This window comes from uncultured Maribacter sp. (genome assembly GCF_947500985.1).
Lineage (GTDB): Bacteria > Bacteroidota > Bacteroidia > Flavobacteriales > Flavobacteriaceae > Maribacter.
The window spans coordinates 1-57,671 of the sequence record NZ_CANMTX010000003.1 but is presented as its reverse complement, the minus strand read 5'-3'; the positions used below and the strand labels follow the sequence as shown (position 1 = coordinate 57,671).

Sequence of the window (57,671 nt, the reverse complement as noted above, 5' to 3'; positions counted from 1 at the left end):
CATAACAAAGTCTAACACTTTATCTGCTGGCATTCCTTTATCTGGCGCTTCTTGTAAGAATATAGAATCCATTTCTTTCCTAGAAGCTTTACTTACTGGGTTTTTACTTTCGATTTCTGTATAATGCTCAACAATTAAGTCTACAATTTTATAACCATAAGATTGCATTTCTTCTTTTGATAAGTGAAAAGGTGATTTCATGAAATTTATAATTTGGTGTAAAGTACATGAAGTTTAAATCATATAAAAGTTTGTATTAATTAAGATGAATTATAGTGGTGATAAATGTTCATTTCATAAAATCTCATTCAATTATTATACGAAATACCAACTTTGTATAAAGGTCTTAAGTCAGTAGGTATATTAAATAATATTATTTTAGAATATTAAGTGGCTTATTACTAATACAAGGGGACTAAATATTTACTTTTTATAATCATTCTTAATTTCATATGCGCTCTTAAAATCACTGTACATTTTGTATCTTGTACAGATAAGATAGATTAACAATATTTATAAATAGATTTTATGGCTTTTGACATAGATATGATTAAAAAAGTTTACGCTTCCATGTCGGAACGTGTGGACAAGGCAAGAGAGGTCGTGGGTAAACCGCTTACTCTTTCAGAAAAGATTTTATATTCTCATTTATGGGAAGGTAGCCCGACTAAACCATTTACAAGAGGTAAAGACTATGTAGATTTTGCTCCCGATCGTATCGCTTGTCAAGATGCTACGGCTCAAATGGCTTTATTGCAGTTTATGCAAGCGGGTAAGCCAAAGGTTGCAGTGCCAACTACGGTTCATTGTGATCACTTAATACAGGCTAAAAGTGGTGCTACTGCTGATTTAAAATCGGCGAACACAACAAGTGCAGAAGTTTTTGATTTCTTAGAGTCTGTTTCTAATAAATACGGAATTGGTTTCTGGAAACCAGGTGCAGGTATTATTCACCAAGTTGTATTGGAGAATTATGCTTTTCCTGGTGGAATGATGATCGGTACCGATTCGCACACTGTAAATGCAGGTGGTCTAGGTATGGTCGCTATTGGTGTTGGTGGTGCAGATGCTGTTGATGTTATGGCAGGTATGGCTTGGGAACTTAAATTCCCTAAACTTATTGGTGTAAAGTTAACTGGAACTATTTCTGGATGGACAGCACCAAAAGATGTGATATTAAAAGTTGCCGAAATTCTTACCGTTAAAGGAGGAACAGGAGCAATCGTTGAATACTTTGGTTCAGGTGCAAAATCTTTATCTTGTACAGGTAAGGGTACAATTTGTAACATGGGTGCAGAGATAGGGGCAACAACTTCTACTTTTGGTTACGATGAATCTATGGAGCGTTATTTAAGAGCTACAGATAGAGCTGATATTGCTGATGCTGCAAATAAGGTAAAAGAGTATTTAACTGCAGATGATGAGGTTTATGCAAACCCTGAGCAATATTTTGATGAGGTTATTGAGATTAACTTGACTGAATTAACTCCATTATTGAATGGTCCTTTTACGCCAGATTTATCTACGAAAGTTGGTAAAGATATGACAGAGAAGGCTACATCTCACGAATGGCCCTTAGCTGTTGAATGGGGATTAATTGGTTCTTGTACTAACTCTTCTTATGAAGATTTATCAAGAGCTTCTTCAATCGCACAACAAGCCATTGATAAAGGAATTAAAATGAAGTCTGAATTAGGAATTAATCCTGGTTCTGAACAAGTACGATATACGGCAGACCGTGACGGTATTCTTGGAATATTCGAGAAATTGGATGCTAAGATTTTCACGAACGCTTGCGGACCATGTATTGGTCAATGGGCACGTTACAGTGATCCTAAAAATGCACCGAAGAACAGTATTGTTCATTCATTCAATAGAAACTTTGCAAAACGTGCAGATGGTAATCCAAATACCCATGCATTTGTAGCTTCGCCAGAAATTACAGCGGCAATTGCAATTGCAGGAAGATTAGACTTTAATCCGATGACGGATAAGCTAATCAATGAAAAAGGAGAAGAAGTAATGTTCGATGAGCCTACAGGTTGGGAATTGCCTCCTAAAGGTTTTGCAGTAGAAGATGCTGGTTTTCTTGCACCTGACGAAGATGGGTCTGGTGTAGAAGTTAAAGTTGCTTCAGATTCTGAACGTTTACAATTGTTAGAGCCATTTACGCCTATAAAAGACGAAAGTTTAATGGGTGCTAAATTGTTAATTAAAGCATTTGGAAAATGTACTACAGATCATATCTCTATGGCAGGACCATGGTTACGTTTTCGTGGACATTTAGATAATATTTCTAATAATTGTTTAATTGGTGCTGTTAACGCATTCGGTCATAAGACCAATTTGGTTAAAAATCAATTGAACGGTGAATTTGCTGGTGTGCCAGATACCGCGCGAGCTTACAAAGCAGCAGGTATTAGAAGTATCGTTGTTGGCGATCATAATTATGGTGAAGGTTCTTCACGTGAGCATGCCGCAATGGAGCCACGTCATTTAGGTGTTGCTGCTGTAATTGTAAAGTCATTTGCACGTATACACGAAACAAACCTTAAAAAGCAAGGTATGTTAGGCTTGACTTTTGCAAATGAAAGCGATTATGACCTTATTCAGGAAGATGATACATTTAATTTTATAGATATAGCAGAGTTTGCTCCAGATAAGCAGTTAACCGTTGAGGTTGTTCATGCAGATGGTAGTAAAGATGTAATCAAAGTAAACCATACTTATAATGCCGCACAAATTGGGTGGTATAGAGAAGGTTCAGCTTTAAACGTTATTAAGAGGGAAAACGCCTCATAATTCAACAACTCAAAATTTGTAAGGAAAACTCCTGATATTAATCAGGAGTTTTTTAGTTTTGACCCCTATTTAACTTTTATGACCAAACAAACGGTTTTTACCTTATTGATTATTGCTTTTGTAATTTCTTTTTTCGTTACCCCTTTGGGTGATTATAGCAAGATTTTTCTTAACAGAGTGTTTGCCACTTCCCCGACAATTATAAAATCTGAAAATCGAGGTAAGATTGCAGATTATGATTGGAAGTTAAAAGATCAGAATTGGAAGTTTTTTAATTTTGATGAGGCAAAGGGTAAGGTTGTATTCATTACTTTTTGGACTTCATGGCATATGCCTTCTCAGGCGCAGTTAAAAGACGTACAATACCTTTATGATACTTATGGTGACAAGATGAAGTTTTACGTAATTACGAACGAAGAACGAGCTCCTGTAGAACTTTTTGTGGATGAGAAAGGGTATACTTTCCCGGTAACCTATCAAATAATTGGTGAGCCAAGTCCTATTTCATTATTAAAACCACCAGGCTCTTATCTAATTGATAAAAAGGGTTCTATAGTAATTCACCAAAATGCTATTGCTGATTGGGATAATGAAAAAGTTGATAAACTTATAAATCAACTTATAGCAGAATAAATTGCTTGTAGTTTTACTAATTACTATTTCTTAAAATACTTAAAAGGTACAAACAGCATACCGAAGCATTCGCCATCGCCTTTGCCAATATGTTTGTGATGCATTTTATGAGCTCTTCTCACACCTCTACTATACCAGTTATTCGCATTTCTAAAAAGCTTAAAGCGTTGGTGTATAAAAATATCATGTACCAAGAAATAAGCGATTCCGTAAGCTAAAATACCAAAACCTAACGGGTAGCCATACCAGAAACCTGTTGTGCCTGAGTAGAATAAAGACATACTTACAATCGCATAAAAAATGAAGAATAAATCATTTCTTTCAAACCACGAATCGTGGTCCTTTTTATGATGATCTTTATGTAAGCTCCATAGAAAACCATGCATTACATATTTATGCGTAAACCACGCCATGAATTCCATAAACAAGAATGTTCCTAGAAAAATTAATATTCCAATAACTATATTCATTATACCAAGTTCATTTTAAATTTAACATAAGAACGCGCAAGTAGTCCAAATTTCTGATAATTTGGCACTCTAATTCGTGCATTCTTTATTTCTAAAGATGGTGTACTTTGTAATTTTTTCAACAGTTTATAATAATATTTATACGCTGTATATACTCCGAATTTTGCATCTGTAGGCAAATTTACAATTCCTTCATATCCTTTTTTGAAATCTGCCTTTATTTCTTCAACGATACGTTTTTTAGAGGCTTCGTCTAATTCCTTCAAGTTCGTATTTGGAAAATAGGATCTATTCAATTCCTCAAAATCAGCTTTTACATCTCTTAAAAAATTCACTTTTTGAAAGGCAGAACCTAATGCCATTGCCGATTCTTTTAGTCGGTTATACTCTTCAACATCACCCTTAACAAAAACCTGAAGACACATTAAGCCAACAACATCTGCAGAGCCATATATGTATTCTTTATATTCTGCATCGGTTCGGTAGATGTTTTTTACCAAATCCATTCGCATACTTTTCATAAACGAATCTACCAAATGCTTAGGTATATTGTAGGTATGATAGGTATGTTGAAAAGAGTTTAAAATAGGATTAAGACTTATTTTATCTCGTAAAGAAGCTTCAAGTTCTTCTTCGAACTTATCAAAAAGAATTTCTTTGTCATAATCATGAAAGGTGTCTACAATTTCATCTGCAAAACGAACAAAACCATATATATTATAGATATGACCACGTATAGATGAGTGCAACATCTTGGTGGCTAATGCGAAGGAAGTACTGTATCGTTTGGTAACAATCTTACTGCATTGATATGAAACTTGATCAAAAGTATCTTTCATAGGTTAACTAATTATCTTTTATAATTAATTCTGACACTAACTTACCGGAGATTAAAGCGGGTGGCACACCGGGACCAGGTACAGTCAGTTGTCCTGTAAAATATAAATCAACTACTTTTTTACTTCTTAAATTTGGTCTCAAAAATGCGGTCTGTGTTAACGTATTCGCCATACCATACGCATTGCCTTTGTATGAATTGTATCGTTCCACAAAGTCATTTACACAGAATGTTTCTTTGAATATAATATTTTTTCTAATGTCTTGCCCTGTTCTTTTTTCAAAACGATCCATTATTAAATCAAAATATTGACTTCTCAATGCTTCGGTATCTTCAAGAGCAGTAGCAATTGGTACTAGAAAAAATGCTGTTTCGCAACCATCGGGTGCCATACTTGCATCTGTTAGAGATGGAAAATTAGCATAGAATAAAGGGTTTGTTGGCCATTTTGGACTGTCGTAAATTTCTTTAGCGTGTAGCTCAAAATCTGTATCAAAAAATAGGTTATGATGCTCAACGTTTTTTAGTTTCGTATCCAGCCCTATGTAAAATAATAATGAAGATGGGGCAAATACCTTTTTATCCCAATAGTTTTGAGAATATTGCTGGTACTTTTCATCTAATAGGCTTTCTGAGTGATGGTAATCTGCTCCACTTAAAACTACATCTGCGAGATGAGTTTCTCCATTGCACGTAACTCCGTTTGCTTTACCGTTGGTTACTTGAATTTTTTCAACCGGCGAATTAGTGTTTATTTTAACACCGAGTTCTTTTGCAAGACTCTCCATAGCCTTAATTACTTCATACATACCACCCTTTGGATGCCATGTACCTAAGCCAAAATCTGCAAAATTCATGAAATTATAGAACGACGGAGTATTGCTAGGTTTAGCGCCAAGAAACAAAACAGGGAATTCTAAGGTAGATACCAATTTCGGATTTTTAAAAGACTTACGTACTTGCGAACTAATAGTTTTAAAAAATTGGTCAACTTTTAAAATTGTTTCTTTCGTTACCAATTCTAAAGGGGAAAGTCCCGGTCTTAGAACTACTTTGTTAATGGCAATATCATAATTTTCTTGTGCTTTATCGATAAACTTTTTTAATGCTTTTGAGCTGCCAGGTTCTATTCTTTCAAACTCCTCACAAATTTTATCCATACTATCACCAATGGTGATAATATCGTCACTAAAGAATATTTTATAAGCAGGACTCAGCTTATCTAGTTGGTAATAGTCTGATGTTTGTTTATTGAAATCGGCAAAAAACTTATCAAAAATATCTGGCATCCAATACCAACTCGGACCCATATCAAACGTAAAGCCGTCTTTTATGAATTGAGAAGCTCTACCGCCTACAGTGTCATTTTTCTCATATATAGAAACATCCCAGCCAGCTTTTGCCAAGTAACATGCCGCTGATAGTGAAGAAAAACCAGAACCAATTACTATGCAACTTTTATTCATTTGTATCAAAGAGATTATAAATTGTTAACCAGGTTATCGATGGAAGTAAACGTTCTACAAAATTTAGGTTTTGTTGCCTCTTCAATAAAATTTGTTTGTCTTCCTAAAATCCAAAAATTAGGGTCGTTATATTCGGCAACAAGTTTAGAAAAATCTTCTAAGTATTTGTTAATCTTATCTTTTTCTGGGAAAACAGTGAAGTAGGAAACAAAATAGATGTCATCGAAATATTTTAATACATCTTCTAAGTTCTCCATAGGTATTGTTGGACCTAAATAAATACACTTATAACCTTTTAAGATAATCTCGTAATTAATATACAATAGTCCTATATCGTGTATTTCATTTTCAGGTAAAAAAGCCACAAATACTTTGTCCTTTTTTGTAGGTTCCAAATGTTGAAGCTTTTCGGTATTTAATAAAATCTTTTGTTTAATTAAACTACTCATAAAATGTTCATGAGCCGGACTAATAGTATCCGTTTGCCATAGCAATCCAAGTTCATTCAATAAAGGAACAAATGTCTCTTTAAAAATTTCTCTAAATGAATTTTCACTTAAAAGGGCATTATACGTATTAAAGAACATCGTTTGGTCAAAATTGACCATTGCTAATTTAAAAGCATTGATAGCTTGACTCTTATGACTGTGTTTTGCTACTATTTCGCGAACAACATATGGAATGTCTTTATCAGATATCTTGGCGATTTTAGATATTTTGTGTCCGTTATTATAGAGTAGTGTAACATTAAGTAGCTTCTGAAGGCTAGAGAGGCTATACGTTCTAATGTTTGTGTCGGTACGTTCAGGAGATAAAAGATTGTATCTTTTTTCCCAAATTCTGATAGTATGTGCTTTAATGCCAGAGAGGTTTTCAAGGTCTCTAATACTAAACTGTTTTTTTACATTGTTCATGTTTTCTGAAAAAGAATTAAACAAATCTACAATTTATTAGAATGTATTAGGGTACTTGATAGTTAAAATTATCAAAATAAAAAAAGGTTAGACCTAAATCTAACCTTTTGTGCCCACGACTGGATTCGAACCAGCACGTCCTTACGAACACTACCCCCTCAAGGTAGCATGTCTACCAATTTCACCACGTGGGCATACTTGAAGTATTATGAAGCGCAAATATAGAAACCTCTCATTCAATTTAAAATATATTAATGATTATTAATAAGGTAACTTTTCTATAATACTAACGATTTTTGATACTGGGTTGGTGTTAAGCCTTTTATCTTTTTAAATTTCTTATTAAAATTAGAAATGGAGTTGAAACCAGATAGGTCAGAAATCATATTAATATTTAGTTCTTTTTTAGAATTTAATAGCTGGCACGCATGTTCTACACGAAGCTCTATTAAGAATTGAAAAAATGTTTTATTGGTACGTTGTTTAAAAAAACGACAAAAGGCATTTGGGGTCATGTATGCCATTTTAGAAATGTCATCTAACAATATAGGCTGCTGAAAGTTCTTAAAAACAAAATCAAATATTTCTTGCAAGCGTTCCCCCTCATTAGAACTTAAGGTTTTAGCATAAATAAACTTGCTTAAAGGCTCTGTAGCTACTTTGCTTAATAATTCTAATAGCTCTAAAAACGATGTAAAGCGTTGTAGTTTTTGTAGAGATTGTAGTGCTAGGATTTGCTGTGTTAGTTGCTTTTTGTTTGACATTACTTTAAACCCAGAAGCGGTATTTGTAAAGAAAGATTGTAAATCTTTAAAATAGGGTAGCTGAAAGAAGTGCGCACCAAAGGTGCTATCGGTAAAGAAAACCGTAAGCATATGGGCATCTTTATTACTTGCAATACTTTTAAAAACATGAGGTAAATTACTTCCTATCACATAAATATCTCCTGTTGAAAAATGATGAATACTATCACCCACCAATAATTTGCCGTTACCGTTTATAATGTAGCTTATCTGTATTTCTTCATGTTGATGAAGCTTGTTATAAAAGATAGGTTCTTTATCTATTTGAACAATTAAATGCTCATCTATTGGTTTTGGTATTTTAAACGGGAAGACCTTCATATGCATCTAATTTAGCGGTATATATTGTAATAATATGATTAAGGTGGTAAAATAGTACCATGTGTAGGTAATATGAAAACAATTTATTTCTAATACTACCTGTAGATTTGGGTATCATCAAAAACAATATATAATGAGTATTTCATGGACAGGCGTTATGCCAGCGGTTACCACAAAATTTACAGATAAAGACGAACTTGATTTAGATATGTTCTCTATCAATATAAAGGCTCAATTAGATGCGGGAGTAAGCGGAATTATACTTGGCGGAACCTTAGGGGAGGCGAGTACATTGACCTATGAAGAGAAAAAGGTTTTAATGAAAGAAACCGTAAAATTGGTTAAAGGGCAGGTGCCGGTCATTATTAATATTGCCGAACAAACAACAAAAGGTGCTATTCATGCAGCTGAAGTTGCCGAAGAATGTGGTGCAACAGGGTTAATGATGCTACCACCAATGCGTTATAAAGCGAATGATCATGAAACGGTTACCTATTTTAAAGAAACGGCGAATAGTACCGATTTGCCTATCATGATTTATAATAACCCTATTGATTACGGAATTTTAGTAACTCTAGATATGTTAGAGGAACTTATGGTTTGCGATAATATACAGGCGGTAAAAGAATCGACGAGAGACATATCTAATATTACGCGTATAAAAACAAGATTCGGAGATAGACTAAATGTTTTAACTGGTGTAGATACTTTAGGCTTAGAAAGCACATTAATGGGTGCTGATGGATGGGTAGCTGGTTTGGTATGTGCTTTCCCTGCTGAAACTTGTGCTGTTTTCGAATTGGCAAGAGCCGGTAGAATTAAAGAAGCATTAGAAATATACAGATGGTTTTTACCATTGTTGGAGCTTGATATTAGTCCGCAATTAGTACAAAATATTAAAATGGCAGAAGTTGCAACTGGTATTGGTACCGAGAATGTTCGTGCGCCAAGGTTACCGTTAATTGGTGCTGAACGCGAAAGAGTAGCAGCGGTTATAAAACAAGGTATGGTTACAAGGCCAACATTGCCAGATTATAAAAGTATTAACTAGTTGAACCATTATTATATGCCCCACACGTTTACTGGGTATATACAGAAATGTAAAGAAAGAATCGAAATTTGTTTCGGCTTCTTTCTTTATTTTTGAGTAACATCAGAAAAATAAAAAATGATAAGCGGTACAAATGCAATCGGAAGTAAATCTTCTAAGCAAGGAAATAAAACTTTTAAGACTTTTAATCCTAAAGAAAATAAAGAAACAGAATGGACTTTTTACGAAGCATCTTCAAATGAAATTGATGAAGCAGTAGCCTTAGCTACTGATGCTTTTAAAGTTTATAAAGATTTTTCAGGAGCTAAAAAGGCTGGATTTCTGGAAGCGATTGCTGATGAAATTGAAGCTATTGGTGATGAACTTATTGAGACCTATTGCAAAGAATCTGGTTTGCCAGAAGGTAGAGCAAGAGGTGAACGTGGTCGTACGATGGGCCAATTACGAGCTTTTGCTAATTTATTGAAAGAGGGTTCTTGGGTAGAAGCGGTAATTGAAAAAGCCCAGCCTAATAGAGAGCCAATGCCTAAGTCAGATATCCGAAAGATGTTATTTCCGTTAGGTCCTATAGTAGTATTTGGCGCAAGCAACTTTCCTTTAGCATTTTCAACAGCAGGCGGTGATACGGCAAGTGCACTGGCAGCAGGTTGCCCAGTAATAGTTAAGAGTCACCCAATGCATGCAGCGACAGGTGAACTGGTTTCATCGGCAATTATAAAAGCGGTAGAAAAAACAGGAATGCCTAATGGGGTATTTTCAAATTTGAATAGTAGCGGTATAGAAGTGGGTCAGCAGTTGGTGAAGCATCCAAAAGTAAAAGCTGTTGGGTTTACAGGTAGTATAAATGGTGGTACTGCGCTTTATAAATTAGCTAACGAAAGAGATGAGCCTATACCTGTATTTGCAGAGATGGGCAGTATTAATCCTGTAGTATTACTTCCTTCTGCCTTAGAGAATGATGGTGATGCTTGGGCAACTAAATATGCTGCTTCAATAACTATGGGTGCAGGGCAATTTTGTACCAATCCGGGGTTGGTATTAGGATTGAAGGGAGCTAAATTAGATAGTTTCATCAATACCTTATCCGAAGAAATTCTCAAATTAGAACCAACATGTATGCTCCACCCGAATATATATGCAAAATACCAAGAGGGTAAAAAAGAGCTATCTGCCCAAAAAGGAATAACTATTACGGCAGATTATAAAAAAGCTACAAATCCGAATACAGCACAACCTTCTATTTTAAAAGTTAGCGGTGCCGACTTCTTGGCGAATACAAGATTGCACAAAGAGGTTTTTGGTCCTTTTTCTGTAGTAGTTGAATGTGAAAACACATCAGAATTAGAAGCTATACTAAATCATTTAGAGGGTCAGTTAACAGGTACGGTTTTAGGTTCTGAAGATGACTTGGCTTCAAATGCGGCTATAGTAGATGCATTGAAAGGTAGAGTAGGGCGTATATTGTTCAATGGCGTACCAACGGGTGTAGAAGTAAATTCTTCTATGGTTCACGGTGGTCCTTTTCCTGCCTCTACAGATGCTCGTTTTACTTCTGTTGGTACCTCGGCTATAAAAAGATGGGTACGTCCCGTTTCTTTTCAAGATTGGCCTAATAAATTGTTGCCAGCGGCATTGCAAAACGATAATCCGCTGAAAATTACAAGACTTGTTGAAGGCGAATACATTAAAAATTGAAACAAATAACAAACTATTAATATGGCCAGCAGCACATTTGTTTGTATCGATGCGCATACTTGTGGTAATCCTGTTAGGGTACTAAAACAAGGTGGTCCTGATTTGGTCGGCGCAACCATGAGTGAAAAACGCCAGCATTTTTTAAAGGAATATGACTGGATCCGTAAAGGACTCATGTTCGAGCCTCGTGGTCATGATATGATGAGTGGTAGTATTTTTTATGCACCGAGCAACCCTAATAATGATTTTGGAATATTATTTATTGAAACCAGCGGATGCTTACCCATGTGCGGTCATGGTACCATTGGTGCTATTACCATTGGTATTGAAGAAGGTTTGATTATACCTAAAACACCGGGGAAAGTTCGTATGGAAACTCCGGCAGGTTTAGTACTTATATCTTATAAACAAACGGGCAATAAAGTAGATTGGGTAAAATTGACCAATGTAAAGTCGTACTTGGCTGCGACAGACTTGACGGTAACATCTTCATTTTTGGGGGAGATTGTATTTGATGTATCCTATGGTGGTAATTTTTATGCTATTGTAGATCCCCAAAAGAATTTTAGCGGAATTCAAGATTACTCTGCCAGTCAATTAATTCAATTTAGTCAAGAACTACGAGAGAGAATCAATCTGAAATATCCCAATTTATTTATCCATCCAGAAGATGCTACAATTAGAAATGTGAGTCATATGTTATGGACAGGCAAAACTATTTCTGATACTGCTACCGCAAGAAATGCCGTGTTTTATGGAGATAAAGCCATTGACCGTTCGCCGTGTGGTACAGGTACTTCTGCACGAATGGCACAATGGTTTGCAAAAGGTAAGTTAAATGCTGGTGAAGACTTTATTCATGAAAGCTATATAGGATCTCAATTTGTGGGTAGGGTAGAAGAAGAAACCGTTTTAGTTGACAGACCTGCGATAATACCGAGTATTAAAGGTTGGGCAAAAGTATATGGTCAAAACACCATTACTATAGATGACGATGATCCGTATGCATACGGGTTTCAAGTAATTTAAATTCTATTAATTATAAATGAAGAATGTACTAATAATTGGCGGTGGTATTGTAGGTTTAAGCATTGCATATTTCTTAAATAAGAAAGATTTTGCCGTTACCGTTATTGATAAAGGTGATATTACCTCTGGTGCATCTTTTGTAAATGCAGGTTATATAACACCAAGTCATATAATTCCGTTAGCATCGCCTGGTATGATAGCGAAAGGCATAAAAATGATGTTTAATTCTGCTAGTCCGTTTTATATGAAACCTAGGTTAGACGCAGATTTTTTAAAATGGTCATGGTATTTTCATAAATCATCAACACCAGCTAAGGTAGAAAAGGCTATTCCTTTAATTAAGGACATTAACCTCATTAGTAGAGAACTATTTACCGATATTAAAAATTCGGGCGATTTAGGTGATTTTCAACTAGAACGAAAAGGTTTATTGATGTTGTATAAGACCGAAGCGAGTTACTTACATGAAAAACAGGTTGCTGAAAGAGTAGCTTTTGAAGGATTAGAGGTATCAGATTTAAACAAGGAAGAATTACAGCAATTAGAACCTAATGTGAATATTGATGCAGAAGGTGCTATCCATTATGAATGTGATGGGCATACAACTCCGACAGAAATAATGCCCAAGTTGGTGGCTTATTTAAAGCAGCAAGGTGTTACCATTAGAACAAATGAAGAAGTTTTGGACATTAAGAGTTCTGGTAATAGTATTAGAGAGGTAGTTACAGATAAGGGTTCTTATAAACCAGAAGAAGTTGTTTTGGCTGCGGGCTCATGGAGTGGAGAGTTGGCGAAGAAATTACAGTTGAAGTTACCACTACAAGGTGGTAAAGGGTATAGAATTAATATGGAACGTGAAACAGGTATTACGATTCCGGCTATATTAATGGAATCTAAAATAGCGGTTACCCCCATGAATGGATTTACAAGATTCGCTGGTACGATGGAGTTTTCTGGTAATAATGATATCATAAGAAAAGAAAGGGTATTGGCGATTGCAAATGGTGCTCAAGCTTTTTACCCTGATATAAAAATTAATGACACTGAAATAAAAAATGTAAAAACCGGATTGCGACCAGTTTCACCAGATGGGTTGCCTTACATCGGTAAATCGTCTAACATAATAAACTTGACTATTGCCACTGGTCATGCAATGATGGGTTGGAGTTTAGGGCCTGCCACAGGTAAGCTAGTTTCAGAGTTATTGACGGATAATAAGACCTCTATGAGCATAGCAGCATTTAGTCCTAATCGCATATTTTAAAGATTGTTAAAAAATACTCATCGTCATAGAATTACCATTCACCGACAGTAAACTGTTATTAACCTATAGTGTCCATTTTATAAGTGATAAATTTTTGATCTTTGTCGTATCAATATAAATGAGCAATGGACATATTACTAATAGAAGACGATTTAATAGAAGTTATGAAGTTGAAACGTACAGTTTCTAAACTTAACTTAAAGCATTCAATTATAGAAGCAAAAAATGGTGAAGATGCTTTAACCTATTTAAGGTCTGGTGAAAAATTACCAGATATTATTCTTTTAGATTTGAATATGCCAAGAATGAACGGTATTGAATTTCTAGCTATTTTAAAAGCAGATGAATTACTTCAATATTTACCTACAGTTATTTTAACAACCTCAGAAAATAGAGCAGATTTGTTGAAATGTTACCAAGCTGGTATAGCAGGTTATGTAATTAAGCCACTAAAATATGAAGATTACGAGTACAAACTAAACGCTGTTTTAGAGTACTGGAATGTTAATCAACTAGTGAAAGGCTAACAAAAAAGCTCATTTCACAACATTTTTTCCTATTTACGTATTAATTTTCCTACGTTTGAGTGTATTTAATAAAATCAAATGAAAGGAATTATATTTACCGAGTTTTTAGAAATGGTCGAATCTGAGTTCGGTTTAGAGACTGTTGATAATATTATTGAGAAATCAAGTTTACCATCAGAGGGTATTTATACCTCTGTAGCTACTTATGAATTTAATGAAATGGTAGCGCTGATTACCCAGCTGAGTAAAGAGGTAGATTTACCGGCCGGAGATTTAATTTACGCATTTGGACTATACTTATTCTCAAGTTTAAAAAATGCGCATCCAGAAGTTATACAAAGTTACAGAAACCCTATAGGGTTGCTATATTCTATAGAGGATCACATTCATGTGCATGTAAAAAAACTTTATCCTGAAGCAGAACTTCCTACATTTAAGATACTAGAAAAGACCGATAATTCTATTTCTATGATATATTCTTCATCTAGAGGTTTATATAGATTAGCACATGGTCTTATTGAAAAGGCTTTTGAACATTTTAACGGTAAAGCCGATATTACCTATGAACTTCTTAAAGAAGATGGTACTGAAGTAAAATTTGATGTAGTACAGCATGGATAACAAAGAAGTTCTTCTCTTAAAAAAAGCCCTTGAGCGACAGAAAAAAGCTCGTAAACAGGCAGAGAGTATCTTAGAAGAAAAATCTAAGGAGCTCTATGATGTTACCAGTCATTTAAGAGAGTCTAACAGTAAACTCGAAAATTTATTAAGCGAAAAAACATCTGAATTAGATGGTATTTTTATAAATATTATCGATCCTTACGTGGTAATGGATATGCATTTCAATGTTATTAATATGAATAGATCAGCCAAAGAATTTTTGCAGTTTGATCATAATGATAAGCTAGTAAACCTTTCGCAATTTGTACATCCAGATTTTTTAGAATATACCCAAGAATCGATGCGGTCGATGATCGAGGTAGGAAGCTTAAAAAATTATCGTGCAAAAATTATTCTTGACGACGGTTCTGAAAAATGGATTCAGATAAACGCAAGTCTGGTGTACGATAAAAATCAAAGACCTATTGCTGCTCAGGGTATTATAAGAGATATTACCCAAGAAACTGAAGTAAAAAGACTTGTTGCAGAACAAAAGGCACAATTAGATATTATAGTTGAAAATTCTCCCTTAGGTATTGTTTTAGCAGTTGACGGAGTAATTCTGAAGACCAATAATACTTTTGTAGATATGCTTGGTTATCAAGAAGGCGGACTCAAAAATATATCTTTTAAATCAATTTCAGAACCAGAAAATAAAGAAGAAGCACTTAATCAACTTGATGAGATGTGTGCTGGTAAAATTGAAAAGTTTACGGAAATATGGAAGTTCACCAGAAAAGATGGTTCTACCATAATGGCCAAGACTAGAATTTCAGCGATACATGATGATCATAGAAAAAAAGATTATCAGGTGGCTATTATAGAAGATATTTCGCACCAATTAGAGGCAGATAGAAAACTAGAGGCATCTCAAAATAGATTGACTGCACTTATTTCTAATTTACAGTCTGGTGTTCTTTTAGAAGATGAGGAAGGTAAAATTGCATTAACCAATCAAAAATTCTGTGACTTATTTCATATTAAAGAATCCCCTAAGAAAATAATTGGCGTTGATTGTGCAGAATCAGAAGAAGAATATAAAAAGTATTTTAAGAACCCAAAATACTTTGTTAGTAGGATAGAAGAAATTTTAGCTAAAAAAGAAACTGTTTTGGCAGATGAACTTGAAATGATTGACGGTAGAATTTTAGCAAGAGATTTTATACCTATAGACAATGATGGTGAATACAAGGGGCACTTATGGGCTTATCAAGATATTACCATCTCTAAAAATTACAGAAAGAATTTAGAAACCCAACGAGAAAAGTATAGTAGCATTATTGCTAATATGAACTTGGGCTTGGTTGAGGTCGATAATGACGATGTTATACAAATGGCCAACCAAAGCTTTTGTGACATTTGTGGTTTTACCAAAGAAGAACTTATTGGTCAAATTGCTTCTCAAATAATAAAATTCAAAAACGGTAGTCTCAATGAAAAGAAAAATGAAAATAGATTAGGTGGGGTTTCAGATTCTTACGAGGTTGAAGTATTAGATAAGAATAATGATATTAGGCATTGGCTTATTAGTGGTGCACCTAGGTACAATGATACTGGTGACGTAATTGGTTCTATTGGTATACACTTAGATATTACTGATCAAAAATTATTAGAACTTCAAAAAGAAAAATTACTTAAAGATTTAGAGAATAGTAACCAAGGCTTACAAGAGTATGCCCATATTGTTTCTCATGACCTTAAGTCTCCGTTAAGAAGTATTAGTGCTTTGGCAACTTGGTTAAGTGATGATTATAAAGATGTTTTGGATGAAGGTGGTAAGCAGAATCTAGAGCTTATGCAAGAGAAAGTAGCATCTATGGATAAATTAATTCATGGTATTCTAGAATATTCTACCGCAAATAGTTCTGATTTAGATGATTCTAAAGTAGACCTAAATGAGGTAATAAACGATATCGGCGAGACTATCTATATTCCTGAGCACGTAAAATTGGTCATTCCTAAGACTCTGCCAATTATCATGGCAGATAGAATTAAGGTTCATCAGGTATTTCAGAATATAATCGGTAATGCGGTTGTACATATAGAAAGAGAAGTAGGGCTGGTTGAAGTACTCTATAAAGACGATGGTGAATTTTGGCAATTTACCATTAGCGATAATGGGGTAGGTATACCAGAAGAGTACCATAAAAAGATTTTTGACATATTTCAATCTATCGGTAATAATGAAAGGTCAACAGGTATCGGACTTTCAATAGTAAAGAAAATTATTGATCGTTACCAAGGTAAAGTTTGGATCGATAGTGTAGTTGGGGAAGGAACCCAATTTCATTTTACAATAAAGAAAAACCATAACTAAAGATTCATAAAATGAAAATAGTTCAAGGAATAAAAAAACCAAATAAATCTTTTGTACTTAAAGATGCTACTCAACTTAAAGAACCTTTAGTTCTTGTTTTTGGTAACCGATATATGTTAGAAAATGATCAAATATATGCTGAGGTAAGCGAATTATTTCCCGATGGTCATATTGTTTTTGGTACAACTTCGGGTGAAATTATAGATGATACTGTTTTAGACGGATGCGTTGTTTTAACTGCTATTGAATTTGAGAAGAGTTCAATTTTGGTAAAAAGAAGCAATGTTGCAGATTTTAAAAATGATGATAAAAAGCTAGGAGAGGGATTAATAGCTGAGTTCCCTAAAGAAAATTTGAAGCATTTATTTGTAATATCTGAAGGTAGTACCGTTAATGGAAGTGCACTTATAGAAGGTTTAGAACATCTGAAAAATACGAGTTTTGGACTTTCTGGCGGATTATGTGGAGATGATGATCGTTTTGAAAGAACATTGGCATCTTATAACGAAAATCCGAAAGAAGGTGAAATAATAGCCATAGGTTTTTATGGTGATACCTTAGAAATTACAAGCTCTAATTATGGTGGTTGGACCACTTTTGGACCTGAACGTATTATTACAAAATCTGACGGTAATCTACTTTTTGAGTTAGACGGTAAACCGGCATTAGATCTTTACAAAACCTACCTAGGTGAAAAAGCAGATGAATTGCCAAAGTCGGCATTGCTTTATCCATTAAGTGTAAAAGTAACAGATGATGCAGAACCTTTGGTTAGAACTATTCTTAATATTGATGAAATAGAAAATACAATGACATTAGCTGGTGACGTTCCAGAAGGTGCTAGGGTGCAATTAATGATGTCGTCGGTAGATGATATTGCAAACGGAGCATTTCATGCAGCAGAACTCGCTATGAGCGGTAGAGAGAAATCTCCAGAGCTGGCGTTACTGATTAGTTGTATTGGTAGAAAGTTGGTAATGGATCAACGTACAGAAGAAGAAATAGAAGAAGTTAAAGCAGTAATAGGTGATAATACGGTAATAAGCGGATTTTACTCCTACGGCGAAATGGCTCCTTTTAGCGGTCAAGATAGTTGTAAATTACACAACCAGACCATGACTTTAACCTTATTTAGTGAATAATGCATTCCCTGTTAAAAAGACAAATCCGAAAATATTTACCTGAAGATCTAAAGGCGCACCGAGAAATGGAAAGTTTTTTAGAAGCTGTAGAAAAATCTTATGAGAATTTTGATGATAAATTTTCTATGCTTCATAGAGCTTCGGCTATTAGTTCTGACGAACTTTTTGAAGCCAATAAAAGTCTACAGAAAGAGGCATCGCAACAAAAGAGTATTCTTGTTTCTCTAGAAAACGCTATTCGTAGTTTAAGAGAGAATTTGAATGATGAAAAAGATACTAAGATTCAAGACGAGTTTAATACAGAACAACTTGCAACTTACATAAGTAATTTGGCATCTCAGGTTTCTGCGATGTCAACAGAAAAAGATAAACTTCTAAGTAGTTTAGAAAACCAGAATGAATCTTTAAATAATTATGCGCAAATGGTATCGCATGATTTAAAATCGCCTATACGAAACATCAATGCGTTGATGAGCTGGATAATGGAAGATGAAAAAGATAAATTTTCTGATACTAGTAAAGAGAATTGTTCTTTAATATCTGAAAATCTTACAAAGATGGACAAGCTTATTAGTGGTATACTAAAACACGCCACTATGGGTGAGACTGAAGAGCATAAAGTAACTTTTAGTTTAGAAGATAGTCTAAGAGATATAGAAAAAACCATATACGTACCTGAAAACATAACCTTTAAGTATGATAAAGAATTGCCAGAAATGTTTTTTGAAAGATCACGTTTAGAGCAATTGTTCATGAATTTATTTACCAATGCTATAACGGCAACTGAACATGTTGAAAGAGGAGTTATAAAAATTGGTTACGAGTTAGATGACACTTATTGGAAATTTAGTGTTTCAGATAATGGAAAAGGAATACCTGAAAAGCATCAAAAAGGAATTTTTGAAATGTTTAAAAAGTTGGAGACAGCTAATAATGCTACTGGCATCGGACTTGCAATTGTTAAGAAAATTGCGGTACTTTATGAAGGCGATGTTCAATTAGAATCAAAAGAAGACGTTGGTACTACGTTTTATATCACATTAAAAAAGAATTCATGATAGAACAACCCAACCTTAATTACGTAGATGAGCTTGCCGGTGACGATATTGCTTTTAGAAATCAGTTTCTTGATATTATTAAAAACGAGTTTCCATTAGAAAAGGAAGAATATTTTGGTCATGTAAAAAATACAAGAGTAAAAGAAACAGCCGAAATTGTTCATAAACTAAAACATAAGTTCAATATCTTAGGATTAGAAAATTCTTATAAGTTAGCAGTAGCTTATGAAATGGAATTATTGGATGGAAAGCACGATAGTCAATCTAAATTCGTTGAAGTATTAGAAACTATTGAAGAATACATTAAAACAATTTAAATGAACTGTATTATAATCGATGATGAAGCCACGGCAAGACTAGTTGTAAGGCAACTATGTTCAAAAATACCAGAGCTCGATGTTATTGAAGAATTTGATAATGCCATTTCGGCAATCAAATTTTTAAATCAACAAAATATTGATGTTATCTTTTTAGATATACATATGCCTGGTTTTAGTGGTGTGGATTTTATACAAACGCTTAAAGATCCACCTAAGGTAGTTATGACTACTTCTGACACAGATTTCGCAATAGCCGCTTATGAATATGAATGCATTGTTGATTATTTGGTAAAACCGATTACGCTAGAACGTTTTGAAAAAAGTATTGAAAAAATTAAGAATAGTTCTTCTAAAAAGCCACAAGCAAAGGTAACATCCAATACAGATTCGTCGGGAGGCGAAGATTTATATATCAACATTGATAGAAGGTTGATAAAATTAAAGCTTGACGAAATTTTGGTTATCGAAGCCAAAGGCGATTATATTGATGTTAAAACAGAAAAAGAAGACCATAGGGTACATACTACCTTGAAAAAGATAAAGGAAAAATTACCTGAAAAGTTGTTTTTGCAAATACACAGATCTTATATTATCAACTTTACCAAAATTATTGATATAGAAGATAATAGTGTGCTTATTGCTAAAAATGTGGTACCCATTAGTAGATCTAATCGTCCAGAATTAATGAGACGTTTAAATTTACTTTAAGCTTTTTCTAAAGTAATAATCACCAATTTTCGTGGTAAATCTTTTTAAATATTTCTGCTAATTGAACTTTGTTTACTGGCTTTACTACATACCCGGTAAGCTCTTCAAAATTAGATGCTCTTTTTACATCGCTATCGCGCATAGATGAGCTAACCATGTAAATATTAATGTTATTAATGATTTTAGGCTTTAGTTTTTTGAATTCGTTTAGAAAGCCCCAACCATCTAAAAATGGCATATTAATATCTAAAAATATAACTTCAGGTAATTCAACCTGCTCTTCAGTACATTTTGCAATATATTCAACAGCTTGTTCCCCATCGGTAAAGGTTGAAACTACTAATTCTTTCGATATTTGATGAATTGTCTTTTCCATTAAATACAAATACAGTTCGTCATCATCGACTAGCAATATGTTCGGTTTTGTGTTCATTTTTCGAATATTAATTTAAATGTAGTTCCTTGACCTACTTTACTATCTATTGTTATTGTTGCATTAAGTGCTTCTAATTGAGATTTCACCAAAAAAAGTCCCATTCCTTTACCAGAGATATTTCTATGAAAGCGTTTGTATAATTTAAAGACATTATCGCCATGTCTTTCTAAATTTAACCCTATGCCATTATCTCGAACATACAACACCTTTTGTTTATTTTCTATTGCAGATTCAAATTGAATATGCGAATCGACATTGTCGCGTTTATATTTAATTGCATTGGATATAAAATTATGAACGATACTTTGTAAATAGAATTTTGAATATGAAATATGATCCCAAGCTTCTAAATTCAGAAGTACCTCAAATCCGCTATTATCTAAAAGTGTTTCTGTAAATTTATTTTTTACTTCGAGTATCAATTCTTGTAAATCGATATCAATAATTATTATTTCTTTAGTATCAAGTATAGATAAGTAGTCATTTATGTCTTCTGTAAGGTTGGTTATGCTTTTAGCTACCTTATCTAGTTTAGGCAGTAATTGATGTAATACTTCAGGATTTTTTTCTTTCTGTATCATCTCAACAATTACCGACATACTTGTAACTGGTGAACGTAGGTTATGAGAAATTAAATAGTTGAAATCACTTAATTGCTTATTTCTTATTTCTAAGCTATTATTCATTTCATTGACCATTACATTATTCTCTTCTAATAGGTCTTTACTTCTGTTAAGCAATATATTCTTACTTTCTAATTCTTTATAGAATAGCTCTTTTTGCACTTTCTTTTTTTGAAAAATATAGCATAGCGTTAATAGACTAATAATTGAAATAATATTAAAGGTTAATAGGCTTTTAAAGACAGGTTGTAATTCGGATTTTACTATTGTTCGAGGTATTTCCAAGGCCAGAAGCCAATTAGATGGGGTTACTATTTCTGTTGGTAAATTAGATATAGAACCAAACGTAAATGTTGCTCCATTTAAATTAATAGATTGCTGCGACCATATATGACCATTTTCAACAAAAGTGCTGTCTCGAATATGGGTTATTGCTTCGGTATTTAAAATACCGTCTATACTATTTTCATTTCCAGATTCATAGGGCAAATCTTCTGTTATAGTACTTGAACTTATAACTCTGTAATCCTCATCTAACAAATAAACATTTTTGTCTTCAACTGTGGATTTCATTTGGTCCAAAACATTTTTCATTTTAAAATTAATGACCACTAAACCTATTTGATTTTGCTCATTATCAAAAATAGGAGCCACAGTTCTAATAACTGGTTTATAAGGTTTTTCAATTACGCCATTTTCTCTATTTAAGCTTATTTGAGAAAGATATATTTGATTTCTTTTTAATTGTAATCCTGCCTTTACATAAGGATGGTGATTTTTATTTTGTAAAGCGCTAATTACAATAGAATCGTTTCCAACCCGTTCGGCTCTAAAAATTTCTTTTCCTTCTAAATCTATAAAGCGAAATTGATCATAAATAGTAATATACTCAATAAGTTCTAGGTAAGACCTTAAGAATGAGGAATGCTCTTCTAAAGGATCAAAATTCTTTGGGTATTTTAAACTAGCCCAATAATTGGTATTACGTAAAAAAGAATGGCATTTTTCTTCAAAGGAAACTTTCTTCATCGTGTTTGCACGAATCTGACGCTCCGTAATATTTTCAATTTGTTTTGCCTTTTGGGAGTAATATAAAAAAAGGGTAAGCACAAAAAGTGGTACATAAAGGCCAATAAACATTTTAAAAACTTTCTTCCACATATAAGCTTAGTTAATAGCTCATTTTCTATAGTTTTCTAGTGTGGGGTACTTTAAGTTCTTACGCTAAAATAAGTAATTTTCTTACATTATTTCTAATTTTTCATCACTATTTAGCACGTTTACATAAATTTTATTTAAGTAGAATATATTTTTTGTAGGAATTTTTAGATTTTGTAGTCCAATTTATTCAATTAAGTAGATAACATTTCTTAAACAGAATGAAAATAAAAAAATCGAATGCTCAATTATTACTAATCTAGATTCAGTTTTTTATAAAAAAGTGGCTTCTTTAAAAATAACCATTTTGCTTTTAATCCGATTTCGGTAAACTCAAATCCGGCTGCTGTGGCAGAGGCAATATTACTATACTTGCCATATAAATTTAAGCTAAATCGTTTTGAGAATTGACGTTGTACAGAAGTTTCAGCTCTAAAAATAGCCGTTTTAGCATCATCCTCTACTTGTTGAATACCTGTGGCTGCACTAGCCATATAAGTTGTTTTTTCTGAGATGTTACCACGTATATCTGCAAATAATTCGACTGCTTTGTATACTTCTGGACTAAAGTATATGGTTGGTACTTGGTCTTTAAAAGTAATATACTGGAAGTTAACACCCATTTTTAAAGCAGGTTTACGCAGCACATTATAATATAAAGAAGTAAATAATAAATTTCTTACGTTATCATCGCTCTGTTGGGTGTGCATTAGTTGCGTATACCAACCAAAATTTACATTGGTGCCAAGGTTGTAATTAAGTCCGTAATGGTTTTGTACAATTTCACGTTCTATTAATTCAGCATTAAAACTCTGAACTTCTCGTTGATACCCAAGTGTTAAGTTTTGTAATTTAAAAGGTTGCATGTCTAATTTAATATCTAAAACCGGTTGTGTATATGCATCATCTAAAAACCTAGAGTTGTTTAAACCTAGTACCGTCTTTAGCACCGTTTTCGGAAATAATTTGTATTGTAAGCCGGCCAATAAAACATGAGAGGTTGCTTTATTATCGGTGACACTATTTTCTGTCGTTCTAAAAAAGTAAGAAACCGTAGTTCTAAATTTTGTGCTAAAAGGGACATCAACGGTAGTATTGGTAAAAAATGCCACATTATTACCATTATCAAAAGTATAAGCAGCATGCTCTTCAATTGTAGGTGTATGCATTAAGTTCAACTTATCAATAAATCCTTTGGCATCTTTTTGATTCTTATAGAATTTTAATGTTTGGTTGGCCATATTGTAAGCCGGTATAATCTTGTCAGAAGCAAATAAGGCATTTGCCTTACCTAAATTACCATCAAATGAGGCACTGTCATTAACCAAAATTCTATCATAGCTTTCAACACTAGATTTAGCATCACCGGTATATAGACCTAATGTAGCTTTTAAGGCTAATATCCAATTCTTATTCGGGTAATGAACTTCTAAACTATCAATCTTATTCTTTGCAGAAATGAACTTTCTGTTCCATATTAAGGCTTGTACATAACGATCGTAAGTACTTTCGGTAAGTTTTACATTATCAATTTTATCAACCTTTAGGGTTGCTCCTTTAGAGATAATAAGTGCTTTTTTATCATTTTCATCGATATGTTCTGCTAATGCAATACCGTTTAATGCAGTAATAGAATCTTTTGGGGTAGTTGCATATCTAAAATAAATATCCTTTGCCTTGTCTGCCTGTTTGATAATGAGATATAAGTTCGCCAAGTTTATAAGAACATCTTTGTCTTCGGGAAAATCTTCAAAAATTTTCTTTAAGGTTTGTTCTCCTTTCCCGTATTGCTGATTGTTTACAAATTCGTTTGCATAACCTAAACGCATAAATTTTCTAGAAATCTTAGCACTTGCATTGTCTGGTTCTAACTCAATTGCTTTTTCTACCCAACTTAAAGCCAGTTTATATTCTTTTAAATTACTTAAGGTATTAGCATACCCTAATACTGCACCAAATTTTGTTGGAAACTTATCTACTAAGTCAGCATATAAAGGTTTTGCTTGTTCGTACTCTTTTGCCCATAGAAACGATTCGTTGTAATTAATTAAAATTTCAAAATCACCAGGGTAATCTTCTAAAAGATCAGAGAACAAACCAGTTGATTTTTGTGGTTCGCCACTTAACCCAACCGCTCGCCCATAACAGAGTAGTGCCGTTTTATTATTGGGGTCTGTTTTAAGATATTCACCAAAAAAAAGTTCTGCTTCTTGAAAATCACCTTTCTCCAATAAACCAAAGCCTTTGGTCATATCAGATTGAGCTTTTAAGAAGGATGAGGTTAACAGAATAAGGAATACTACTTTACGAATCATTTAAAGTGAGATTAATACTACAAATACCTAACGGTAATTATTGCGATTTATTTGTCTTTTTCAATATTGTAAAGATAAAATTGACTTCACCGTTACGGAAGTACGATAATTGCCATTCGTCGACACTAATTGGTTATCGACCTAAAGCCCTTAAAATATCAGGGTAGCCTTCATGATATTTGATGTAGAACCAAGTCAATGTTGAGACTTAAAAAAAACATGATTATGATAGCAATTAGACTAATACTACACAAAATTTCTCCAGAAAAATTATTTATGGGAAGCGTACTGGTAGTAAATGGGGGTAATTATCTTTATAATCTTATACTGGGTAGATTGCTTGGTCCCGCAGCATATAGTGAGGCTGCCTTACTAATAACATTACTACTCGTGCTCTCTTTTTTAGGAATGACCTTTCAATTGGCGACAGCCAAATTTGCCATATTGTTCAACAATGATGATTGGGTTGCTTTAAAACAATTGTTATATAAGTATGCTGTAGGATTTGGTACGCTAATAGGTATTTTACTATTTGCTTTTGCCGGTAGCTTACAAGAGCTATTTCATACAGAATCTTCTCTGCTATTTAAAACCTTTGCCGTATCGGTGCCTTTGTATTTTTTTATGTCGGTTAATAGAGGAAGGTATCAAGGCGAGCAAGATTATCAGAAACTATCATTGACGTACCAATCAGAAATGTGGAGTAGGTTATTGATAACATTGGGGTTACTATGGTTGGTGCCTTTTAAACCTGCCTTTTTAGTAGCATTGGGTATTGGATTGTCTTTCGTATTCGGATTAATTCCTACAGATTTTAATCTAAAGAGCATCATTCAAAAAGTTATCTTATCCAAAGAAAATAAAAGAAAAGTAATCAGTTTTATAGCACTGACCGCCTGTTATGAACTAACCCAAATTATCATAAATAACAGTGATATTCTTTTAGTAAAACACTATTTCGATACCGTAAATGCCGGGCTCTATTCTTCTTTGGCCATGATTGGGCGTGTCGTTTATTTTGTCGCTTGGATGTTTGTAATGTTGCTATTACCTACTGTTGTTCAAAAACAAAAAGATGGCGAGCCAACTGCACCTATATTAATAAAGTATTTAAGTTATGTGGGGGTATTGGCAATCGTTATTATTTTCTGCTGTGCGGTTTTTCCTGAATTAATAATTCAATTAATGTTTGGCGAAGCTTATATTTCAATGGCACCGCTATTATGGCAATATGCCTTGGCGACTTCTTTATTCGCTATCTCAAATATATTTGCCTACTACTTTTTGTCACTAGATAAATATCTACCTGTAATACTGTCTGGTGTGTTGGGTATATCGCAAATTGTCATGATCATGTTCTTTCATAGTACATTATATATGGTGGTACAAGTTCAAATAATAGCCATGGTTGCTTTGCTAGTGGCGCAACTACTTTATTTTTCTCATAATAACATACTGAATAAGACCTCTTAATATTTTAATGTTAGGTGAGTCTAGCCCGAGGAAATCCCCATCTTCGGGCTTTTTCAATTATTATAGTTTAAGATTATTTAAGAAGTATCAATTGTATTACCGATAAATCAATTTAAAAGAATGGCTTAACCAATTAGAACTTCCATTGGTCTACAGTAAGCTTTCATCCACCTAAAATCACCTCAAAATGCTTCATCATAGTTAGATATTTGTAGAAGAAATAACCCAATAGTATTTTAAACCTTAACCTATGAGACTTGCAATTGTAACCGCATACCCCCCAAGTAAAGTAACATTGACCGAATACGGTTATCACCTAGTAAAGCATTTTAGACTTCAAAAAGAAGTAACAGAAATTGTTTTAATTACAGACAAGACTGAAGGTGCTAAGGATCTTGATTTTAATGAAGAAGGGTGTAAGATTACCGTTAAAGAATGTTGGAGTTTTAATGATTATAAAAACATATTCAAGATTAATCGTGTTATTAAAGAAACAAAACCCGATGCCGTTCTTTTCAATCTACAATTTTTAAAATTCGGAGATAAAAAAATACCTGCTGCACTGGGTTTAATGTTACCATTAGTGTGCAAGTTAAAAGGAATACCTACTATATCATTATTGCATAATATTTTAGAGCAGGTAGATTTGGAGAATGTGGGTATCACATCTAATAAGCTCTTACAGAAGGTTTATAATGGTCTCGGCAATGTATTAACAAGATTTGTTTTGGCTTCAGATGTTGTTGCTGTAACCATTAGTAAATACCAAATCATATTAGAAGGAAAATATCAATCTAGAAATGTAGCTTTAATTCCGCATGGTTCTTTTGAAACGCCTCCAGAACCTAATTATAACTTACCTGCAGGTCCAAAAAAAGTATTGGCTTTTGGAAAATTCGGAACCTACAAAAAAGTTGGAATTTTAATTGAGGCAATCGAGTTAATTAGGCAACGTACCAATGAAGATATCGAAATAGTTGTTGCTGGTACAGATAGTCCAAACACACCTGGGTACTTAGCAAGTGTGAAAAATAAATTTACTCATGTAAAGCAATTAGTTTTTACAGGTTATGTTGCAGAAGAAGATGTCCCTGTATTATTTGGTGAAAGCGCGGTTGTTGTTTTTCCTTATACATCTACCACGGGTAGTTCGGGTGTACTTCACCAAGCAGGTAGTTATGGAAAAGCGGTTGCATTACCAGATTTAGGAGACCTTAGTGTATTGGTAAAGGAGGAAGGTTATAAAGGAGAGTTCTTTGAACCTGAAAGTGCAGCCTCATTAGCAGACGCCATAGAAAATATTTTGGTACATGATTCCTATAGAACATACTTGGCAAAAGCAAATTATAGAGCTGCATGTTCAATACCTATGTCAGATATTACACAAGTATATATAGAGTACTTTAAATTTTTAGAATTGGCTAAATCTAAAGGTTTCACGTTAGACGTGCCGATATTAGAAAAAGAATTAATGGTTTAAATTTTTTGGTTAGGTTTTGTGAAAAAGGGGGTAGTATGGTTAGCTACTCCCTTTTTATTTTTGTTTTTAAGACCCTGTATTTAAGCAATTAAGAACGCTTTTAATTATAATTTTTTTGAAACTCCTATAAAGGCACATTTCAACGATAATGCTTTTTATTAGTAATGTCCAAAGGTTTTACCTAATTCATATTAATATTAAAATTGTAGTTTTTAACTATAAAACTACAATTTTAATGAATTTTCACGTTATATGTAAGTTAAATCTTACTTACGTAAAACCATGAAAATACTAACCATAGATGATCAACAGCTTATTTTATTATCTGTTGAGAAAAGACTTACCGAATTAGGTTATGATGTAAAAACAGCTGATTCTGGTAAAAAAGGAATAGAAGTTTATAATTCATTTGAACCAGATTTGGTTCTTGTAGATATAAATATGCCAGATATGTCTGGTCTAGATGTTGTTAAACACATTAAAGAAGGCAAACGTAGTACTACGCCGGTATTAGTAATGTCGGGTAATACAGATGAAACCATTATTACCGATGGCTTTACGTTAGGCATCGACGATTATATGAAAAAGCCCGTGAGTTTGTCTGAAATGGCGGCTCGTATTAAAAGGTTGATCGGCGCGCCAGTTATAGAACTGAACCCTCAAGAGTCTAGTAGCGCAAGAATGCTTCAAAAAAACTGTGTTGGTGTTGTTATACCTTGTTATAATGAAGAAGAACGCCTTTTAGGTAAAGAGTTCAGAGACTTTGCACACAGTAATCTTGGCTACCATCTTTGTTTTGTAAACGACGGTAGTACCGATAAAACTTTAGAAGTTTTAGAAGAATTAAAGAAAGGTAACGAAAGTAATATCAGTATATACGATTGCGAGAAAAATGGTGGTAAGGCCGAAGCGGTTCGCTTAGGTATGCTACACTTGGCAAAAGATCCTCAATTAGATTATATCGGATTTTTAGATGCCGATCTGTCTACCGATTTTAGAGATTTTGACGATTTAGTCGAAACCTTAGACAACTCTGAATTTAAGATTGTTAGTGGCTCGAGAATGAGTAGAATGGGTGCGGATATTACTAAAGAATCTGCGCGAAAGGTTATTAGTATGACTATAAACCTGATTATTAGAACCATTTTAAGAATGCCATTTAATGATACCCAATGTGGTGCAAAAGTGATGGATCGCTCAGTAGTTCCTTTACTTTTTAGTAAACCTTTTATTACCAAATGGTTGTTCGATGTTGAAATGTTTATTCGAATGAGAAAGTATTATGGTAAAACGGAAGCGAAAAAACTTATTTGTGAGCAGCCGTTAAAAAGATGGATACATGCCGATGGTTCTAAACTATCCATGAAAGATTCTGTAAAGATTGTTGGTCAGTTGGCAAAAATCGCTTTTGTCTACAGATAAAATAAGTACTATCAATCCCCCCAAAAACCCTATCAAATTCATGACAGCAATTAAATTAGCTTTAAAGCGTATCTCCCCAAAACATTTGTTTATGGGCAGTGCTTTGCTGGTAAATGGCGGTAACTATTTATACAATTTACTTTTAGGTAGATTGCTAGGTCCTGAGGCTTTTGCTGATGCCGCGCTTTTAGTGACATTACTTTTAGTGTTGTCATTTGTTGGTATGACTTTTCAATTGGCAACTACAAAATTTGCTGTGTTATTTACAGATTATACGTGGATTACTTTTAAGAATACCATGTATAGATATGCATTGGTATTCGGTGTATTTACTGGAATTCTTGTACTCATTTTTTCTAAAAATTTACAAGCCCTCTTTAATACGCAAAACCATTACATGTTCATGATATTCGCTGTGGCCATACCCTTATACTTTGTTATGAGTGTTAACAGGGGTAGGTTTCAAGGTAAGCATGACTTTGGTAAATTGGCTGGGACCTACCAAACAGAAATGTGGAGTAGGTTATTGATCACTTTTGCGTTATTGTTATTGGTACCCTTTGAACCGGGAATGTTAATTGCAGTAGGTATTGCACTTTCTTTTGTATTCGGACTTTTTCCGTCAGATTTTAAAGGTGTTCAAGTTTTTTCAAAGGATAAATTAGCTGCGGTAGATTTAAAACAAGTCTGGATTTTTATTGGTCTTACGGCTGGTTATGAACTTACGCAGATTATTATAAACAATAGTGATATTCTACTGGTCAAGCATTATTTTGATGATAAACAGGCTGGCTTGTATTCATCATTGGCATTGATAGGTAGGGTAGTGTACTTTGTTGCTTGGATGTTCGTAATGTTATTAATGCCAACAGTCATTCAAAAACAAAAAGATGGCGAGCCAACGGCTCCGGTACTTTTTAAGTATGTATTCTTTATTGGTGGCTTATCCACCTTTATAGTTTTTGTATGCTTTCTGTTTCCGAATTTGATTATTACGTTAATGTTCGGTGATGCATATTTATCTATTGCGCATTTACTTTGGAAGTATGCTTTGGCAACATCACTATTCGCAGTGTCTAATATTTTTGCATATTACTTTCTGTCATTAAATCAATATTCACCTGTAATTCTATCAGGTCTTTTGGGCTTTTCTCAAGTGGCACTGATCATGCTTTATCATGATAATCTTGAAACTGTAGTTCAAATGCAAATCATTGCCATGGTCATACTATTGGTAGCACAATTATTATTTTTCATCATCAAGAATAAAAAGGATTCAATAGCCTTAAAAAAACAAAATAATTTGGCATAGCACACTATGCCAACACAAAATAACCCTGTATATTAAAATTACCTCAAATGAAATTAGCAATCGTAACCGCCTATCCGCCTAGTAAAGTAACTTTAACAGAGTACGGTTATTACTTGGTAAAACACTTTAGACTTCAAGAAGAAGTGACCGAATTAATTCTAATCACCGACCGAACCGATGAACCTAAAGATTTAAACTTTGAAGAGAATGGCTGTAAGATAACGGTGAAGGAATGTTGGAGTTTTAATAGTTACAGCAATATCTTTAGTATTAGCAAGACTATTTCTCAAACAAAGCCAGATGCCGTATTGTTCAATCTTCAGTTTTTGAAATTTGGAGATAAGAAAATACCGGCAGCACTAGGGCTAATGCTTCCATTTATTTGCAAGTCTAAGGGGATACCAACGATATCACTTTTGCATAATATTTTGGAACAAGTTGATTTAGAAAATGCAGGTTTTACTAAAAACAAGCTGTTACAAAGTATCTATAATTTTATAGGTACGACGTTGACAAAGTTTGTATTAGCGTCAGATATACTTGCCGTTACTATCAGTAAATATGTTACTACGCTAGAAGATAAATACAAGGTTAAGAATGTAGCTTTAATTCCGCATGGAGCTTTTGAAACTCCGCCAGAGCCAGATTTTAAACTTCCGGCTGGTCCAAAACAGGTAATGGCATTCGGTAAGTTCGGTACGTACAAAAAAGTAGAAATACTTATTGAAGCCGTAGAAGAAATTAGAGCAAGAACCAATGAAGATATAGAAATAGTTATTGCAGGTACAGATAGCCCAAATACACCTGGTTATTTAGAAGAAATGAAACAAAAATATAGCCACGTACCTCAAATTAGGTATACGGGTTATGTTGCAGAGGAAGATGTGGCGAAAATATTCGGCGATAGTGCTGTAACTGTTTTTCCATACACTTCTACAACGGGTAGTTCTGGTGTATTACACCAAGCAGGTAGTTATGGTAACGCTGTTGCCCTGCCAGATTTAGGTGACTTAAGTGTTTTGGTTAAGGAAGAAGGGTATGTAGGCGAGTTCTTTGATGCACACAATACGTCATCTCTTGCAAATGCAATAGAGAAAATTATTACCGATGATGCTTATAGAGTTCAATTGGCGAAACAAAATTATAAAGCGGCATGCTCATTACCAATGTCTGCTATTACCCAAATGTATATAGATTACTTTAAGGCAATCCAGAAATCGAAAGAAAGCGGTTTCAATATTGATATATCAACTGTGGAGAAGAAATTGGTTCATTAAGAATCGATATGGTTAGTATTTGAGGGCTGGTGTGGTTACCAGCCTTTTTTTATGCCTATTTTTTTCGAAACCTATTATTGAAGTATCTAGAGTAAAAAATGGTTATTTATTTTTTATAGCCAGTTCAAAATATGATGGTTTTTTATTTCCTAAAGAATCTATACAACCAAAGAAATGTTGTTTTTTAGTTTTCCAGGGTAAGCTACCTGCAACTGAACTTGGTACTTTTTCAAAGTCATAAAGTGTCCAAAATAAATAGGGAATGTTCTCCTTTTCTAAATAGCCTTGCATTTCTTTATAATATGCTGCTTGTTTTTCGTCAGAGCCTGAGAATAAGCTCCACATACCATCATATGAAGAGTCGCCATATTCCTGTAAAACAATAGGTTTATTGGGTGTTAAGTACCGCAGAATCTTATATGATTCTATAAAATATTGAGGTTTTTTATAATAATGAAAAGAAATAAAATCTACTTCTTTTGATAAGTTCAATGCCGCTTCTGGTGTAGACCAACCAATGGTTATTGGATTTTTTTTATCCCATTTTCTAATTTCCAATATCATTTGATTCAACCATTGAATGACAGTGTTCTCTCCACGAGAATCAAAATCTAAGTCGGGTTCATTTTTTATATCCCATCCCAAAAGGGCAGGGTGGTCTTTAACAGAATTTACAATGGCTTCTGCATGTCTGTGAGTGAGTGTCCAATTAGAAATATCATAATTCCCATAGAAATCAAATAAAGTGATTAGAACATCTAATTCATGGTCTTGTGCCTTATCTAAGAGTGTATTTAAAAGTGCAAGTTTTTTGGCATCAACCCTGTTTTTACCAAAATCTTCATATTGTAGAAATACACGAATCGTATTTAAACCCATATCTTGAATGATCTGAAAATCTTGATCGATAATACTGTCATTGAATCTTTTACCAAAAGTATCCCAAGGGGAATCTTTAGGGTAGTAATTAATCCCTTTCTGGTTCTTTATTTTTTCAAGTTTTGGCGCTATGTTTCGTTCTACAACTTCAGAAGTATCTACAGGTGTCGGTATTTCTTTTAAGTGTCTAATACGCCAAAATCCGTCTTCTAAAAGCATCATGACTTGGTAGCTAGTGGTATCTTTTTCTTTAAGAATAAGTGTTTCACCTTCGTACGTTTCTTGATACTCTTCAACATTATAATCTTTAAAAACAACCATGGTACCATCTGCCGTATAAAAATCTAAAGCAGATTTATGGTTTAAGGTTGTTCGCTTGTACCAGTGATTATTCTTTTTGTTGAGGTCAATGTTATCGTAAAGTCTTGCTCTTGCGCTATCAGTGTAAAAATCTTCAATACCGTAACGGTCATTTTTCTTAAATGCGATATTACGAACGTGCCATGCGTTCATATAGTCGTTGGTGATTTCGCCCAAAGCTTGCTCTTCCATTGGGCGCCCTGGGTTATCTAAGTTTGACCATTCTAGATTTGGTTTATACACATCATCCATCGGTACTTCTAAATGCAGCATAGAAGTTTTATCTGCACCGGTGTTCATAAATGCCCATGCAGCCCCTATTCCGTATAGAATAAGTCCGTTTATAGCCAAAAAGGTGACTAACAATACGGTTCTGTATAATGTTTTATTTAACTGTATCGCCATATATACTTTTTGTAAATTCTTTTGTGATACCTGCAGCCGTTATTTTAAAAACATAATCACCGTCTGGTAAAAAATACTCGCCTAAGAAGATATTACAAACTCCACTTTTAGTAGTTGTTATTTTAGATTCTATAAAATTACCTTCAGTATCATAAATCTCTAGTTGTAATAGGAGCCCGTCGGGAATAAGCTGTTTCATGAAGCTCTCGAACGGACCAATATCTATATTTCTGTTTCCTTTTGAGAAATGAACGGGATAGTCTTTTATGGCAGCTTTAAACTCAAATTCTGTAGTATTACTCTCTGCGGCACCAGTTACAAATGCTTGTATTTCCCACGAAGAGGCTTTATCTGGATGTAATGTTTTCGCCTCTGCAATACCGTTTATAGTGGTACCTATAGTATACAGATAAGAATCGTTTTCATTTTTAATAACAAAGGTTACCAAGGTGCCATTGGTGACCATATTCCCAAATTCATCTTTTATAATATCAGATGTAAATGTTACAATTTGGTTACCATCTGCAAAGTTATGCGCACTAGAACTACTGATGTTAAAGTTAACTGCATTCGAAGGATAAACAATTGTTGCCAGTTCTTTTGAAGTTGTACCGTAACATTCTGATGTTACTAATATTCTCCCTGATTTTAAGGTAGATGCTACATTGTACCAAGCTATAAAGTTTTTTGTAGTTATTTTTAGCTCTTCTATGTTCTCTAAAAATTGATATTTAACCGTTACCTCGGTGCCATTATCTAAAGGGTTGTCATAGGCATCGGTAGGTGATATGGTCAGCATAGAGAAATCATTTTTGCCTGCGGTAACACTACGCGGCCCAAAGTATGATTCTACATAGGTGGCTTTAGGTGCATTCGTTGCAATTTCATGCGTCCCATTGCGTAAGGTTTTACTATGTAATAACAACCTCCACCGAAACGGACCCGCAATTCTTGTAAAGTTTTTAGGGATGTTAAAAGTGATGTTTTCAGCTGTTGAAATCTCAGGTTTCAGTAAAACATTACCGTACGCATTTTTTACATGTAGTTTATAATTGGCAGTTGGCACATCTGTATTAAATGCGAGGGTAATAGCCTCGCCCGCTACACTTGTATTTGTTGTTGTAATTAAAGCAGTATTTGGGGTGTTCGTTTCCTTTGGTAGTTCTTTCTTTTTGCTAGAACAACCAAGTAGTACAAGACTTAAAACCATTAAAATTTTAATGCGCATACTATTTAGGATTACCGATATAACTGTTAATCTCAAACTTTATGTACTCATATCCTTTTCCTTTAAAAGGCTGTGCTTGCTGCATGCCATGCGCCAATTTTCTATTCGGGAATAATTTATCGGCTATAGCTTTATTAGGCGAACCGTTTACAAAGCAATTTTCTAAACTACTATTTACAACTTCTAAACTATCAAGATCCAAAGGTTTGTAGTTAAAGAACTGTTTACGCTGTATTCGTACCCCTTCGGTTACAAATTTATGATCTACCCAAAGTAACTTGCCCTCTGCGTCGTAATACGAGATTATAAGTTGCGGTATAGTTACTTCTTGTACACCCGAATTAAACAATACGCCATTGAAACCTTGTTCTGTGTACACTAAATCTTGTAAAGCGACATGCTTATACAAATCGGTATTGGCAGTGTTACCTGCAGATTGCAAGTTGAATTTTGTGGGTTGTTCTTCGAAACTTACTGGAGTAAACTCGTCTGGATTAAAAGTTGGTGGTAATGTGTCTTTGGTAGAAGACCATGCTATACCTTCAAAGTTAATTTTGAACGTGGTCGTTTCTTTCGGCATCAACTTGTGTTTAATTTGATGCTTGGCATTGTAATTCGCTAACTCTTTGTTATTATCATTATACAAAGTTGCTTTTATGACAATATCTGCAGGGGTATTGTCGACATTTTGTAACTCGCCTATAATGCTATATTGCCCTTTATATTTTACCAGTTTAGCCGATAAAATTTCTAGAACGGGTTGTTTTAATACATCTTCATGATAGGTTTCTTGAGTTGTAATTTTTCGTCTACCGTGGTTGTAATATGTGGTGCTGTTTGCAGTGAAAAGTTGATCAGGAGGTATATCATTATCAACTTTTGATGATTTTACGTACCACTTATTTTTTCGTTTTACCAGTTCATGATGGTCGTTGTTGAATACATTTTCTAATGGTGTAATCCACCTTGTTGAGACCTTCGCTTTTGCGCTATTTTCGGTTTCATCATAAATTTCTATACCCAACGAATCTAGTTTTGCATATGAACTTAAAATTCCGTCGGTCACGGAAACCTCTAACATATACTGGGCTATGTCTATATGTTGCTCTGGATCTATATATGAATGCGCTCTAGAAAATTCTTTAAAATCTAAGGCATCATAATAAGATTCTACAACGTTGTTCGGTGATAATTGTGTTGCATTTTTTACGTAAAATATGTACATGCCATAACCCATACAAATCAATATTAATAATGCCCACCAATGCGAGAACGTTAAAAGTTTTGAAGAGAACTTATTATAAGGTAGTTCTAATTTCATAAAAGAATGCACCGGTACTTTTTTAGACTTTAAAAGCCGCACCCATATCATCTGAATATTCACAAAAAGGGCAATGATTACTGTCGATAGCGGAATGATGCCCCACATAATTTTCATTATGGTAGGTACATCTTGCTTGGGCATTATTTGCGGTATGGGTGTCACATTCAGTTTCTCCCAAACCATAATACCATTTTCTAATTGCTGTAGCCGTTGCCAACCACAATAATAGAGTATGGGGTCGTAGAATTTATCGTTCGAGAAAATATACTTTAAATTATATTTTTCGGGTACGGTCAAAAATTGCTGTAATGATCCAATACCTTCAACACCCCTGAATTTTGAGTTTTCAATTCGTTCTATCGCTCTGGTGGTCAATTCGGGTAATCGCCGTGCAGAGTGGTAATTTCCATCAACGGTCATTGCGCCTGTTTGTGCAGAAAGCCATGCCATTTGATCACCAAAACCTAGCGGTAAATACCGCCAAGAATCATGCGAATCTGCCCCTAGAAAGTTGACAATGGGTAGCATGTTTATTTTTGCCGGCTGCGAGGGTCTAAAATACCCCAAAGTCATGGTAAATAGCACCATAAATAACATACCGCCGGCAATCAATCCGCCTAAGACCCTATGGTAAACTCCGCCGAATCTTTCTTGAATCAGCACTTTTAAATCTCCTTCGACCATCCGGTAGGCAAACTCTGCGAATATGGGGAGTGCCATAATAGTAGCCCATAACGTGAACCTATCTAACGTAAGAATATTAAAGGCCATTTCGCCTAACATCATACGTGGAATAGGGGTAGTACCTCCAGTTCCTAAAATTGTTAATAGTGCAAAAGACAATCCGAAGAACACATACCTTTTACTAAAATATCTGTAAAAAAAATAGGGTAGAATAAATAGAAATACTCCCCATGGAATTATGAAGAATACGAGGCCCGATGAAGTTATTTCCAAAAAATTATCTCGTGACCCATGCGGTATGGCCACTTGGGTAATGGGGTTTCTTTTAGAATTATACCAGTAAGGGAAAATACAGAATATGAGTAAAAATATTGCAGTACTACCAAACTTAGCTATGCGCCAAAAATGTTGTAAAGTAGTACTCCAAAATACTTTAAAAGTTAGTTCTTTATAAGATTCTACCTTTTCTCTAGCAGCATCCATTACCGCCATTCCCATTAATGGCGCAATAAAAAATACCATACCAAAAAGAGGGGTTACATGATGAGATGTAACCGTTACCGCAAGCATAGTCGCCGATGTAATAAAATACCGTGTTTTACCTGTTTTGATATACAGGTATATTTCTGTCATTGAATGCAGTAATATCGATAATGCAGTTATACTTGGTAATTGCCCGAAGATATGTAAAGTCTCTACAAACGTAGATGAGAAAACAGCCATAATCGCACCGTAACCTGCTATTCGCCGGCTGCCTGTCATTAAAAGTGTAAACCTATATGCTCCGGTAATAAATAAGACAATTGCAATTAGGGCAACCGTGTACATACCGAATTTTAAACCCCCAATGTAAGAGAGTATTCCAATGACCTGGTGTACTAACGGTGGGTACGACTGTACGGTAAAACCTGTATACCAGCGATATTCCCACGGATCAAACCAACTATTGGCATAGTGATCGGCGAAAAATAAATGAATTAATGCGTCGTAAGTCGATTCTAACGTAAAGAAAATTGCAGAACCGTGAAAAGCAAGCCCTACGATTAAAGCTAATATTAAGAGGGTATTGGTTTTTTTTTCCAAAGGTTAGATTAGAATCAAATTCTATATAAAGGTATTAAATATATGAGATGATCAATACAATAAAAAGGGAATAGTTGAAATTTTAATAATAGAATACCTACAATATGCTGTTCTTTTATTATCAAATATTGAAAATCGAAAGACCATACGTTTTAAAAACGAGTTATTATCGAATGTTATTAACCACTCATCTACAGTAATCTGTTACCCATCTTGTTTGATTTAAAATCTTAGAGCTTGGTAAGTAAATTTGTCAATGCAAACGATACATAAAGAGAACCAACCGCATGAAAATTCTAGCCATTGATGACCAAAAACTTATTTTACTTTCTGTTGAAAAACGATTGTCGGAATTAGGATATGAAGTGCAAACTGCCAATTCAATTGAATCGGGAATACAACTATTTAATTCATTTAAACCAGATTTGGTTTTACTTGATATGAATATGCCAGAAATGACTGGTACAGAATTGGTTTCGTGTACGGGTACAGAAGTAGTAAAATATATTCGGTTATTCATGAAAAATGATACGCCAATTCTCGTAATGTCTGGTAATACAGATGAGAACCTTATTATGCAAAATTTTGATTTGGGCGTAAACGATTATCTGAAAAAACCGGTAAGTCTAGATGAAATGGCTGCTAGAATAAAAAGAATAATCGGTGCACCTGAAAATAAGGGAGTAGTTGCTGCGAAAAAATCAGATACACGTATACTTCAGAAGAATTGTATTGGTGTCGTTATACCCTGTTATAATGAGGAAGAGCGACTTTTAAGTGAAGAATTTAAACAATTTGCACATAAGAATCTTGGGTATCATTTGTGCTTTGTAAATGATGGCAGTACAGATAATACCTTGTCAGTTTTAAGAAAATTAAAAGAAGATAGTCCTGATAACATTAGTATTTATAATTGTAAACATAATGGCGGCAAGGCAGAAGCTGTTCGCCAAGGTATTTTACACTTGGTAAAAGACCAACAGTTAGATTATATAGGATTTTTAGATGCCGATCTATCAACAGATTTTAGAGATTTTGATGATTTGGTAAAAACTATTGAAATTTCAGATTTTAAAATAGTAAGTGGTTCGCGTATTGCAAGAATGGGAGCAAATATCACCAAAGAATCGGCACGTAAACTAATTAGTATGAGCATTAATCTAATTATACAAACTATTTTGGGTATGCCTTTTAAAGATACTCAATGTGGCGCAAAAGTGATGGATCGTGAGATTGCCTCTAAAATGTTCAGTAAGAAATTTGTTACCAAATGGCTTTTTGATGTTGAGTTGTTTATGAGAATGAAAAAGTACTTTGGTAAAATAGCTGTTAAAAGCATGATTTGCGAACAACCTTTAAAAAGATGGATACATGCCGATGGGTCTAAACTTTCTATGAAGGACTCGGTTAAAATTGTAGGTCAACTAGCTAAAATTGCTGTTCATTATAGATAATTATACTTAAAATTTAAATTCACATTTTTTAAGGTTTATTATAGGTGCTGAGATTTCATTATCTCAGCGCTTTTTGTTTTTATGTAGTTAATGCGTGTTACCACCAAAGTGTATCTTTGTACTTGATTCTATAGGTGTTGAACAAAATTCAAAATTTCATTTCTGTTTCTTTCAAAGAACTACTACAATATTTGGGTAGTACTAGTTTTTCTAAGTCGGTACTTACCGTAGTTGCGGTTATTACACCTTTGTCCATTGGTATTTTAACTGGGTATACCGAAATAGGTGTTGCTATTTGTTTTGGTGCTTTTTGGTGTAATCCAAGCGATGTAAACGGTAGTCAAAAACATAAAATTTACGGTATACTTTTTTCGGCTGCTTTAGTAATGGTCGTTAGTTTTATTGGCGGGTACTTACACTATGCTACTTGGCTTGCCCTAATTATTTTAGGGGTTGCAAGTTTTGCAATTTCTTTGATTTCATCTTATGGATTTAGGGCTTCACTAATTAGTTTTTCAGGACTTTTAGCTTTGATCCTAAGCTTTGCCCATACTCCAGATAAATTGGAGATTTATGAATATGCTTTGTTGGTAGGGCTTGGCGGACTCTGGTATTTGGCATTGTCTTTATTATGGCATAAAATAAACCCGAAGGGGCAAACGGAAGAAATTTTATATGATACCATAGGTCGTACCGGTAAACTTTTAAAGAAACGTGCGCAGCTAATAGATGAACAATCTAATAGAAAGAAATTGCAGCAGCGGTTGTTTCTACTGCAAAGTGAACTTACAGAACAACATGATACACTGCGTGAAATTCTTATTCTATCTCGTAAAAACTCGGGTAGATCTACCTATAATGGTAAGCGGGTTTTGGTATTGGTGCAATTGATAGAAATGCTGGAAACGGCAGGTGCGAATCCGGTAAACTATACGAAGATGGATGTGCAGTTTAAATTGTATCCAGAATTTACCAAGTTGTTTCAAAACCTGACTTTTGAGATGGCTAATCAATTGCAATTAATTTCTGTAATTGGTAACAAGCCTAGTCAAATGCCAAAGCATGATGCGCTAACTTATCATTTTGAAGAATTACGAATTAAGATTTCTGAGCTTGGTACGGTAAAAGACGCAAAGGCGTACGAAGCTTTTATTATGTTTCAGAATTTGTTAGAATATCAAGAAAAGCAATTTGACAAACTTAAAAGAATGAAGTGGCTGCTTAGTGATCACGATGTAGCATCCGAGGAATTTATTGATAAAGAAATTCTAAAACGTTTCTTGATATCTCAAGATTATAGTCCGCGAATATTATTGCGAAACCTTAGTTTTAGGTCTACCATATTTCGACATTCATTACGTTTAGCGGTTACCTTAATGATCGGATTTGTGGTTGGTAATGTATTCGCATTCCAGAATCCGTATTGGATACTTTTAACCATCATATTAATTATGAGACCTAATTATGGTCTTACAAAAACACGATCTAAAGACCGAACTATAGGTACTATTATCGGTGGAGTTATTGCTACTGGTATCGTATATTTAGTACAAGATGTGTATGTATATGCAGTATTAGCATTGATTTCGTTTGTTGTTGCGCTGTCAATGCTACAGAAAAACTACAAATTGTCTGCGATTTATGTAACCTTAAGTATTGTATTCATTTACGGAATTTTACAACCCGATGTAATGACCGTAATTCAATACCGAATTTTAGATACGCTTGTTGGTGCAGGATTATCATATTTAGGATTTTTGTTTTTATGGCCCAGCTGGAGCTTTCAAGAGATACAAAAAGATGTTACCAAAAGTGTAGAGGCAAACAGAATGTACCTAACTGAAATTGCAGATTTTTATAGACACAAGGGTATCGTACCTACCAGCTATAGATTGGCGCGTAAAAGTGCTTTTCTAGAAACTTCGAACTTAAGCTCGGCATTTCAGCGCATGACGCAAGATCCACATTCAAAACAAAAAAATCTAAATAAAATATATGAGCTGGTTGAGCTCAACCACAACTTTTTATCATCTCTGGCATCATTAAGTATTTATATTCAGCATCATACCACCACAGAAGCTTCAGAACGTTTTAATAACATTGTTTTTAAGATAGATGAAAACCTTGGTTTAGTAATGCAAACGCTTTCTAATAGTGTTGCTACTGGCGATGAGCCGAATTTTGAAGAAGTTGGTTCGTTTGAGAAACAATTGCCCAAGTTTGAATCGGAAAATGTGAATTTAAATGCAGAAGATAATAGTGCGTTAAAACGAAATCATCAAGAAGAACAACTTATTTGGGAACAATTTCGCTGGTTATATTCTTTAAGTTCTACGATGATGAAGTTGACTTCAAGTTTGTGATAAGTAGTTGTTTTATGCTATTCATTAGAAATATCTGAACTCTTAAATTCTACACTTTTAGCTTCTAGGTAAGCCCAAATTTCTGCAATATTTCCTGAGTCAGATAATGCATTAAAATCAGGTTGAGAAAGGCAATAGGTAAGAAAGCCGTTTACGTTTGATTCTGGTATGTCAAAATTTTCTGCTATTGTTTGCTTTGAAAATTTATAAATAATTTCTTTTTCTAAATTCAGTTTTTCATCGCGCTCTACCATTTCTTCTAATGATTTAGTTCTGCCAGAAACTTTGTTCATGATTTTATGAGTATTTACTTTAACACTCAACCCAACATAACTCAAAATTTCATTTAGCCTTCCATACTCATCCATTATTTGTAGACTTACATATTTTCCTCTATCAGCCTCTTGTAACAGCCTTTCACTTTGGGTCATTTTGGTAACATCTGCATTTTGTAGCCCTAAGGAATATGATGTTACCGTGGGTTCTATTTGTAACCTATCTATATCTCTGTCAATCTCACCGGTTAAATTATAAGGGGTAACGGTAACCTCATTTAAATCAATAATATTATCAATGAGTTGAATAGTGATTAAACTACTATTCATATGAGATTCGCTAATTACTATTTCTTTTGGCAAGTATTGTACGGCAGTAATACGTACAGAGTCTTTTAACTTCACCTCTATAGAAAATAAACCTAGGGAGTCTGTTATGGTTGATGCTTTAGAATTGAGATTAACGATTAATACGTTAGAGACATCATTTTTAATACTTGAAACCTTACCTTTTAATAGGGTAGAATTGTCTTGACCAAACCCTAAAAAGGAGGCTAATACTGCTACAAGTAAGAATATTATATGTTTCAGCAATGGTTGGGTTTGTGCTAAAAATACTACGCCTTTATTTAAAAAATGAAAAGATTAAGTTAAAACAGGAATACTGATTATTAATGTTTTACAATTGCTTAAGTTGTTTTATAACCAGGAAATGAGAAATAAAAACGATGGGCACTATACACGTGGGTAAGAAACTATAGGGGAATTCTAAAAGAGCCATATTTGGCTGATCAAACGCAAATTGCTGAATTGGTAGCGGAGAAGATAATATGGCAATTATGACAATGACTGAAAGAAACAATAGTCCAATTACATTCCAAAATAAAAAATACGGTCGTGCTAAATCCTTCTTTTTTACGAATTGATAAATTAAGATCACAAGTGCAGAGAGTCCTATTAAAATATCAAAATTCCAACCGGTAAAAGTCATTATTTCGGGAATTTGACCTTTTATAAAAAGTTGGTACAAACATAATTCTACTGGGATTCTTACAATATGTATTCCTATTAAATAGCGCGTATTTAGCTCTTTAATTGAAATTATTTTAAACACCAAAATGGATAGTAGTGTAGTGGCAATGATAGCCAATGGGAACAATAGGGGCTTTTCTTTAAAGACTTCAAAAAATGACAAAAGCCCTATTACTACCTGCCAAGCAAAAAAAATAAGTACTGCCCTTAAGTTTTTTCCTGTTCCAATATAAAACAAGAATAAGGTCAGTAGTGTAATAAATAAAAATACGGCTTCTAGCATAACATTTAATTATCTATTAAATTGCTTTAAATGGTGATTGGTATGCTTGTATACAAATATGCCAATTTCCTCATTGGTCATTTTTCCGAAGAACGGATGAATAAAGTTAGAGCTTGAATAACCTTTATAATCGTTTAGTAAACCAATCCATTTTTCTTTTTCATTATTGAAATCTCCGGTCCCAGATATTTTAAATTCCGGATGCGTAGGCTGATTTTTTTTCATTGGAAGCTCGTTTTTCATGATTCCCTTCAATGCCATTCCGCCAAATAATCTGCCAATAAAAAGTCTTTTGTACTCTTTTTTGCCTTGAAATAATTCTTCGCCCAACGTACAATGTTTTAGCATTTGATATGGGTCCATTTTGCCCCATTGCGCATTGTCAGATTCTTTCAAAGTTTGAATGCGCTCAATTAATTCGCTGTTAGTGTTCTTATCAAAAATTGTTTTCATAAAGTGGTTTTATATTATTTGCCTTTAGAACAGCCGTGGTTATAAGACAAATATATGTGGCACTTTCCACTAAAAAGTTGCCCTATGGCAAAAATAGATTTTACGATGCTATTTCTTTACGAATACGGCTTAACGAATACTTGGTAATGCCCAAATATGTAGCAATATGTTGTAATGAAATGTTTTTTATTATATGAGGTTTCTCTTGTACCAATCTTAGATAGCGTTCTTTTGCTTCATCTGCAATGAACGATACTCGCTGATTTTTAAGTGCAAAATAAGAACCGACCAATTTCTTACGACCCTGCTCTCTAAAGGGTTCAATACTATGAAACAGTTGTTGAAAAGTCTCAAAGTCTAATTGCCAGCAAACAATATCAGTTAATGCCTGAATATTCTCTCTCGTAGGGTTGCGAAGAAAAAATGATGACCAATCTATTGCGATTTCGCCTTGCCCATAAAAGTCAGTAGTAATATCGTTGCCTTTGGTGTCATTAACAAACGAACGGGCAAAACCGCTTTCTATAAACCAATAGTGGTTTTCAGTTTTACCTTCTTTTAAGAGAAAGTCGTTTCTACGAAAGCTAACTTTTTTGAATTTTGGAATAATGATTTTCAATTCGCTTTCTGAAAAAGTAGTAGGAGAGAATATATTTTTTAGGAAGTGCTCGGTTTGCATTATAAATGGTGGTTTTTAAAATAAATTAATGCTGACTAATTTATTTCTAAACTACTTATAATTTGCTTCTGACTAATTACTTACCTCATATTATTTTGTTGGCTTTCAGTTTAATATGCTATTGCCCATTCTTAATTTGCTCAATACCTTCTTGATACGTGGTAACCGAAAAATCTGGGAACCTATTTTTAAACTTGGTAGAAACGAATATGTTATCGCTCTTATACCTTGGTAGCAATTCTTGTAATTCTTTTATTTGTGTTTTGAAAACACCACCTATTTTAAAAGCAATTTTAGGTACTACAGAATAGGTAAATGATTTGCCATAAATATCAGAAATTAAAGCAATAAACTGTTTATAGGTCAGTCGAGAATCATCGCAGGGTAGGTGCCAGGTTTGATTATAGGTGTCGGGTGTGTTACCAATTAAAGCCATAGCCTTACTGGCATCTGGTGTCCATATTAAAGTTCTTAAGGTAGCGTCGCTAATAAATACTTTTAATTGTTTGCCTTGCTTTATATTCTCAAAAATGATAGCGTTGGTGATACTCTGCGTTTTGCCAGGACCATAAAACTCTGGTGCTCTACAAATAACTGCTTCTAGATTAGACGAATTTATTTCCTGTAAAAGCATGGTAGTAATTTCAGCCCTTACTTTTCCTTTTTGTCCCACTGGAGCAAATTTGCTCTCTTCGGTTAGGGGAGTTTCATTTTGCGCATACATATAGGTGTTATCAAAGAACACCAATTTTGTATGGTGCTTTTTGCAAGCATCGATAACATTACGCATCATTATGGGGAATTGGTCTACCCACATTTTAGTGTTCATGGGTAAACCAACCGTTATATATACAATTTCACTTCCTTTTACGGCTTCTTCGGTTTTTTGCTTGTCTAATAAATTGGCAGAAAAAAGCGTGTCGGTATCGTTTACTTTCTTCGGATTTCGACTTACGAGCCTAATGTTAGAAGTGTAATTTTTTTTTAATTCTTTCGCTAGTTCAATTGCGATTTGACCGTTAGCCCCAAGTATAGTTTGCATTTAACTATTTATTGCTTTCTGATCCAGTATTGGGTTCTTCCTAAAAGCGAAAAGCCTAAATAACCTCTCACTTTCAATTTGTTAGGTTCTTCCAGCTCTAAATAACACTTATATTCTTTACCGTTTTCTGGATCTAGAATAGTACCGTCGTTATATTCATCGCCATCTTTCTTGATATCTTCTATGATTACTAGACCTCTTATTTTTTGTCCTTTTTTAGAGCCTTTACAATTATCGCAAACTTTGTCTGCATCACTTTTATAGCTATTAACTATTTTGGCGAAATACGTGTCGTTCGTTTTATATATTTCAATGAGTGCTTTTTTCTCGTTTGTTTCCTCATCAAAGGTTTCCCATTGACCTGTAATTGTTTGTCCGTAGCTAATAAAGCTTACTGTCATTAGTAATATGAAGAATAAATTTTTCATGTTTGTACGCTATTTTATATTGTTAATTGATTTATTACCCACTTTTGGTTCCTAAATATTTGAGTTAGGAGGGTGAAAAATAAAGATACTATTTCTTCTAATACTCATAACCATTGAAAATTTATTGGATTAAAAATTCAAATAAAATTTCAGGAATTTATAAGATTTATGCAACTCGATTTCAGTCGATTATAATAGGTAGCGTAAGTAAAATATTTTGTAAAAAATATTTTACTGTCCAAACCAACAACCAACAACCAACAACCAACAACCAACAACCAACAACCAACAACCAACAACTAAGCACTAACCACTTGTTTTTTCTTACGCTTCTCTTTAAAATACGCTTTGTTAGCTATGTAAATTGTTTTTCTAACCTCACAAAACACTTGGGTTTTCTCTTTATTGGTGAGCTGCGTGGTTTTAATAACATCAACTTCTTTCTTTTCGGCTACTTGTGCTCTAATTTCTGCAAGCTCTTCCTTAGAAAAATTAAAGTCTGCATATAGATTTTCTTTTGCCGGTTTTTTAAAGAATATTTCAGCAGATTTATCCCAAACGACATAGTCGTTTCCCATTATGCTTAATAACTGAATCATTGGTATAGGATCTACCGCAGAAAACATACTACCTCCAAAAATGGAGTTCACATAATTTTTGTTCTTGTAACTTAATGGTAAAATTATTTTTACATGCAATAGATCTTCAGACACCTCAATTAATTTCGCGGTACTTCTTTTGTACATTGGCGACAGATTAAAGCCATATCTAAATATGGTATTTTTCTTAAACACTTTTGATGCTAATGCTTCAACTTTCTGATAAACTGACATATTCTTTTAATAATTAAAAAGGGAAGTGAAATTAATTGAACTTCTAAAGTTCTTCTAGTTTTCTAACCGATAATTTTGTCGCTACAACACTAATTATTAGTATTTGTATGGCATGAAACAACATGAGCGGTAATAATATGATACCAATAGATGCCATGTTGCCAAATAGTATTTTAGAGAAAACGGTACCATGAACTAACGATTTTTTTGTACCGCAAAATTGAGCGGTAATTTGGTCTTCTGTATTGAGCTGTAGTTTTGTTGAAACTAATTTGGTGAGATAAAAGACAATAGAAAACAAGCATATGACACCTATTAATAGGAGTAGTAAATCTACTATAGAGACAGTACTAAAAATATTCTTTTTAAAAGACTCACTAAAACTTTTATAGATAATCAATAAAATTATCGATTTATCGAACAGTGTTATTTTGCTTTTATGTTTCTGTACAAAAGAACCAAAAAAGCGATGTAAAAGAAGGCCTATTATTACAGGTATTATTATTTGTACAATTAGTTTAATATAAATTTCTGTAAAATCGAAGTCGGTTTGTAAGTCACTAACAAATAGTCCCATCCATAATGGGGTAAGGGCAATGCCTATAATGCCAGAAATACTGGCGTTGAAAATTGCTGCTGGTATATTACCTTTTGCTAATGAAACCATAAGAACTGAAGATGAAACAGTAGATGGTAATGCAGCTAAAAAAAAGAAGCCTAACCAAATTTTTTCTTGCTCTTCATTTTGAATGAATGGATGTAACAGTAAAACCAATAAAGGAAAAAGTAAAAAAGTAGCTCCCTGAACCAACAGATGTAATTTCCAATTTTTGAGCCCTTGTTTTAATTTCTCTGGACTTAACTTGAGTCCGTAAAAAAAGAAAATAAGTGAAATGCCTATACTACTAATTGCATTTATTGGGAATTTATTTTCCTGTGTTCCCCATTGTGGAAATAGGTATGCTAATGCTATTGCTATAATTATAAAAAAAACAAACTTATCAATCTTCAATTTCATTAATATTCTTTAGGGCAAATAACTGAATTTTATTTAGGTTAATGAGAGATTTCCCTAAATTGAATGTACTTATACAAAATTAGTATTATCCTTCTGTTGCAGGTATTAATTCTTGCCTTTTTATAGGATTAATTCGAAGTGATTAAAGAAATGTATTATCGTTTTATTGTATGTAGTTTCTTGATGTTATAGGTGAATTGTAAGACTCTTAAATTCCACAAAGTTAAAGTCTGTATTGCAGTTATTTGTTCATGTTCTGAACTTACAACCAGTTGATCTTTAAATGATTTTATAAACTTAGTCCATAAATTCCCTTTAGTGTCGTGTAGTAGAAAGTAAAATCCGCTATCTCCAATCTTTTTGCCCGATGAGTTTAAAATTAGTTCACCATTATCACCTACTAGAGGATTTAATATGACGGTTGCACTACCGTTGGGCAAAGGAAAAATCGCTTTAATACAACCACTACCGTTCGGTAGGGTACACGGTTCATATACACCAGAATACACTACTTGACCAGTTTTCTTGAAAGTCCTGAGCCATATTGTTCGCTTAACTAGTTTGGTTTTTCTATCTATTAAATGGATAATTTCACTTTGTAAAGCTTCGGAGTTTTTATCGGCACTCATGGGGATGTTTAACTGCTGAATGCGATTACTGAATAAGATTTTTAATAATCTTCCAAATACTTTGAAAACCGGATTCCATTTTACTCCCAAGTCAAAATCGTAATTGCTTGTGTTTTCGTAAAAGTCAATGACGTCTTTAGATAACTTGTTACGTTGATTTTCTGGTAAGTTTAATTGATCTATAGACTGCAACAAACCTTTGTCTACCTGTTTGTCATCTAGTAGCAAGTTTTCTTTTTCTGCTAATTGCTGAATGAATTTTAAGCCAATGCCGTTCGTTTCTCCGAAAGGACCAAGTAACCATTTGTTTTCGGCAGCATTAATTTTTTTACCAAATAGAATTACCCATTGTTGCGTTATCCAATCTTGAATGTTTTGTTTTAAAGGTGCAAATTCCATTTAACTGGGTTTATTTAATTGCTCAGTTGGAATAAAATTTTGTTTTCCTTTCCACGTGCCAAATTCAGAAATAGGCTTAAAACGCAAGGTGGTAAATTCGAAATGAAAGTCCTTTCTATCCCTTTCTTTCATGGCATTTGAATGTCTTTTTGGTTTGGGTATATTGCTATGTCCATGAACCATGTTGGTCATCTCTTTTTCAGTTTTCCAGATTGAAAATGTCGAAACTGTATTAGGAAATTTAATTGAAGCCAATGAAAATATAGTGCCTTGGTGGTCTCTCACCAGTTTTTCCACAGGTCTTCCCCATTTTAAAAACCTTGGTATTGCCAAGGGTTTCATTCTAGCAATGGTAACAGCGACTACTGCAGATGATTCGTTTTCTAATATTGCTTTCTCTTGAGGTATTTTGAATCCGGTGATTTTTCCCCATTCGCGCATGAATAATAAACGAACGTGCCAGCCTTTGTTTAAAATTTGACCGAATTTTTTATTTCTAAGATAGTTCTCAAATGCCTCTTCATTTTCCCATTGTGCAAAAATAGCAACCTGGTTTATTAGAAATCTAGAAGTTGAAATAATGGGTGAACCTAATGTCATCGCTGACATATATTCAGAGTGAATTAGACCTTTTGTTTTCTTATCTATTAGGTTAGTAAATATCCCCTTAACTGCCAAAGCAAATGGTATTTTGACAAGATGATAAGAAAATATAGTCATTTTATGTATTGTTGAATACTCGTTTTCAAAACTTTAATTTGTGTTGGGCGATACTATTTTAAGTACTCAAATCAGTGTCTTCCCAGCTGGTATCTTTAGAAACCATATAGGTTAAAGAATGTCTTCTTTCGTGAATAACACCACCATTACCCATAGGGTCAAAACCTGTAGGAACTGTATCACTACCTAATTGACCACTTCTAACTGCATTATGCAAGCAATAGAACAAGTCTTCTTTCTGCATCAAATCTTCTTCTGAAACAGTCGTTTTGTCTTTTACCCATTCTTCTATGATGCCATCTAATTTACATGTAAAATTACTTAAAATGTCTTGCATTTGGTCGCCTGACATCATTTCTCCTGTTATTTCAGGTTCCATGTAGCCAAAATACCAAGCCAAAGACCATGCGTTTTCAAATTTCCAACCTATAGCGTTTCTTGCTTGCTCATCATCTCGTGATACCGTTAAGATTGATTTTTCTTCTGTAGTCATGAAATCTTGAAGATCATTGTTTTCAATAAAACTTAAGATGTGTTCTTTTGGTAAACTTTCTTCAGGTACCATTAACCATAGTACCAATGCTTTTATGGCATGTAGTCTATTTGCTATTTCTATAGTAGGTCTTAATTGTCTGCCTAAATCTGTTGGTAGCGAGATGGTAGGTTTAAAGCCGGCTTTGAAACAAACATCCAGATTTTCTCTTCTTAAGTCAGTCATCCAAGAAATGTCATCATAAGAATTAAAAGAAGGCTTATTTTGAATTTTTTTTTTTGGTTCTTCATTATCTTTTGAACCGAATAGTTTTTTGAATATCCCCATATTGTTGTTGTTATTGAAGTTTAATTTTCTAACGTATTTGAATATGCTTTGTTGCATGGTTAGCTACAAGTATCCAGGCTTTTTTTACGATAAACCAAATGGGTTAATTATTGGACTTGTATAAAAAGGTATTATATCTAGAGTTGTACCCACGATTTGAACGCCTATTTGAAAATAAATTAACACCTAATGTGATTTGGTGAAATCCTCCATTACCTGTAACCAATCCTCCGAATTCACTCGAGTAAGTATATGATATTAAAAAACGGTCAAATTCAATACCAGCTATGGGTGTAATTAGATTGAAATTTTTCACTTCATTTTTTTCTAGGCTTCGTCTGTAGGATAGTGCAAACCATGCTCTTGCAGTGTCACCAAAGGTTTGATACACTTTGGCGTTAATGTCCAATAAACTTTCGCCAGTATTTTCTATATATTGAAACATTGCCGATGGCTCAAATTGAAGGTTTTGTCCGCGACCAAAAAAATAGCCAACATTTAAAAGGTATCTTCTAAGATTCAATGACTTAAATTCCGAGTTTTCTACTTCTCGCGTATTGAGTAAAATATTTTTGGCAGTGAGATAAATAAAACCATCTAGTTTGTGATACGCAAAGCTTAAATCGCCATTGAAATAGGCTTCAGACCGTATTACCTGTGCAACTATTGGGTCAAAATCAACAAAAGTTCGTTGATCTAAATTATTTAGAACATAAGAAGCTGCTAGACCAAAAGATAGTTGGTTTAATGCCTCATAACTTCCAAAATTTAAATGATAGGCATAAGCTCCTTGAAATCCGACCTGAGAATGAAATCCGTTTTTATCATTAAAAATTAATCCGCCTAAAGCAGCGTTGTTTCCTATACTGCCATGCATACTTATTGTTTGCAGTGCAGGTGAACCACTAACTCCATTCCATTGTTGACGGTGTGTCAGTCTTACTTTTGCGCTAATGCCAATACCAGCGGCACTTGGGTGTACCATAAAAATATTATCTGACAAGTAATCTGAGTATACGGGTAATGTGCCTTGTGCTCCTAAAAACTGAGCTAAGAACATATTTATACCTGCTAATAAAAGATAAGTTGATTTTTGCGTGTTTTTTTATCTTTTAATTAGGCTAAAATGTCCTCTTTCCTGTTCTCCTGAATCATGTACAATGACGTACCAATAATCATCTTTTGGCATTGATTTACCTTTGTAAGTGCCATCCCAACCCTCTGAATCAGGTCTGATCTGTTTTAAGATTTTTCCGAATCGATCCAGTACATATATGTAGTCAATAGTGTTATCTACATCTTCAATATTCCAAGTCTCATGATACCCGTCGTTGTTTGGTGTAAAAAACGGTGAAATACCTTCAGTGAATACCTGAACATAGAACCGATCTACTTCGATTTCGATAAGTACTTCATCAGAGAGGATGTAAGGATCAGTATCAACAAGGTATTGGCATATCTGAACGAATACCCGAACGTAAACGTACAGGTACGCTCGCATACGGATTCAAGGGCTAACGATGCGTACAACATGTGTTTATCGGCGAACAGGGCAAAGGCAACCGCGGAATATTTGATAGCGGCGGGTATCCCATGCAACAGAATCTCATATGAAGGTTACGGCGAAACGGAGCTTACCAATAACTGTAGCAACAATATTCTATGTAGCAAAGAGAACCATCAACTCAACAGACGATCGGAGTTTATTGTGGTAGAATAACCAACATAAACCAATACATATTGAAAAGGGAAGGAGCATAGCTCCTTCCCTTTTTTTTTGTGGAATGAATCGCAATAAAAACTAGTATATGATTTGTTCTGTTTTTGAGATAAAAATGGAAGATAAGATGGATGTTAAATTATATAGAAATCAAAATTCTTACAAAAATTCAAGTTTTATAAACTGTTGATTTTACTACTCTTATCGATGAAATGCATGTTTTTGTAAGATTTTGATATACAAAAAGCGTCATTTCACAACATTTTATTCTTGGTAGACAACAATAGTTGAACTAATAAGTATCTTTCGTTCTATTTTTAAGAAAATTACTATTATAGTGTAGCTTAAAACTTATACAAATGATTTTATCAATAACCGAGAGCTATGATTTATGAAACTGTTTATATAATGATATACAAAACCAACTTGATCTATAAGTGCCTGTAAAAAGAGATTATTTATTTATGAGTAAAATTATAAGTCACAGACACATTTAACCCCTGCAAGAATGCATTATGAAAATTGAATCCCTTAAATTAATTACCGTTCATCGGTACTTTTCTGCTATTGACCAAAACTTTTATGGTGTGCGACAACAAAAAATATCAATTTTTTCTTCAAATACTTAATTTTGTTAAAAGTATTAACAAATAAAAATGATATTTCATCGAGGTTTTACTTTTGAGTTGAAAACATAGCTTAGAATGAAAAAGCATTTTTTTAAAATTTAACAAGATTGTTTTAAAATAACATTGACCATACCCCTTAAAACTATGAAAATCCAAAACCAACCATTTACAAAGAAACTCTTAAGTTTTACCTTTCTTGTCTTTGCATATGCTAGTTCTTATGCTCAATTAAGTGATCTACATTACATACCACCAATGTATTGTAGCGAATATTCAAGTGGCAACTGGTGGAACGAAGAAATTCATTTATCTACACCTTCATCTACAACATTCACCGTTTTCATTGAAGATGGGGCTGGAAATCCTGTTGGAGCTGGTAATAACGGAACTCCCGGAGCTTATGATATAGCTAATGGAGCTCCATACGTCTTAAGCTTAGGTACTGCTCCTAGTGGGTACGCTTCAGCCCTCACCGCAAACTTAGGTGACGTTATTGATGGCAATGGCTCAGGACTAAAATTGACTGCAAGTGAAAATTTCTATGTTAATTTTAAGGTTAATGGAGGTTCACAAGCAGCTAGTTTAACTTCAAAAGGTACATCCGCTTTGGGTACCCATTTTAAATGGGCAGGACCACCAAACCGAACAACATATGCTGCGGGTGGATATTCTGTTTTGAGTATAATGGCCACACAAGATGGCACCGTTATAGATGTTACGGATTATGATACAGATCTTCTTATTCAACGTAATACAGATGCCAGCGCAATTACAGATGATGCTCTAAATTTCACCTTAAATGCAGGAGAATCCTATATTTTAGCAGTAAGAGCAAATACAGGTACTGCCAATAGAACCGGATTTATTGGTGCTGATATTACATCAACTGCGCCAATCGCTGTAACAACAGGTGGAACATTATTTGCGATAGCAACTACAGGCGGTAGAGATTTAGGAATTGATCAACTAGTACCAATTGAGTTACTAGGCACAGAATATGTAGTCATCCAAGGTAACGGAGGCTCTTCTGAACGTGTTATCTTAACAGGTACAGCTAATGGCACATCGGTTAATGTTAATGGTTCCTATTATGGTTCTGTAGACAATGGTACATTTTTAGAAATTGACGGAAGTGAATTTTCAACCAACGAAAACATGTTAATTGAAACTACAGCTGCAGTATATGTACACCATGCAATAATAGGTATTAATGGTGCAACAAACACAGACGGTCTAAACTTCGTTCCTCCTTTGTCATGTTTTAATGATACTGAACTTAATGAACTATCAAGCCCAAGGGTAATTGCAGGAACCTCATATACAGCTTCAAGTTTAATGATTACCACTATTGCAGGTTCTACACTACTTATTAATGGAACTGCCACAACTGAAACAGAAAAAGCTGTGCCTAACAGTACTACATGGGTTACTTATAAAATACCTATTGATAATGATGGTAACTATTCCGTTAGTAGTAATAATCCCATTGCGGTAAGTTTATTTGGAGGCTCAGGTAATGCAGGATTTGGCGGTTATTTTTCTAGCTTTGGTAGTGCTCCCTATTTAGAGGCTAATCAATATTTAAACTATTGTTATGATGAACTTTCTGTTATAAGCTCAGTTCCACCATCAGGGATAACCTGGTATAAAGATGGCGTAGCTATTCCTGGTGAAACAGGAAACACTTTTATTCCTACAGAATCAGGAACGTACTCTGCGCTAATAGATGTGGCTTTTTGCCAGTCATTCACAAGTCAATTTGAATTTGTTTTTGATGATGATGATCTAGATGGGTTACCGAATGATTGTGATCCAAATGATGATAACATAGATACAGATGGAGATGGTATTCCAGATGGTGCAGATGCTGATGTTGATGGTGACGGAACTTTAGATAATGGTCCTGACTGTGATGGCGATGGTATCAATGATTTATTTGATTCAACACCATGTCCTGGTGATGTGGCAGATCCTGCAACAGATAGTGATGGCGATGGAATCACAGATGAAAATGACTTAATAGATGATACTGTTGATACAGATGGTGATGGTTTACCAGATGCTATTGATCCTGATAATAATAACCCAGATACCGATGGTGATGGTGTTCCAGATGGTGTTGATATAGATCCTGATGGTGATGGTATCGCCAATAACGGAACAGATTCCGATGGTGATGGAATTAATGATTTCTCAGATATTGATAATAACCCAGGTGCTGCCGATTCTGACGGAGACGGTATTATAGACTCGGAAGATACAATAGATAATACCGCGGATGCCGATGGAGATGGTTTACCTGATCATTTAGATCCTGATGATGGCAACTGTGATACTGATGGTGATGGTATTGTTGATGGTGCTGATATTGACGTTAACGGAGATGGAACAAATGATAACGGAGCCGATACTGATGGTGATGGAGTTAACAATCGGTTTGATTCTGATGTTGACGGTAACGGAACCATTGATAATGGCCCGGATGCAGATGATAATGGTCTTAATGATGACAAGCAACCATTAGATACTGATGGTGATGGAATTCCAGATGGCTGTGATACGGACCCTTCAAACCCTTGTTCTCCTTCAGCGGACAGTCTATATGTTCCTGTAGATACCGCTGATTGTGATAATGACGGATTAACCTATGCAGAAGAAATAACTGCAGGTACAGATCCTGACTTGGCTGATACAGATGGTGATGGCATAACTGATGGACAAGAAGTATCAGATGGTACAGATCCACTAAATGACTGCGATTCATTCGGAGGAATTCCCCTTGGAACAAGTGATTGTGATGGTGATGGAATTCCGAACTCCTCTGATAATTGTAATGGATTTGACGATTCTCAAGATAATGATAATGATGGTATACCAGATGGCTGTGATCAAGATGATGATAATGATGGCATATTAGATTCTGTTGAATGCTCATTACCAGAAATTGATCAAAACTTTAATAATTGGTCACTGGGAAGCGAATGGACAGTTTTAGGCGGTGGATCACAAGCACGAAATCAAAACAACGTAAGTGATAGTCAAATTTGTTACACAGTAAATGATGTACAATCAATAGCTACTGCATCTTTCGTAAAGTTCAACTTCTTAGTAAGAACAAATGGATCTAGTAATATTATAGTAAATAGTGGTGTTGCAACGTTGGAATTTCAAATTAATGGTACAACATATACAACTTTTTATAATCCTGGGGATAATTCTAGCACTAATGCCACAGTTAATGCAAGTAACGGCGCGATAGCTTCTTTAAGTAGTTTTCCAATTTCAACTACATCAGGGGCGTTAACAGATGTTTCTGTTATCATACCATGGTCAGGTGCTGCAACTATGGATATTTGTTTTAATTACTCTGCGTTGCAAGATGATTGGGATATTTCTGCAGTATTAATCGTCGATGCTGATAAGTTTGCATGCGATTCTGATGGCGATGAAGTTCCTGATACTATTGATTTAGATGCTGATAATGATGGTATATCTGATGTAATTGAAGCAGGAGGAATCGATACTGATAACAACGGAGAAGCTGATGGAGTTGTAAGTTCTTCAGGTGTTCCAGATACAGCAGGTTCAGGGATAAGCCCTATAGAAACTACGAGTGGTACTCCCGACTATCTCAATTTAGATAGCGATGCGGATGGATGTTCAGACGCAAACGAAGCGTATGATGATAGTACTGCCGATAATAGTGATGGCTTTGAATACAGTAATGCAGATACTGCTATTGTCTCAGACGGATCCGGAATTATTTTGTTAAATGGTTTAGTATCAAGTGCAACATATACCACAGGAAACGTGGCTGCTGTAACTACAGTAGGAACAGATATTGATGGAGATGGTTTAATAGGAGCTTGTGATTTAGATGACGACGGTGATGGAGATCCAGATACTACAGACCCAGACCCATTAGATCCATGTATATTTAGTACAAATCAAAATACAGCGAATGTAGAAACTAGCTGGAACAACCTAGATTGTGATGGAGATGGAGAAACCAACGGAACCGAAATTAGTAATGGAACAGATCCAGCTGATCCTTGTGATGTTACCGTTCCTTCTGTAAGAACTACCGGTGATGATAATTATGCTATTTGGGCTGCAGCAGATTGTGATGGGGATGGAAATAGTAACGGAACAGACCCTAATCCTTTTAATCCAACTGCTGTTGATGATAATACATCAGCAAATGTAGGAGAACCTAAAATTTTTAATGTAGTAAATAATGATGACTTTTTAATAGGTAGTACAATAACAATTATTCCATCTGGGACTACAGCCCCTACAGAAACGCAACAAACAACAGCAATAGGTGTAATCACAGTAAATGATTCCACTGGTGAAATTACATATACCGCTGTTGCTAGCGAAAATCCGAGCATAGTATACATTGTATACCAAATTTGTAATAATAGTGTTTGTGACACAGCGGTTTTGTCTATAGCAATTCCAGCATGTTCAGATGTGGATGGAGACAATATATGCGACATCTTTGACTCCGCAATAAATGATCCATGTGAACCTTCTTCAGATCCAGATTGGCAACCACAAGGCACAAATGATTGTGATGGTGACGGATTGACAAATGATGAAGAGACTACAGGTGTAGATGACCCTTTAACTCCGGCAAATCCAAATGGAAATATAACTGATCCAAATCTAACAGACACAGATGGTGATGGTATCTCCGACGGGCAGGAAGCATTGGACGGTACAGACCCTAATAATGACTGTGAATCTAATGGAGGAACACCACTAAGTTCAAGTGATTGTGATAATGACGGACTTACAGAAGCAGAAGAAGCGACAGCGGGCACAGATCCTAATAATCCAGATTCTGATGGGGATGGTGTTCTTGACGGAACAGAAGTTAACATTGATAACACACTGCCTCTTGATTTATGTAGTTATATCATCTCAAGTGCAACTGAAGCACCAAGCGCTGCATGGAACGCTGCTGACTGTGATGGCGACGGTATTACTAACGGTCAAGAAATAATTGATGGTACTGATTCGCTTAATCCATGTGATTCCGTACAAGCGGCTGGTTATACAGATTACGACGCGAGCAATGCTATTTGGGCAGCAGCAGATTGTGATGCAGATGGTGTAACCAATGGCACGGAAGATACCAACGGTACCGATCCATATAATACAGATACCGATGGGGATGGTGTTCCTGACAATACCGATGTTGATCCTCTAGATCCATGTAGCCCAACGCAAGCTGCAGGGTACACAGGATACGATGCTACCAATGCTATTTGGGCAGCAGCAGATTGTGATGCAGATGGTGTAACCAATGGCACGGAAGATACCAACGGTACAGATCCATACAATACAGATACCGATGGGGATGGTGTTCCTGACAATACCGATGTTGATCCTCTAGATCCATGTAGTCC

46 protein-coding genes, 1 tRNA gene and 1 pseudogene (1 of these 48 running past the window's edge) are annotated in these 57,671 nt (G+C 34.4%); 22 read left to right on the top strand and 26 right to left on the bottom strand.

Features of this window, described 5'->3' with window-relative positions:
• Positions 1–201: the 5' portion of an aminotransferase class V-fold PLP-dependent enzyme gene (locus tag Q0871_RS06660; protein ID WP_299319998.1), read on the bottom strand. The gene continues 1,242 nt to the left of window position 1, outside the view; the window shows 201 of its 1,443 coding nt (coding positions 1–201); the start codon lies at positions 199–201; its stop codon lies beyond the left edge, outside the window.
• Positions 202–528: 327 nt separating this feature from the next.
• On the opposite strand from Q0871_RS06660, the gene Q0871_RS06655 reads away from it, so the two are divergent.
• Both Q0871_RS06655 and Q0871_RS06650 read left to right on the top strand, forming a co-directional pair.
• Complete coding sequence (locus Q0871_RS06655; protein WP_299319996.1) at positions 529–2,802, top strand: aconitate hydratase; 2,274 nt, start codon at positions 529–531, stop codon at positions 2,800–2,802.
• Between the two features lie 78 nt (positions 2,803–2,880).
• A complete protein-coding gene (locus Q0871_RS06650) occupies positions 2,881–3,435 on the top strand; it encodes a TlpA disulfide reductase family protein (RefSeq protein ID WP_299319994.1) in 555 nt (184 codons plus the stop codon).
• 23 nt (positions 3,436–3,458) lie between these two features.
• Here the strand turns inward: Q0871_RS06650 and Q0871_RS06645 are convergent, their stop codons facing one another.
• The 6 genes from Q0871_RS06645 to Q0871_RS06620 all read right to left on the bottom strand — a co-directional run bounded on the left by Q0871_RS06645 (position 3,459) and on the right by Q0871_RS06620 (position 8,247).
• Entirely contained in the window at positions 3,459–3,905 is a 447-nt protein-coding gene (locus Q0871_RS06645) for a sterol desaturase family protein (protein ID WP_299319991.1), read from the bottom strand.
• Positions 3,905–4,744, bottom strand: a complete 840-nt coding sequence (locus tag Q0871_RS06640) for a phytoene/squalene synthase family protein (protein ID WP_299319988.1) — start codon at positions 4,742–4,744, stop codon at positions 3,905–3,907. The genes Q0871_RS06645 and Q0871_RS06640 overlap by 1 nt, the downstream gene beginning before the upstream one ends.
• A 7-nt stretch (positions 4,745–4,751) precedes the next feature.
• Positions 4,752–6,209, bottom strand: a complete 1,458-nt coding sequence (locus Q0871_RS06635) for an NAD(P)/FAD-dependent oxidoreductase (RefSeq protein ID WP_299319986.1) — start codon at positions 6,207–6,209, stop codon at positions 4,752–4,754.
• 14 nt (positions 6,210–6,223) lie between these two features.
• Positions 6,224–7,123: a MerR family transcriptional regulator gene (locus Q0871_RS06630; protein ID WP_299319982.1), complete on the bottom strand. Its 900-nt coding sequence runs from the start codon at positions 7,121–7,123 to the stop codon at positions 6,224–6,226.
• A gap of 110 nt (positions 7,124–7,233) precedes the next feature.
• Positions 7,234–7,317 (bottom strand) — tRNA-Leu (locus tag Q0871_RS06625).
• Positions 7,318–7,401: 84 nt separating this feature from the next.
• The gene (locus Q0871_RS06620) at positions 7,402–8,247 is read right to left on the bottom strand and encodes an AraC family transcriptional regulator (protein ID WP_299319978.1); all 846 of its coding nucleotides are present in this window, start codon (positions 8,245–8,247) and stop codon (positions 7,402–7,404) included.
• 133 nt (positions 8,248–8,380) lie between these two features.
• Between Q0871_RS06620 and Q0871_RS06615 the strand changes: the two genes are divergently transcribed.
• From Q0871_RS06615 to Q0871_RS06565, 11 genes are all read left to right on the top strand, one after another.
• A complete protein-coding gene (locus Q0871_RS06615) occupies positions 8,381–9,298 on the top strand; it encodes a dihydrodipicolinate synthase family protein (protein ID WP_299319975.1) in 918 nt (305 codons plus the stop codon).
• Positions 9,299–9,415: 117 nt separating this feature from the next.
• The gene (locus tag Q0871_RS06610; protein WP_299319971.1) at positions 9,416–10,993 is read left to right on the top strand and encodes an aldehyde dehydrogenase (NADP(+)); all 1,578 of its coding nucleotides are present in this window, start codon (positions 9,416–9,418) and stop codon (positions 10,991–10,993) included.
• Between the two features lie 21 nt (positions 10,994–11,014).
• Complete coding sequence (locus Q0871_RS06605) at positions 11,015–12,022, top strand: 4-hydroxyproline epimerase (RefSeq protein ID WP_299319968.1); 1,008 nt, start codon at positions 11,015–11,017, stop codon at positions 12,020–12,022.
• Positions 12,023–12,038: 16 nt separating this feature from the next.
• A complete protein-coding gene (locus Q0871_RS06600) occupies positions 12,039–13,286 on the top strand; it encodes an FAD-binding oxidoreductase (protein WP_299319966.1) in 1,248 nt (415 codons plus the stop codon).
• A 125-nt stretch (positions 13,287–13,411) separates the two neighbouring features.
• On the top strand, positions 13,412–13,813 hold the full coding sequence (locus Q0871_RS06595) for a response regulator (protein ID WP_299319964.1): 402 nt from the start codon (positions 13,412–13,414) through the stop codon (positions 13,811–13,813).
• Between the two features lie 78 nt (positions 13,814–13,891).
• Entirely contained in the window at positions 13,892–14,434 is a 543-nt protein-coding gene (locus Q0871_RS06590; protein ID WP_299319961.1) for a heme NO-binding domain-containing protein, read from the top strand.
• On the top strand, positions 14,427–16,790 hold the full coding sequence (locus tag Q0871_RS06585) for a PAS domain-containing sensor histidine kinase (RefSeq protein WP_299319958.1): 2,364 nt from the start codon (positions 14,427–14,429) through the stop codon (positions 16,788–16,790). The genes Q0871_RS06590 and Q0871_RS06585 overlap by 8 nt, the downstream gene beginning before the upstream one ends.
• A gap of 11 nt (positions 16,791–16,801) precedes the next feature.
• Positions 16,802–17,932, top strand: coding sequence for an FIST signal transduction protein (locus Q0871_RS06580; RefSeq protein ID WP_299319954.1), 1,131 nt, complete (start codon positions 16,802–16,804; stop codon positions 17,930–17,932).
• Between the two features lie 65 nt (positions 17,933–17,997).
• On the top strand, positions 17,998–18,990 hold the full coding sequence (locus Q0871_RS06575) for an ATP-binding protein (RefSeq protein WP_299319950.1): 993 nt from the start codon (positions 17,998–18,000) through the stop codon (positions 18,988–18,990).
• Positions 18,987–19,307 (top strand): Hpt domain-containing protein, encoded by a 321-nt coding sequence (locus Q0871_RS06570; RefSeq protein ID WP_299319948.1) that lies wholly within the window; start codon positions 18,987–18,989, stop codon positions 19,305–19,307. Before Q0871_RS06575 ends, Q0871_RS06570 begins: the two co-directional genes overlap by 4 nt.
• Positions 19,308–20,018, top strand: coding sequence for a LytTR family DNA-binding domain-containing protein (locus Q0871_RS06565; protein ID WP_299319944.1), 711 nt, complete (start codon positions 19,308–19,310; stop codon positions 20,016–20,018). It begins immediately after the preceding gene.
• 19 nt (positions 20,019–20,037) lie between these two features.
• Here the strand turns inward: Q0871_RS06565 and Q0871_RS06560 are convergent, their stop codons facing one another.
• The 3 genes from Q0871_RS06560 to Q0871_RS06550 form a co-directional block, all read right to left on the bottom strand.
• On the bottom strand, positions 20,038–20,451 hold the full coding sequence (locus tag Q0871_RS06560; RefSeq protein ID WP_299319940.1) for a response regulator: 414 nt from the start codon (positions 20,449–20,451) through the stop codon (positions 20,038–20,040).
• Positions 20,448–22,238, bottom strand: coding sequence for a sensor histidine kinase (locus Q0871_RS06555; RefSeq protein WP_299319937.1), 1,791 nt, complete (start codon positions 22,236–22,238; stop codon positions 20,448–20,450). Before Q0871_RS06555 ends, Q0871_RS06560 begins: the two co-directional genes overlap by 4 nt.
• 251 nt (positions 22,239–22,489) lie before the next feature.
• Positions 22,490–24,550, bottom strand: coding sequence for a tetratricopeptide repeat protein (locus Q0871_RS06550; RefSeq protein ID WP_299319932.1), 2,061 nt, complete (start codon positions 24,548–24,550; stop codon positions 22,490–22,492).
• A gap of 225 nt (positions 24,551–24,775) precedes the next feature.
• Here Q0871_RS06550 and Q0871_RS06545 point away from each other — a divergent pair, with 225 nt between their 5' ends.
• From Q0871_RS06545 to Q0871_RS06525, 5 genes are all read left to right on the top strand, one after another.
• Complete coding sequence (locus tag Q0871_RS06545; RefSeq protein WP_299319929.1) at positions 24,776–26,023, top strand: oligosaccharide flippase family protein; 1,248 nt, start codon at positions 24,776–24,778, stop codon at positions 26,021–26,023.
• A 250-nt stretch (positions 26,024–26,273) separates the two neighbouring features.
• The gene (locus Q0871_RS06540) at positions 26,274–27,503 is read left to right on the top strand and encodes a glycosyltransferase (RefSeq protein WP_299319926.1); all 1,230 of its coding nucleotides are present in this window, start codon (positions 26,274–26,276) and stop codon (positions 27,501–27,503) included.
• 282 nt (positions 27,504–27,785) lie between these two features.
• Entirely contained in the window at positions 27,786–28,925 is a 1,140-nt protein-coding gene (locus Q0871_RS06535; protein ID WP_299319923.1) for a response regulator, read from the top strand.
• 40 nt (positions 28,926–28,965) lie between these two features.
• On the top strand, positions 28,966–30,237 hold the full coding sequence (locus tag Q0871_RS06530; protein WP_299319920.1) for a sugar isomerase: 1,272 nt from the start codon (positions 28,966–28,968) through the stop codon (positions 30,235–30,237).
• Positions 30,238–30,284: 47 nt separating this feature from the next.
• Positions 30,285–31,514, top strand: a complete 1,230-nt coding sequence (locus tag Q0871_RS06525) for a glycosyltransferase (RefSeq protein WP_299319917.1) — start codon at positions 30,285–30,287, stop codon at positions 31,512–31,514.
• 102 nt (positions 31,515–31,616) lie between these two features.
• Here the strand turns inward: Q0871_RS06525 and Q0871_RS06520 are convergent, their stop codons facing one another.
• Genes Q0871_RS06520 through Q0871_RS06510 form a run of 3 tightly spaced genes read right to left on the bottom strand, consistent with a single transcriptional unit; the run spans position 31,617 to position 37,477 of the window.
• Positions 31,617–33,158 (bottom strand): glycoside hydrolase family 2 TIM barrel-domain containing protein, encoded by a 1,542-nt coding sequence (locus Q0871_RS06520; protein WP_299319913.1) that lies wholly within the window; start codon positions 33,156–33,158, stop codon positions 31,617–31,619.
• On the bottom strand, positions 33,139–34,386 hold the full coding sequence (locus tag Q0871_RS06515) for a hypothetical protein (protein ID WP_299319910.1): 1,248 nt from the start codon (positions 34,384–34,386) through the stop codon (positions 33,139–33,141). The genes Q0871_RS06520 and Q0871_RS06515 overlap by 20 nt, the downstream gene beginning before the upstream one ends.
• Position 34,387: 1 nt before the next feature.
• A complete protein-coding gene (locus tag Q0871_RS06510; protein ID WP_299319906.1) occupies positions 34,388–37,477 on the bottom strand; it encodes a hypothetical protein in 3,090 nt (1,029 codons plus the stop codon).
• Between the two features lie 287 nt (positions 37,478–37,764).
• Here Q0871_RS06510 and Q0871_RS06505 point away from each other — a divergent pair, with 287 nt between their 5' ends.
• Positions 37,765–38,931 carry a response regulator gene (locus tag Q0871_RS06505; RefSeq protein WP_299319904.1) on the top strand — a complete coding sequence of 389 codons (1,167 nt, stop codon included), beginning with the start codon at positions 37,765–37,767 and terminating at the stop codon, positions 38,929–38,931.
• 137 nt (positions 38,932–39,068) lie between these two features.
• A complete protein-coding gene (locus tag Q0871_RS06500; protein WP_299319901.1) occupies positions 39,069–41,294 on the top strand; it encodes an FUSC family membrane protein in 2,226 nt (741 codons plus the stop codon).
• Between the two features lie 17 nt (positions 41,295–41,311).
• On the opposite strand, the gene Q0871_RS06495 is transcribed toward Q0871_RS06500, so the two are convergent.
• The 13 genes and pseudogenes from Q0871_RS06495 to Q0871_RS06435 form a co-directional block, all read right to left on the bottom strand.
• Positions 41,312–42,163 (bottom strand): hypothetical protein, encoded by an 852-nt coding sequence (locus Q0871_RS06495; RefSeq protein WP_299319897.1) that lies wholly within the window; start codon positions 42,161–42,163, stop codon positions 41,312–41,314.
• A gap of 85 nt (positions 42,164–42,248) precedes the next feature.
• Positions 42,249–42,884, bottom strand: coding sequence for a hypothetical protein (locus Q0871_RS06490; RefSeq protein WP_299319895.1), 636 nt, complete (start codon positions 42,882–42,884; stop codon positions 42,249–42,251).
• A 9-nt stretch (positions 42,885–42,893) separates the two neighbouring features.
• The gene (locus tag Q0871_RS06485; RefSeq protein WP_299319892.1) at positions 42,894–43,337 is read right to left on the bottom strand and encodes a DUF1569 domain-containing protein; all 444 of its coding nucleotides are present in this window, start codon (positions 43,335–43,337) and stop codon (positions 42,894–42,896) included.
• Between the two features lie 100 nt (positions 43,338–43,437).
• Positions 43,438–44,016, bottom strand: a complete 579-nt coding sequence (locus Q0871_RS06480) for a Crp/Fnr family transcriptional regulator (protein WP_299319891.1) — start codon at positions 44,014–44,016, stop codon at positions 43,438–43,440.
• A 118-nt stretch (positions 44,017–44,134) separates the two neighbouring features.
• Positions 44,135–45,058, bottom strand: a complete 924-nt coding sequence (locus Q0871_RS06475) for an NAD-dependent epimerase/dehydratase family protein (RefSeq protein WP_299319888.1) — start codon at positions 45,056–45,058, stop codon at positions 44,135–44,137.
• An 8-nt stretch (positions 45,059–45,066) separates the two neighbouring features.
• Positions 45,067–45,486: a DUF2147 domain-containing protein gene (locus Q0871_RS06470; protein WP_299319885.1), complete on the bottom strand. Its 420-nt coding sequence runs from the start codon at positions 45,484–45,486 to the stop codon at positions 45,067–45,069.
• Positions 45,487–45,785: 299 nt separating this feature from the next.
• A complete protein-coding gene (locus Q0871_RS06465) occupies positions 45,786–46,319 on the bottom strand; it encodes a DUF4442 domain-containing protein (protein ID WP_299319881.1) in 534 nt (177 codons plus the stop codon).
• A 43-nt stretch (positions 46,320–46,362) separates the two neighbouring features.
• Positions 46,363–47,337, bottom strand: coding sequence for a bile acid:sodium symporter family protein (locus Q0871_RS06460; RefSeq protein ID WP_299319878.1), 975 nt, complete (start codon positions 47,335–47,337; stop codon positions 46,363–46,365).
• 155 nt (positions 47,338–47,492) lie between these two features.
• The gene (locus Q0871_RS06455) at positions 47,493–48,365 is read right to left on the bottom strand and encodes a hypothetical protein (RefSeq protein ID WP_299319874.1); all 873 of its coding nucleotides are present in this window, start codon (positions 48,363–48,365) and stop codon (positions 47,493–47,495) included.
• Complete coding sequence (locus Q0871_RS06450; protein ID WP_299319870.1) at positions 48,366–49,085, bottom strand: hypothetical protein; 720 nt, start codon at positions 49,083–49,085, stop codon at positions 48,366–48,368.
• A gap of 58 nt (positions 49,086–49,143) precedes the next feature.
• Positions 49,144–49,905: a DUF4272 domain-containing protein gene (locus Q0871_RS06445; RefSeq protein WP_299319867.1), complete on the bottom strand. Its 762-nt coding sequence runs from the start codon at positions 49,903–49,905 to the stop codon at positions 49,144–49,146.
• A 103-nt stretch (positions 49,906–50,008) separates the two neighbouring features.
• A pseudogene (locus Q0871_RS06440) lies at positions 50,009–50,977 on the bottom strand (type IX secretion system membrane protein PorP/SprF); the annotation flags it as partial.
• A gap of 33 nt (positions 50,978–51,010) precedes the next feature.
• Positions 51,011–51,406, bottom strand: coding sequence for a T9SS type B sorting domain-containing protein (locus Q0871_RS06435; protein WP_299319862.1), 396 nt, complete (start codon positions 51,404–51,406; stop codon positions 51,011–51,013).
• Between Q0871_RS06435 and Q0871_RS06430 the strand changes: the two genes are divergently transcribed.
• Positions 51,356–51,625 (top strand): OmpA family protein, encoded by a 270-nt coding sequence (locus tag Q0871_RS06430; RefSeq protein ID WP_299319858.1) that lies wholly within the window; start codon positions 51,356–51,358, stop codon positions 51,623–51,625. The genes Q0871_RS06435 and Q0871_RS06430 overlap by 51 nt on opposite strands.
• Positions 51,626–52,398: 773 nt before the next feature.
• Positions 52,399–57,671 (top strand): hypothetical protein (locus Q0871_RS06425; protein WP_299319855.1); only part of this gene is annotated, 5,273 nt, incomplete at its 3' end.

Excerpts from the sequence above, each read along its gene's own strand:
- Q0871_RS06655 (WP_299319996.1), top strand. The coding sequence starts at position 529 with ATGGCTTTTGACATAGATATGATTAAAAAAGTTTACGCTTCCATGTCG.
- Q0871_RS06650 (WP_299319994.1), top strand. The coding sequence starts at position 2,881 with ATGACCAAACAAACGGTTTTTACCTTATTGATTATTGCTTTTGTAATT.
- Q0871_RS06645 (WP_299319991.1), bottom strand. The coding sequence starts at position 3,905 with ATGAATATAGTTATTGGAATATTAATTTTTCTAGGAACATTCTTGTTT.
- Q0871_RS06640 (WP_299319988.1), bottom strand. The coding sequence starts at position 4,744 with ATGAAAGATACTTTTGATCAAGTTTCATATCAATGCAGTAAGATTGTT.
- Q0871_RS06635 (WP_299319986.1), bottom strand. The coding sequence starts at position 6,209 with ATGAATAAAAGTTGCATAGTAATTGGTTCTGGTTTTTCTTCACTATCA.
- Q0871_RS06630 (WP_299319982.1), bottom strand. The coding sequence starts at position 7,123 with ATGAACAATGTAAAAAAACAGTTTAGTATTAGAGACCTTGAAAACCTC.
- Q0871_RS06620 (WP_299319978.1), bottom strand. The coding sequence starts at position 8,247 with ATGAAGGTCTTCCCGTTTAAAATACCAAAACCAATAGATGAGCATTTA.
- Q0871_RS06615 (WP_299319975.1), top strand. The coding sequence starts at position 8,381 with ATGAGTATTTCATGGACAGGCGTTATGCCAGCGGTTACCACAAAATTT.
- Q0871_RS06610 (WP_299319971.1), top strand. The coding sequence starts at position 9,416 with ATGATAAGCGGTACAAATGCAATCGGAAGTAAATCTTCTAAGCAAGGA.
- Q0871_RS06605 (WP_299319968.1), top strand. The coding sequence starts at position 11,015 with ATGGCCAGCAGCACATTTGTTTGTATCGATGCGCATACTTGTGGTAAT.
- Q0871_RS06600 (WP_299319966.1), top strand. The coding sequence starts at position 12,039 with ATGAAGAATGTACTAATAATTGGCGGTGGTATTGTAGGTTTAAGCATT.
- Q0871_RS06595 (WP_299319964.1), top strand. The coding sequence starts at position 13,412 with ATGGACATATTACTAATAGAAGACGATTTAATAGAAGTTATGAAGTTG.
- Q0871_RS06590 (WP_299319961.1), top strand. The coding sequence starts at position 13,892 with ATGAAAGGAATTATATTTACCGAGTTTTTAGAAATGGTCGAATCTGAG.
- Q0871_RS06585 (WP_299319958.1), top strand. The coding sequence starts at position 14,427 with ATGGATAACAAAGAAGTTCTTCTCTTAAAAAAAGCCCTTGAGCGACAG.
- Q0871_RS06580 (WP_299319954.1), top strand. The coding sequence starts at position 16,802 with ATGAAAATAGTTCAAGGAATAAAAAAACCAAATAAATCTTTTGTACTT.
- Q0871_RS06575 (WP_299319950.1), top strand. The coding sequence starts at position 17,998 with ATGGAAAGTTTTTTAGAAGCTGTAGAAAAATCTTATGAGAATTTTGAT.
- Q0871_RS06570 (WP_299319948.1), top strand. The coding sequence starts at position 18,987 with ATGATAGAACAACCCAACCTTAATTACGTAGATGAGCTTGCCGGTGAC.
- Q0871_RS06565 (WP_299319944.1), top strand. The coding sequence starts at position 19,308 with ATGAACTGTATTATAATCGATGATGAAGCCACGGCAAGACTAGTTGTA.
- Q0871_RS06560 (WP_299319940.1), bottom strand. The coding sequence starts at position 20,451 with ATGAACACAAAACCGAACATATTGCTAGTCGATGATGACGAACTGTAT.
- Q0871_RS06555 (WP_299319937.1), bottom strand. The coding sequence starts at position 22,238 with ATGTGGAAGAAAGTTTTTAAAATGTTTATTGGCCTTTATGTACCACTT.
- Q0871_RS06550 (WP_299319932.1), bottom strand. The coding sequence starts at position 24,550 with ATGATTCGTAAAGTAGTATTCCTTATTCTGTTAACCTCATCCTTCTTA.
- Q0871_RS06545 (WP_299319929.1), top strand. The coding sequence starts at position 24,776 with ATGATAGCAATTAGACTAATACTACACAAAATTTCTCCAGAAAAATTA.
- Q0871_RS06540 (WP_299319926.1), top strand. The coding sequence starts at position 26,274 with ATGAGACTTGCAATTGTAACCGCATACCCCCCAAGTAAAGTAACATTG.
- Q0871_RS06535 (WP_299319923.1), top strand. The coding sequence starts at position 27,786 with ATGAAAATACTAACCATAGATGATCAACAGCTTATTTTATTATCTGTT.
- Q0871_RS06530 (WP_299319920.1), top strand. The coding sequence starts at position 28,966 with ATGACAGCAATTAAATTAGCTTTAAAGCGTATCTCCCCAAAACATTTG.
- Q0871_RS06525 (WP_299319917.1), top strand. The coding sequence starts at position 30,285 with ATGAAATTAGCAATCGTAACCGCCTATCCGCCTAGTAAAGTAACTTTA.
- Q0871_RS06520 (WP_299319913.1), bottom strand. The coding sequence starts at position 33,158 with ATGGCGATACAGTTAAATAAAACATTATACAGAACCGTATTGTTAGTC.
- Q0871_RS06515 (WP_299319910.1), bottom strand. The coding sequence starts at position 34,386 with ATGCGCATTAAAATTTTAATGGTTTTAAGTCTTGTACTACTTGGTTGT.
- Q0871_RS06505 (WP_299319904.1), top strand. The coding sequence starts at position 37,765 with ATGAAAATTCTAGCCATTGATGACCAAAAACTTATTTTACTTTCTGTT.
- Q0871_RS06490 (WP_299319895.1), bottom strand. The coding sequence starts at position 42,884 with ATGCTAGAAGCCGTATTTTTATTTATTACACTACTGACCTTATTCTTG.
- Q0871_RS06485 (WP_299319892.1), bottom strand. The coding sequence starts at position 43,337 with ATGAAAACAATTTTTGATAAGAACACTAACAGCGAATTAATTGAGCGC.
- Q0871_RS06480 (WP_299319891.1), bottom strand. The coding sequence starts at position 44,016 with ATGCAAACCGAGCACTTCCTAAAAAATATATTCTCTCCTACTACTTTT.
- Q0871_RS06475 (WP_299319888.1), bottom strand. The coding sequence starts at position 45,058 with ATGCAAACTATACTTGGGGCTAACGGTCAAATCGCAATTGAACTAGCG.
- Q0871_RS06470 (WP_299319885.1), bottom strand. The coding sequence starts at position 45,486 with ATGAAAAATTTATTCTTCATATTACTAATGACAGTAAGCTTTATTAGC.
- Q0871_RS06465 (WP_299319881.1), bottom strand. The coding sequence starts at position 46,319 with ATGTCAGTTTATCAGAAAGTTGAAGCATTAGCATCAAAAGTGTTTAAG.
- Q0871_RS06460 (WP_299319878.1), bottom strand. The coding sequence starts at position 47,337 with ATGAAATTGAAGATTGATAAGTTTGTTTTTTTTATAATTATAGCAATA.
- Q0871_RS06455 (WP_299319874.1), bottom strand. The coding sequence starts at position 48,365 with ATGGAATTTGCACCTTTAAAACAAAACATTCAAGATTGGATAACGCAA.
- Q0871_RS06450 (WP_299319870.1), bottom strand. The coding sequence starts at position 49,085 with ATGACTATATTTTCTTATCATCTTGTCAAAATACCATTTGCTTTGGCA.
- Q0871_RS06445 (WP_299319867.1), bottom strand. The coding sequence starts at position 49,905 with ATGGGGATATTCAAAAAACTATTCGGTTCAAAAGATAATGAAGAACCA.
- Q0871_RS06435 (WP_299319862.1), bottom strand. The coding sequence starts at position 51,406 with ATGCGAGCGTACCTGTACGTTTACGTTCGGGTATTCGTTCAGATATGC.